Source organism: Pseudomonas sp. PAMC 25886 (assembly GCF_000242655.1).
Taxonomy (GTDB): Bacteria; Pseudomonadota; Gammaproteobacteria; order Pseudomonadales; family Pseudomonadaceae; genus Aquipseudomonas.
On record NZ_AHHC01000024.1, the window covers coordinates 1 to 42675 of the forward strand.

The following is a 42675-nucleotide window of genomic DNA, read 5'->3' on the forward strand; positions in this document are numbered from 1 at the left end:
CCCCATGTGAGAGTAGGTCATCGTCAAGATTAAATTCCAGAACCCCTGATTGCTAACGCAATCAGGGGTTTTGTTTTTGTAGAAGTCCATGATTTTCACCGGCACGTTGCGAACGCAACGGTCTGGTACACAGAATTTCTTGACGACCATAGAGCATTGGAACCACCTGATCCCATCCCGAACTCAGCAGTGAAACGATGCATCGCCGATGGTAGTGTGGGGTTTCCCCATGTGAGAGTAGGTCATCGTCAAGATTGAATTCCGAAACCCCTGTCTGCTAGCGCAGACAGGGGTTTTGTCGTTTAAGCGCTGGCCAAAGAACTAGAACCGACTCATCCTTTGCGTGCCTTACTGCTTCGCCTGGCCAGTAGCTTGCGCCACCAGATGTAGATTCCGGTAGCAGACAACATCGCGATCACAACCCCCAGCAGTGCAATCAACACCTGCCCCGTCACCCCGATGATCCTGCCCCCATGGATTGGTAGCTGCAGCCGATAAAAGCGCTCCCCCAACGTACCTTGCCCTGCTATTTCCTGCCCTAGTAAACGCCCATCCGTCCCGTGGAAAAACAACCAGGATTTCCCATGGGCCTCGGTATCATGTTGCCCAAAACCAGCCCCATAAAAGTTGTACTCAAAGCTGTAGTACAGCTCTCCAATCGCCGCCGTCAGCCCAAGCCGTTTGCCTTCCTCCAGGGCCCGCTCATAGGCTTGTTGATAGCTCAGTTGCGTCACGCCCAATTGCCCAATCGGCAGCCTGCCACGGGCCTCATACACACTGGCCTCGACCGGTGAAAACAGCGAGACAACCGGCTTGAATACCTGGCTCGGCAAATTCATCGCCACGCTACTGACCGCGATCGGCAGCAACAACAACCAAAGCCACAACCCGCCTGCGCGATGCAGATCGAAGTTCAAGCGGTACGCGTGACCGCCCTTGATCTTCCACGCCGTTGACCACTTCTTCCAGAAGGGTTTGCCCCTTGGCAGGGTCAACCACAGCGCGATAAAACAATCGAATACCCAGGCAATCGCCACCAGCCCCATCAGCCACAACCCCCAGTTACCCGGTAGTGTCAGGTTGTAGTGAAACTCCAGAATGAACGGTATGAAGTTCTCACGCTGAAAGCAGCACGCGCCCCAAAAACGCCGTCCCATTGCTTCGCCGGTGACCGGATCGAGATAGAAAACCTGGTTAGGTTCGTCAAAGGGCTTGCCAGTCGCCGGGTCGTTTCTCGCTACCGCCGCCAGCAGAGCGGTATGCCCTGCCTCTTGTGGATACTCCATGTACCAGACTTGCAGCGTTGGATGTTGCCGCTGCAACTTTTCCACCAGGTCACCTGGCGGCAATGCCGAGCCCTTGGCCGTTGCTTCGTAGAAGCCGGGATTAAGCCATTCATCCAGCTCGTGGTTGAACGCCAAAAGACTGCCCGTAATTCCCGCCATCATCAAAAACAACGCCGTTGCCAGTCCGATGTAGCGATGAAGTAAAACCATCAATGCGCGCATAAAAATCTCCTGCAAAAACGACAAAGCCAGCGCCTGGAATCAGGAACTGGCTTTGTATGAATCGAGTAGGATTAGAACTGGTAGCTCACCGTCGCACTCACGTTGCGCTCTTCACCCAGGTAACAGAAGTTCAGACTGGCGCACGACGCCACGTAGGACTCGTTCGTCAGGTTGTTGGCATTCAGGCGCACATCCACACCCTTCAACCCCACCTTGCCCAGGTCATAACCCATCGATGCATCAAACAACGTGTAGGCAGGTACCTTCATGGTGTTCTCCGCATCTGCCCAGCTGTAGCCGACATAACGAACACCGCCGCCAAAACGCAGGCCGTCCAGGGCGCCGCTGTCGAATTTGTAGTCTGCCCACACCGAAGCCATATGACGCGGCGCCTGGGTTGGCGAATTACCCCTGTTCTCGATCACGTTGTCCGCCGTGCTCAACGTGCTGACCATCGACTTCGAATACTCGATGTCGGTGAAGGTATAGCTGCCCAACAACTTGAGGTTGTCGGTCAACTGCATATGCGCCTCCAGCTCCAGGCCTTGGGAGCGCACAGCACCGACCGCGCGATAGAAGTTTTCCTGCGGCAGCTTGGTCGCCAGGTTCTCCTGATCGATGCGGAACAGCGACGCGGTGAACAGGTTGTCGGTACCCGGCGGCTGATATTTCAAGCCGACCTCCCACTGAGTGCCGTCGGTAGGCGCCAAAGGATTACCAGCGCTGTCCGAATAGGAGTTAGGGTTGAAGGACTCGGAATAACTGACGTAGGGCGCAACGCCGTTATCGAACAGGTAAAGCGCCCCTGCACGTCCGGTCAGCTTGGTGCGTTTATCACTGATCTCCGTGCCCAGGGGCCGGCCAACCTCAGCAATGCGATTCTCATCAGAGGTCTCGACCCAGTCCTGACGCAGCCCGAGGGAGAACCGCCACTTGTCCATTTCAATCAGGTCTTGCAGGTAAACGCCGGTCTGTTCAAGCCGACGCAGATAGCTGGTCGGGCTGTAATAACTGATCTCGGAATTACCATACACCGGAGTGAATGCATTGATGGGGGACAGCGATCCGCTGCTCCAATCCACCACGGTTTTGCGCCGCTGATAGTCCGCCCCCATCAGCACGGTGTGTTTGGTCGCGCCGGTAAAAAATTCGGCCTGCAGCATGTTGTCGATGATGAACGCATGCAACTTCTCGTCACCGCCTGAGTAGTAGCGATTCAGCTCATTACTGGTGGGCGTAGTCCATCCATAGGCGTACACCTGATCCAGGCGGACCTTGGAGTCCAGGTAACGAAAGTTTTGCCGCGCCGTGAAAACATCATTGAAGCGGTGTTCAAACTGATAGCCGAACGACTGCTGATCACGCTTGTACCCATCAATGCCCGGCTCACCCTCGAAGAAGTGATTGGAGATCCGCTGGCCATTGCGCTGATGCAACGCCCCATCTGCCGGCATGCCTCCGTGGTAGCCACCGTCGGGATCGTGTTGCAGATAGGCCTGGAGCGTGAGCGACGTGTCATCGGTAAAGTCGATGCTCAAGGTCGGCGCCAGCGCGTAGCGTTTTTCCTTGGCGTGGTCGAACTGCGTGTCGGACTTATCCGCAAGCCCGGTCAGTCGGTAAGCAATACGCTTGTCGTCATCCACCGGGCCGCTGAAGTCGAAACCCATGCCTCGCTGCCCTTGCGATCCCACGGTGGCCTGTACCTGATGGTAAGGCTCAAACAACGGCTTCTTGCTGGTCAGCGCCACCAGCCCACCCGGCGAGCTGCGCCCGTACAACACCGACGACGGGCCCTTGAGAATATCCACCCGCTCGAGGAAATAGGGGTCCACTTGCATGGTGCTGTAGGTCCCGCTGTCCCCCATGGACTTCAAGCCGTCGAGGTAGATGTTATCCACTGACCCGTCGTTGAAACCACGCATCGCCACGTAGTCATAACGGTGAGTGGCACCGTACGGGTTGGTAAGCACGCCTGGGGTGTAACGCATGGCCTGGGCAACGGTTTGCGAGCCCTGGTCGTCCATCTGCTCACGGGTCACCACCGAAACTGTCTGTGATGTTTCCAGCAGCGCAGTACTGGTCTTGGTGGCGATCTGGCTGTGGGTTGCGTTGTAGCCGTCCATGCTGCCCAGGGCGTTACCCAGGGCGAAGCCTTTGATGTCGGTAGTCGGTAAGGTCAGCGCTTCACTTTCGGGCTGGGCCTGCAACACGAAACTCACGTCATCCTGTGGCTGTGCCTGCAAGCCGGATCCATTGAGCAACTGGCTCAGGCCCTGCTCCGCGGAATACTCACCGTGCAGCCCGGCAGACTGGCGGCCCTGAGTCTGCGCAGGCGTGCTGGAAAGGGTGATGCCTGCCTGACGGGCAAACTGGTTGAGCACATCGCTCAGCGGCCCGGCAGGGATGTCATAGCGCTGGCTGATGCGCTCGACCCCGCTATCCGCCGCGACCCCGGCCATCGGCAACAAGCCGATGCCCATCGTGGTCGACAGCAGCGCTGCACGTACGGCTTTACCGAGCAAAGGGTAGGAAGAGGGTGAGTTACTGAAAAAACGCACAGTCATTATCGAGGTCCGTAGAGGTCGCTGAAGGCAGATTGAAATGCTTACTGTCTAAGCCGGACTCACGGAAAAAAGCCGCCAAAAATAAATCGGGCGCGACAACAATAGTCAGGCCTGACGCTCCAGGCTTACCCACCAGCGGGTGCGATAGCGCAGGCGCACAGGCAACGTCTGCGGAAGGATCGCCAACAGTTTCTCGGTGTCTTCCAACCGAAAAACGCCGGACAGGCGCAAGTCTGCGATATCGCTTGAGCAGCCCAGGTAACCATGGCGATAGCGCCCCACCTCTGCCAGGAAGTCGGCAAGACGCATGTTGCGGGTGACGATCAATCCATCCGCCCAGGCCCCGGCATCCATATCCAAAGGCGGCGCCAGAATGGCCTCGTTCTGACGAACCAGGTAGCTTTCTCCTGCATGCACCTGAGTGAACAGGCCGTCCGCCGTATGGGGTGAATGAATCGCCACATTGCCTGACGCCACACTCAAGCGAGTGCAATCGCTGTCCTGGCGCACCACGAACCGCCCGTCGATGCCTTCGAACAAACCATGACGCGTGCGAACCAGCAGCGGTGCCGTCGCAGCAGCGCCGCAGGTCACCAGGATTTCCCCGCGTACCAGCGTGATCAAGCGTTGCTGCGGGTTGAAGTCCAGGTCCACCGCGCTGTCGGTATTGAGTTGCAGGCGTGTGCCATCCGGCAATTGCACGCTGCGGCGTTCGCCGGTGGCGGTGGCCAGGTCCGAGGTCCAGCGTTGCCAGCCGGTAAGGTCCCTGCTGACCCAGGCCGCCGAACCGATCAACACCACACCCGACAACACCTTCAACGCTTGCCGGCGCCCGAGCCGCTGGGCGCTGTTCTCCAGCGCCACATGGGCCCCGGGAACTGCCGCCAGCTGGCTGCTCAATTCATGTTGCAGCGCTTGCACGCGTTGCCAGGCCAGCTCGTGTTCATGATGAGCCTCGCGCCAGTGCTCGCATTGCGCCTTCAGGCGGAGATTGGCGCGATTGTTACGCAAGCGCAGCATCCAGCTGATGGCCTGTTTCACCACCTGCGGATCGATTCCTGCGCGTGCAGTGTTATCCATCGGGGTCATGCCTCATACCGCAGCACATAACAGTGATACAGCGCCTCGGCGACATACCGCTCCACCGAGCGCAACGACACGCCCATCTGCTGCGCAATCTGCTTGTAAGTCAGGCCGTCGCACTGAGCCAGTAAAAACGCCTTACGCACCTTGGGCTTGAGCCCGTCCAGAAGCCGGGCGATGGACTCCAGCAATTCCAGAATCAACGCACGCTCCTCAGCGCTCGGTGCCACGGCTTCGGGCAAGTGGGCGATGGATTCCAGATAAGCCCGTTCGATTTCTTCGCGACGCCAGTGATCAATCACCAAGCCCCGGGCGATGGTGCGCAGGAAGGCGCGAGGGGCCTTGAGTTCGAAGCGTTCGGTTTTTTGCAGCAGGCGCACGAACGTGTCCTGGGCCAGGTCCGCAGCATCCGCGGTGTTACCCAGGCGGCTGCGCAGCCAGGTGTTGAGCCAGCCGTTATGGTTGCTGTAAAGCGTCTGTACTGCGTACTCGGGAGAGGGCATTCACACGGCCTGGCGAAGCGTCACAAATGATAATTAGTCGCATTGTCGACAAGGCTGAAAAATTTTGCAACTCCCTCCATCAGATGGCTACCGCCGGTCGGCTTCTGACGCTAAAAGAGGATGCTTCTCACAAATTCCTAAGATTTATCCTGGAGTGGCCGAAAGCCTGACGAGCCATGCGTGCACCGAAATAGAGCAGTCGCAGAGTCTGCCTATACCGTTACATGGAATGTTGCATCCGGCACGCTCACCCCCTTTTGGCAAAAAGAAGTCAATGAAATGAATCTCAAGTTCAGTCATAAAATTCTGTTGGCCGCGTCAGGCGTCGTGGTTCTGGCCTTCGCGTTATTCACGTTCTACAACGACTACCTGCAGCGCAACACCATCCGGCAAAACCTGGAGTCGTCGATTCAGCAATCCGGTGAACTGACCGCCAGCAGTGTGCAGAACTGGCTCAGTGGCCGGGTACTGGTACTGGAAAGCCTGGCGCAAAACGTGGCCCATCAAGGCAGTGCTGCCGACCTTCCGGGGTTGGTCGACCAGTCGGCATTTACCTCCAACTTCCAGTTCACCTACGTCGGTTCAACCGACGGTGTATTCACCCAACGGCCCGACGCCAAAATGCCTGATGGCTACGACCCGCGTCAGCGCCCCTGGTACAAGCAAGCCGTTGCGGCCGACAAGACCATGCTCACGCCGCCCTACATGGCAGCGGTGGGTGGGCTGATCGTGACCATTGCGATGCCGGTGAAAAAGAATGGTGAATTGCTCGGCGTGGTCGGTGGTGACCTGAGCCTGCAAACCCTGGTGAAGATCATCAACTCGGTGGATTTCGGCGGCATCGGCCATGCATTCCTGGTCAGCGGTGACGGCCAGGTGATCGTCAGCCCGGACCAGGACCAGGTGATGAAAAACCTCAAGGACATCTACCCGGGCAGCAATGTGCGCATCGAGAAGCTCAATCAGGAAGTGGTTCTCAATGGTCAGGAACGGATTCTGTCCTTCACCCCGATCAGCGGATTGCCGAATGCAGACTGGTACATCGGCCTGTCGATCGACAAGGACAAAGCCTACGCACCATTGGGCAAGTTCCGCACCTCGGCATTGATCGCCATGTTCATCGCGGTCGCCGCCATTGCGGTGTTCCTGAGCCTGCTGATCCAGGTCTTGATGCGTCCCCTGACCACCATGGGTCGCGCCATGCAGGACATCGCCCAGGGCGAGGGTGATTTGACTCGCCGCCTGACCGTGGAAAGCAAAGATGAATTCGGTGACCTGGGCAGTGCTTTCAACCAGTTCGTCGAGCGTATTCATGCGTCAATTTCCGAAGTGTCCTCGGCCACCCGCCAGGTGCACGACCTGTCCCAGCGGGTAATGGCTTCGTCCAACGCGTCGATCATCGGCTCCGACGAACAAAGCGCCCGCACCAACAGCGTGGCTGCAGCGATCAACGAACTGGGGGCCGCCACTCAGGAAATCGCGCGCAACGCCGCCGATGCTTCGCAGCACGCCAGCGGTGCCAGTGAGCAGGCCGATGACGGGCGCAAAGTGGTGGAGAAAACCATCCTGGCGATGTCAGAACTGTCGCAGAAAATCAGCCTGTCCTGCACGCAGATTGAAACCCTGAACGCCAGCACCGACAACATCGGGCACATCCTGGATGTGATCAAAGGCATCTCCCAGCAAACCAACCTGCTGGCCCTCAACGCGGCGATTGAAGCCGCGCGTGCCGGTGAAGCGGGTCGTGGGTTTGCGGTGGTGGCGGATGAGGTGCGTAACCTCGCGCACCGCACCCAGGAGTCGGCGGAAGAGATCCACAAAATGATCACGTCGCTGCAGATTGGCTCGCGTGAGGCGGTCACCACAATGAACGCCAGCCAGACCTCCAGCGAAGAAAGCGTCGAGGTCGCCAACCAGGCCGGCGAGCGTCTGGTCAGCGTGACTCAGCGGATTGTCGAGATCGACGGGATGAACCAGTCGGTAGCGGCCGCCACCGAGGAGCAGACCGCGGTGGTGGAAACCCTCAATGTGGACATCAACCAGATCAACCTGTTGAACCAGCAGGGCGTGGCCAACCTCAACGAAACCTTGAAGGATTGCGACGCGTTGTCTCAACAGGCCAACCGGCTGAAGCAGTTGGTCGACAGCTTCAAAATCTGACGATGACCCTGCAGGAGCGAGCTTGCTCGCGAAGAGCGTCAACGATAACGCAGCGCTATCAGATAGCCCGTGTTGCCTTCTCGTTTTTCGCGAGCAAGCTCGCTCCTACAGTAAGGTCAGCAGAACATCTGCCGCACATTCTCCAGCGCGCTGTCGGCGAACGCCTGCACGAATGCTTCAAACCCCTCCTTACCGTGCTCAACCGGCTCGGCAATGATCGTCCAGGTCACTTTCGAACTGCACTCCCCCAAAGCCTCCACACGTATCGCCGCCCACAATCGAGCCACGCCAAGGGTGTTGTAAATCGTTGTCCAGGTCATCTGCATAGCCTGTTCGTCGCGGCTGTTGAGTTGCTCCACTACCAGGTTTCCGTCGTGGAAGATTTTTTTGCGCAGCGACCCCATGCCCGCGCCGGTTATCTCGATGTGCGACAGCGCGGGGATGAATCTGTCAAACCCTGCAAAGTCACCCACCACCGCCCATACGCGGGCGGCATCACGGGCAATCACCACTGAAGACACCACTGGCCTGGCGCATGGGTTGCGAATCAACGTATCGGGTTTCATTAGATTTTCCTTCGGTTAAGCGCCTGATTACAGGAAGCCGATGCTCTTGAGGTGCTCGCAGCCCTTGCGCAACAGTGCCGGACTTTTCTCGGGGTAGTGCGCCCCCATCTGCTCGACACCACGCCGGGCGTTGTCATGGCGGATCATCGAGGTGTCGCCGATGTCCTCCTCCACACCATTGAGATAAAAACCCAGCACGCCGAACAGCGCATTGTGGCTATCCACCGTGTGCAGGTGACGTTGCCAGTGGGCCACGCTCACCCACTCGAACCCATGGCCGGCCTGGCGAAACGCATCGACGTAGGACTCCCAGCTCAAGGGTTGCGGATTGTGCAGGTTGAACACATTTCCCCCAGCACTGCAGCGCCCGCTGTGGAACGCAACAAACCGCGCGAGAAAGTCCACCGGCATCAGGTCAAAATTCAATCCCAGGCGGGGCATCAGGCCCAGTTGCAGTGAGCCCTTGAGCATTAACATCAGGCGATTTTTCTGTGGCTCGCAGACACCATTGCGGCAGTTGAAACTGATGTTGCCGGGACGGTGGATATTGACCCAGGCCCCTCGCTCGACGGAGCGCCCCAGCAGGCGTTCCGCGACCCACTTGGACAGGTTGTAGCCATTCTGGATATACAGCGGCGGTGTGGTGGCAGCGGGCGTTTCGAGTACCTGGCCTTGTGCGTCGATGCTGCTGGCCGCCGACAGTGTCGAGATGAAATTGAAGACCTTCTTGCGCCGGGTTTCACACAGGCGCAGGCATTCCAGCACGGGCTCGACGTTGTCCTTGGCCAGCGTGGCGTAATCCAAAACATGATTGACGTGGGCGGCGTTGTGCACCAGCACGCCGAACTCCCCGGCGAGGTAGTCATACACCTCGCTGGCCAGGCCAAGGCGCGGCTGACTGATGTCGGCGGCGTATACCCGCACCCGACTCAGGTCCAGGTGTTCCAGGCGGTAATCGCGCAGTGCCTCGGCGAACCTCACAGTGGCTGAATGCCCGGGGCGCTCACGCACGAGGCACGCCACCTCAAGTGCGCCCTCGGCCAGTAACGCCTCGACAATATGCACCCCGAGAAAACTGTTGGCTCCGGTCACGATCACCTTGCGGGGTTCACCCGCCTGGTCCGCCGGCAACATCTGCATGTCCAGTTCACGCAGTGCATCCCGTGTCGCCTGGCTGGCCGGCGCTTCAGGGACCGCGCCGTCACCCATCAGCGCCGCCAGGGTACGGACGGTGGGCGTTTCGAAAAAACGGTTAAGGGAGAGGCTGCGACCGAACTGCTCGCGGATACGCAGCAACATCGTCGACAACAGGATGGAATGGCCGCCGAGCTCGAAGAAGCTGTCCTGCGTCGACAGCTGTGCAACGGGCACGCCGAGCAACTCGCTCCATAGCTTCAGCAGCTGCGCCTGCACCGGTGTCTGCGGCGAGCAGCGGTTGATGGCCGGCACCGGTTGAATCGGCAGCGCCAGCAAGGCCTGGCGGTCGACCTTGCCATTGGGCGTACACGGCATGCTCCCAAGCTCCGTGCACAGGGCAGGTTGCAGATAGTCGGGCAGTGTTTGCCGGGCATGTTGCTGGAGCGCAGCCAGGGTGCCCTGGTCCTCCGGTTGCGCGACAAACGCCAGGATCCGCTGATCACGGTCGATCACCACCGCCACCTGGCGAAACAGCTGGCTGCTGCGCAGGCAGTGTTCGATCTCTTGGGGCTCGACCCGAAAGCCACGGATCTTCACCTGCTGATCCCGACGCCCGCCCAGCTCGATGCCATCTTCCGTCCATTTCGCCAGGTCGCCGCTGCGGTAGGCCCGCAAGGTCTGGCCGTCGGGCAACGTCAGGTGTACGAAATGCTCGGCGGTGTTCTGCGGCTGATTGAGGTAACCCAGGCTGACACCGGGACCGACGATGTACAGCTCGCCCATCACCTGTTCATCCACCGGTTGACGTTGCTCGTCGAGGATCAGTACCCGGCTGTTGGCGATGGGCGTCCCCACGTTGCGATTGCTGTCGCCCGGCTGCAGCGCGCGGTGGGTCACCAGCACGGTGGCTTCCGTCGGACCATAGAAGTTGTGCAAGGAGCACTGCCCCGCCAGTTGCTCGATGACACAGGGCTCGCAGACATCACCTCCGGTTATCAGGTGCGCCAGGCCCAAGGGTTGATCCCGCGGGAGGATGCTCAGCAGTGCCGGCGGCAGGAAGGCATGGGTCACGCGCTGTTGCCGGATCAGTTCCACCAGTTGTTGCGGGTCTCGCCGCGCGTCTTCACCGGGCACGATCAGCTCGGCGCCGGCGATCAGGGGCGCGAAAATATCAATCAGCGAAGAGTCGAAGCTCAATGGTGAGAACTGCAGCACCCGGCTGTGCTCGCTCAGTTGCACATGGCCGCCGAACCAGGCAGTGAAGTGGGCCAGGTTGTACTGACTCAGCAGCGCGCCTTTGGGCTGGCCGGTGGTGCCCGAGGTGTGCAGCACCATGCAAGGGGCGTCCATGGCCGGGCGCTGGCGCAGTAGCGGCGGGGTGGCGTGCGTGTCGAGGGGGCTGACATTCAGGGCGGTAAAACGGCCTCGCAGTGGATGCCGGCCGTCCTCCAGCAGCACCGAGACGCTGGCGTTTTCCAGCATGGCTTGTTGGCGTTGTGGCGGGTGGCCCGGCTCCAGTGGCAGGTACACCGCGCCGCAGCCCAGCACCGCGAGGATGCTGGCGTACAGCTCAAGGGACTTGCCCAGGCAAACGCCAATTACCTGCGGTGTGTCGCCGGCCTCAAGCAAAGGCCAAAGATGCTGCTGGATAGCCAGGCTCTTGCGATGCAACTGTCGATAACTCAGCACGTTCCCGGCGATGTTCAGCGCCGGTCGTTCGGCGAAGGTTTGAAGACTGATCTCCAGTCGTTCGATCATGGGCACCTGGGCTTGTTGCTGCAGCGCCGAGTCGGCGGTCTGGTTAAAGCGATGCAGGTACGCCAACGATGCGAGCGCTTGCAGGCTGTGTTCGGGAGCATCGGAGGCGATCGCGGTTTGCGAAAAATGGCCCGCGTCCCGGGAGAAACCGCTGACGTGTTGGGCCACCCATTCCACCAGGCGAGTAACTGCCTGGTGCCGCAACCGTTGGCCGTTGCCGCTGGGTTCTGCGTCAACGTTCAGGACCGCCAGGAGTCGGTGTGCGCTGGCGTAGCACCTGAATTGCAGGGTCGGCAGCCCACCGTCAGTCTGCGTCCCGAGGCCCAGGCGCAAGCTCATCAAGGCCGTGTGAACCAGGCCCGGCGGGATTGCCTCGCTACCGTCATCAATCAGCAGGTCGACGTCCCTTGCATCGCTCGTTTGCGTAAGGGCATGACCGTATTGCTCCAGTGTCTGCCCCACTTCATCCAACGCCGCGCTGACGCCCACCAACCCAATCTTCAGACGCCTCATGGGTGAACTCCTGGCGTCGGAAGAAAGGCGTCCAGGGCCTGGACCACGCTCGCCGTTTGCAGCAGGCCGCTGTGATTCAGGAACGCCTTGATATTGCCGAGCAACGGGTGCTGGCGGGTGATGGGAAAGTCCATCGCGTGCACCTCGGCACGCAACGCCGCGCGAGTGCTGGCGCTGATGTCCAGGTGCTCGATCAGTTGCAGGTCGAAGTTCTTTTGCAGGTCGTGGGTCAGGTAATGCTGGAGGAATACTGGCAGGATCCGGGCGATGCAGTCGCGGTCTTCGGCGCTCGCAGACTGCCAATAGATCCGTACCAGTCGCGTCCAGAAAACCCCATGACGGCCCTCGTCAAACAAGTGGTCGGCCATCAATCCACGGATGGATTGCTTGACGCTGTCGTCCTTGGAAAACGCCGCCACGTCATGGGTCACGGTGTTTTCGGCGATGGCCACGGCAATCAGTTCCACGGCATCGCGCAGGTGTTCGGGAGCCAGCGCCAGCGCGGCAGGCAAGGCGCGGCTCAGTTCGATTTGCCCGGGCAGTTCAAGGGGCGCGATGCCCGTCATCTCGACGGCCTGTTGCATGAAGTCGAGGGCGACGAGGGCGTGGTAATCCTCATCCACTACCACGGTCATGGCGTCGTAGCGACAGGCGAGCGGGAAGGGCACCGAAAAGCGATTCTTGGCAATTCGGCGTGCGGTCTTGTCGACGATTTCGGTTTCAAAGATGACCACGTCGTTGATGAACTTGTAGAACGTCTGCAACAAGACAACATCGCGGCACTGTGGGCATTGATCGACAAAGGTCGCACTCAGCACCAAGGGTTGTCGGCTCAAGGGATAGATCAGCTTTTGATCGTTTTCCAGCAAGCGGCGCGGGCGGGTACGGATGGTCGCGCGGCGTTCCCAGTCGTCGGCACATGAGCGATAGTCGACAGGGTTCATGCGCGTACCTCCGGCAGGCACAGGCGCAACCCGTCCCATAAGGCCAGGCGGCTTTCCACGGCGCTCAGGGCGGCACTGTTGGCTTGCTGCTCGCGGCTCGGGTCGGCCAGTGTGAGGCGTTGCAGCAGTTGCTCCGCCGCCGGGCCATGCTCCTCTGCGTCAACCTCCATGTGGCGCTTGAGGTAGTAGCAGAAGGTCGGGGCGTGGCGGTGGAGCTTCTCGCACCCCTCCAGGGCGCGCTTGAACATCGCCGGTATGACGCTCTCGCGGCCGTGGAGAAAGGCGGCCGCCACACAGTGGGTCGGTGCGTTCAGGGCAACCTGCAAGGTGCTCCTGACGAAATGGGCCACGGCAGGATGGGCATCGACGCTTTGCAGGGCCGTTTCTGCATCGCTGCCGTCGCGTTGCAGGGTGATGAATTTTTCGATGGCCGTGGTGCTGGCGCCGACTTCACGCATGGCTTCCAGGTACAACTCGAAGTGGCTGCCGTGGCCGTGACCGGGACAGGCGTCCGACTCTTCGCCCAACACGATCTCATTGATCAGGCGTGCCGCTTGCGGGTCCGGCGGCGGCAACCACGGCAGGCGCATACCCGTCAGGTCATGTTGCAGGCGTTTGGTCAGCGTCATGAAGTCCCAAACAGCGAACACATGGTTTTCCATAAAGTATCGCAACTTTGGAAGTGTGTTTATTTGTGTAAATAATGGATGGCTGTGTAACTTCTGCTTTTTTTGTTTAAGCAGGTGTGAGTGCTGGAGCATGATTGATGCCTATAAGTCGTTGTTTCTTCCCTGATAACAAGCAGCCACGTGCTGTTATTGATTAACAAGCAGCACGCTATGACAAAAACACCAAAGCTTTATTTAAAGGAACGTCACGCGCAGTGACGCCCGAGCAGGGTTCACGCTGTCGATTGGGGAGAGTTTAGAGGTTGTAATAATCTGATTAGGTATTCAGGCGCTTTTGGTTTTATTAGTTATTACGAATAAAAATACTGCGGTAGTTGAATGGCTCTGTGAAGTGTAGGAAGTGTTTTTTCGGATTTATCTTTTAACGGGCGTGAATGTTGTGAGTTCACCTCCATCGGCCAAGGTCGCTGCGCAGCGCTTTGTGGTCGAAGGAGGCGTCTCGGTTCCACGGAGAATTTACAGCGGGGCGTTCTCTTCAGTCTCTTCAAGACTTTTGAGATAACCGGTAATCACCTCCATGCCGCGGGTGAGGTGGTTACGCAAGGTCAGGATGCTTTCCTCGACCTTCTTTTTCGCCACCAGGTCGAGCAGTTCGCGGTGGTCTTCCTGGGACGTCTTGCCCAGGCCCATGGCCTCAAGGTTGAAGCGCAGGAAACGCTCTTCTTCGTTCAAGCCGTGTTCAACCAGCTTGAGCAACCGCTGATTGCCCGCCTTGCCATACAGTGCCATGTGGAACAGGCGGTTGAGCCGGCCAATTTCGGTGTAATCGGTTTCCCGCTCCAGCGCATCAATGAAGGCGCCAGCCTGAGCAATGTCATCGGGCGTGAGCAGGGGAATCGACAAGCGCAGCGCTTCGGATTCCAGGAGGATGCGCAGAGCGTAAGTTTCCGCCGAATGGTCTTCAATCAGCGGCGCCACCACCGCCCCTTTATGGGTAACCACATGCAGCAGCGACTGCGCTTCCAGTTGACGCAATGCCTCGCGCACCGGCATCCGGCTGACCCCGAACAAGCTGGCCAACTCCTGTTGGCGCATGGCGGTGCCGCAGGGCAAGCGACCATCCAGGATGGCGTTGCGCAATGTTTCTTCAATCACGGAGCGGGCGAGATGGGCGGGGATAGGCCCGCTGATCTGGATGCTGCTCAAAGGGTTCGGCTTCTGCGTCACGACTACGCTATCCTCCTTTTCAGGGTGAGGTGGCTAATTGGATCCAATGCACACTAGAGATTGTCCACAAGCTTGTCAAACGGGCAAGGTTTCGGCTTGTAAGCGACTCAACAGCGCGTTCCACCGGCCCACGACGCCCTTTTGTCAGGTCTTACAGGCTTAACGTCTGTGAGACACACTTTATTCCCGAAAGTCGCGGCTACAGCGGTATTGCTGCATATCGATATTCACTAACGGTATTTAAAATGCCGTTCTTATGACTATAAAGTCACTCTCCTGACCGCCCGGGAGTGAACTCATGTCTGCCACCTCTACTGTTCCAACAGCGACCGACACCACACAAACCTTCGAGATCCGTCCATTTCCCGGCAGCGTCGGCGCCGAGATCATTGGCCTGGACCTGACCCGCACGGTCAGCGACCAGGACTTCGCGCGCATTCACCGCGCGCATCTGGACCATCACGTCGTGGTCTTCCGCGACCAACGCATCACCCCCGAACAACAGATCGCCTTCAGCCGCCGCTTCGGTGTGCTGCAAATCCATGTGCTCAAACAATTCCTGCTGGCCAACCACCCGGAAATCCTGATCGTCTCCAACATCATCGAAAACGGCCAATCCATCGGCCTGGGAGACGCCGGCAAATTCTGGCACTCGGACCTTTCCTATAAAGAGTTGCCGAGCCTGGGCTCGATGCTCCATGCCCAGGAGCTGCCGTCCGAGGGTGGCGACACGTTGTTCGCCGACATGCACAAAGCCTGGGACAACCTGCCCGAGCCCCTGCGCAAGGCCGTAGAAGGCCGCAGTGCTGCGCATTCGTACACCGCACGCTATAGCGAAACCAAATTCGAAGGCAATTGGCGCCCAACCCTCACCCCCGAGCAACTGGCTCAAGTGGCGGAAGTGGTGCACCCGATCGTGCGTACCCACCCGGAAAACGGCCGCAAGGCGCTGTTCGTCAGTGAGGGCTTCACCACCCGCATCGTCGGCCTGCCGGAAGACGAAAGCCGCGACTTGCTGGCCCAGCTCTACGCCCATAGCGTGCTGCCGGAAAACATCTACCGCCACCAGTGGCAGCCCCACGACATGGTGTTCTGGGACAACCGTTCGCTGATCCACCTGGCGGCCGGCTGCCCGAGCCACCTGCGGCGCAAGTTGTACCGCACCACCATCCAGGGCGACGCGCCTTTCTGATCCGGAGCATGACCATGTCCAAGAAAATCCCATTTGCGCGCCTGGCTGCCACCGTTGGCTTGGGCATCAGCCTGCTGGCCGGCAGCCTGGTTGCACCTGCCGTTGCCCAGGCCGAAGGCGAGATTCGCATCGCCGAGCAGTTCGGCATCGTCTACCTGTTGCTCAACGTGGTGCGCGACCAGAACCTGATCGAGAAGTACGGCAAGCAGGAAGGCATCGACATCAAGGTCGACTGGACTCAACTGTCCGGTGGCGCAGCCGTCAACGATGCGTTGCTCTCCGGTTCCATTGACATCGCCGGTGCTGGTGTTGGCCCGCTGCTGACCATCTGGGACCGCACCCACGGCAAGCAGAACGTGAAAGCCGTCGCCTCCCTGGGCAACTTCCCGTACTACCTGGTAAGCAATAATCCCAAGGTCAAGACCATCGCGGACTTCACCGAAAAAGACCGCATTGCGGTGCCGGCGGTGGGTGTCTCCGTGCAGTCGCGTTTCCTGCAATACGCCGCCGCCAAGCAATGGGGCGACAAGGAATTCAATCGCCTCGACAAGTACACCGTCGCCGTCCCGCACCCGGATGCGACCGCTGCGCTGATTGCCGGTGGTACCGAACTGACCGGGCATTTCTCCAACCCGCCGTTCCAGGAACAGGCCCTGACCAACCCCAACGTGCACGTGGTGCTCAACTCCTACGACATCCTCGGGCCGAACTCGCCGACGGTGCTATTCGCCACCGAGAAATTCCGCAACGACAACCCGAAAACCTACAAGGCGTTCGTCGAGGCACTGACCGAAGCGGCACAATTCGCCCAGAACGACAAAGGCGCCGCCGCCGACACCTACATCCGCGTGACCAAGGCCAAGATCGACCGCGCCGAGTTGCTGAAAATCATCGAGAACCCGCAGTTCGAATTCAGCGTCACCCCGAAAAATACCTACCCGCTGGCGGAATTCCTCTACCGCGTCGGCGCGATCAAAAACAAACCCGAATCGTGGAAGGATTACTTCTTCCAGGACGCCAAACCGCTGCAAGGGAGCTGACATGAACGCGCCCTTGCAAGGCCACACGGCCAGCAACCCGACGGCTACCGAAGCCCTGCTTTCGGTGGATAAAGTCAGCCTTGAATACCGCACGCCTGAACGGGTCGTGCGGGCCACCCACCAGGTCAGTTTCGAGATCGACCCGGCCGACCGCTTTGTACTGCTGGGGCCTTCGGGCTGCGGCAAATCCACGCTGCTGAAATCCATCGCCGGCTTTATCAAACCGTGCGAGGGCGAGATCCGTCTACTCGGGCAAAAAGTCGAGCAACCGGGCCCGGATCGCATCGTGGTGTTCCAGGAATTCGACCAACTGCCGCCGTGGAAAACCGTCAAGCAGAACGTCATGTTTCCGCTGCTCGCCTCCAAGACCCTCAAGCGTCGCGAGGCCGAAGAGCGGGCGCTGTATTACCTGGAAAAAGTCGGCCTGACGGCGTTCGCCGACGCCTACCCGCACACTCTGTCCGGCGGCATGAAAGCCCGCGTGGCGATCGCCCGGGCGTTGGCCATGCAGCCGAAAATCCTGCTGATGGACGAACCCTTCGCCGCCCTCGACGCATTGACCCGCCGCAAGATGCAGGAAGAGCTGCTGCTGCTCTGGGAAGAGGTGCGTTTCACCCTGTTGTTCGTCACCCACTCCATCGAAGAAGCGCTGGTGGTGGGCAACCGCATCCTGTTGCTGTCGCCGCATCCGGGCCGGGTGCGGGCGGAAATCCACAGCCATCAATACGACCTTCACAGCCTCGGCGGTGTGGCGTTCCAGGCTTCGGCGCGGCGCATTCATCGGCTGTTGTTTGATGAAGCGCCCGAGGCGGAAACCGAGCTGGGTTTCGCCGATATCCGCATCGCTTATTGAAGGGTTTTCACCATGCGCCAGGAATATGAAATCACTCTCGAACCGTTGCCCGGTGTTCGCGTTGAACGCGAATTGCCGTGGCGTCAGCGCCTGTGGCAACAAGGCTGGCTGCGTAAAAGCCTGATCCTGATAGTGCTCGCGATCCTGTGGGAGGCGGCCGCCCGTTATCAGAACAACGACCTGCTGCTGCCGAGCTTCCTGCAGACGCTGAGCGCGTTCTACGACGGCATGGCCAGCGGCGAGCTGTTGAGCAAGGTCAGCATCTCGCTGGTGGTGCTGATCAAAGGCTATTTGATCGGCATTGTGCTGGCGTTCGCCCTGACGACGCTGGCGGTGTCGACCCAACTGGGCCGCGACCTGTTGAGCACCCTGACCTCGATGTTCAACCCGTTGCCGGCGATTGCCCTGCTGCCGCTGGCGCTGCTGTGGTTTGGCCTGGGGCAGAACAGCCTGATCTTCGTGCTGGTGCATTCGGTGCTGTGGGCGCTGGCGCTGAATACCTATTCCGGGTTCCTCGGTGTCTCGGAAACTCTGCGCATGGCCGGCCGCAATTATGGCCTCAAAGGCATGCGCTTCGTGTTGTTCATCCTGATCCCGGCCGCGCTGCCGTCGATCCTCGCCGGGCTGAAAATCGGCTGGGCGTTTGCCTGGCGCACGTTGATTGCTGCCGAACTGGTATTCGGCGCCACCAGCGGCAAGGGCGGGCTGGGCTGGTACATCTTCCAGAACCGCAACGAGCTGTACACCGACAAGGTGTTTGCCGGGTTGGCGGTGGTGATCCTGATCGGCCTGCTGGTGGAGAACCTGGTGTTTGACACCCTGGAGCGCGTCACCGTGAAGCGCTGGGGCATGCAGCGCTGACTGAAACACCCATCCTGTGGCGAGGGAGCAAGCTCCCTCGCCGCAGTCTGCTACGATTGCGCCAAGTTCACTCCCAACCGATCACGAGTGCTTGGCATGCAATTACCGGACATGAACCTGCTGGTCGCCCTCGACGCGCTGCTCGACGAGGGCAGTGTGGTGGGCGCCGCGCGGCGGATGAACTTGAGCCCGGCCGCCATGAGCCGCACCCTCACACGCATCCGTGAGGCGGTGGGCGACCCGATCCTGGTGCGCGCCGGTCGCGGCCTGGTGCCGACGCCCAAGGCCCTGGAGTTGCAAGGCCAGGTGCGTAACGTGGTGGAACAGGCGGCGCTGCTGTTTCGCTCGGCGGACGACGTGGACCTGCGCACCCTGCGCCGGCGGTTCAGCGTGCGGGCCAATGACTTTTTTGTCGGGGTGTATGGCGGTCGGTTGTTCGACACCATGGAGCGCATGGCACCGCTGTGCGAACTGCGCTTTGTGCCCGAGGGCGACACCGACGATGAAGCCCTGCGTGAAGGCCGGCTTGACCTGCGGGTGGGCAACACCATGCCGATCACCCCGGAAGTGAAGGTACAGAACCTGTTCACCACCACCTTTGTCGGGCTGGCGCGGGAAGGGCACCCATTGTTCGATGGAGAGATTACCGCCGCACGGTTCGCCAGCTATTCCCACATCAGCATCTCCCGGCGCGGCATCGCCCGCGGGCCGATCGATACCGCCTTGAATGCCCAGGGCCTGGAACGCCGGGTCGCGATGATCGCCCCGGGGTTTCACGGCGCGATGTTCATGCTGCCCGACTCGGACCTGATCCTGCCGGTACCCAAGGAAGCGCTCTACAGCGCCAATCGCCTGAAGCTGCCGCTGCGGGCGTTTACCCTGCCCATCTCCCTGCCGACCCTGGTGCTGACCCAGGCCTGGCACCCGCGCTTCGACAAAGACCCGGCCCATAAGTGGCTGCGCGAGACCATGCGTGAATGCTGCGAGGCGACGTGGCAAGAAGCGCAACCCACGTGAGTCGGAAGTGAGCTCGGTCAATGTGGGAGCTGGCTTGCCTGCGATGCGGGCGACCCGGTTTTTCAGGAATAGCGAGGTGATGCCATCGCGGGCAAGCCCGGCTCCCACAGAGATCGCTTACCTTTTGATCGTTGCGTCTGGTGCACTTATAAGCTTCCTATAAGTCACTTTTTGTCATGTCTAAGCCTTATTAAACTGCTCGGGTATTTCCTATTCCGAGTTGTAGTTCATGACGTCCCTCGCTGCTCCCGCACCCCTGGCCGCAGCCAAGCCGACCGCCATCGCCCCGCCCGTTTTCGGTCCACGCATCATCATCGGCCTGGTGGGCGTATTGCTCGCGGTACTGGTGTCCGGCCTCAACGAGATGGTGACCAAAGTCGCCCTCGCCGATATTCGCGGTGCGATGTACATCGGCTTCGACGAAGGCACCTGGCTGGTGGCCGCCTACACCGCCACCTCCGTCTCGGCCATGGCGTTCGCGCCGTGGTGCTCGGTGACCTTTTCCCTGCGCCGCTTCACCCTCTGTGCCATCGGCCTGTTCACCGTGCTCGGCGTGCTGTGCCCGTTCGCACCGAACTACGAAAGCCTGTTGGTGTTGCGCACCGTGCAAGGCCTGGCCGGCGGCGCGTTGCCGCCGATGCTGATGACCGTGGCCCTGCGCTTCCTGCCGGCCAACGTCAAACTCTACGGCCTGGCGGGTTACGCCCTGACGGCGACGTTCGGCCCCAGCCTCGGCACACCGCTGGCGGCAATGTGGACTGAATACGTCGGCTGGCAATGGGCGTTCTGGCAGATCGTCGGGCCGTGCCTGCTGGCCATGGCGGCCGTGGCCTACGGCTTGCCTCAGGACCCGCTGCGCCTTGAGCGCTTCAAGCAGTTCAACTGGCGTGGCTTGCTGCTGGGTTTCCCGGCGATCTGCATGCTGGTGATCGGCCTGTTGCAAGGCAATCGGCTGGACTGGTTCGAATCGCCGTTGATTACCTCATTGTTGATCGGCGGCCTGGTGCTGCTGGTGCTGTTCATGATCAACGAGTGGTCGCACCCGATGCCGTTTTTCAAGCTGCAGATGCTCGGCATTCGTAACCTGTCATTCGCGCTGATCGTACTGGCCGGGGTGCTGATTGTGCTGTTGGCGGTGACCATCATTCCCTCCAGCTACCTGGCTCAGGTGCAAGGCTACCGCCCGCTGCAAACCGCCCCGGTGATGCTGATCATGGCGCTGCCGCAGTTGATCGCGCTGCCGTTGGTGGCGGCGCTGTGCAACCTGCGCTGGGTCGATTGCCGCTGGGTGTTGGGCATCGGCTTGAGCATGTTGATCCTGTCGTGCGTGGGCGGCGCGCAGTTGACGTCGGCGTGGATTCGCGATGATTTCTACGTGCTGCAACTGCTGCAAATCTTCGGGCAACCGATGGCGGTGCTGCCGCTGCTGATGCTCTCCACCGGCAGCATCACACCCCAGGACGGGCCGTTCGCCTCGGCCTGGTTCAACACCGTCAAAGGCCTGGCTGCCGTGGTCGCCACCGGCGTGCTCGATGCGCTGACGACCCACCGCCTGCATTTCCACTCGACCATGTTGGTGGACAGCTTGGGCAACTCGCCCCTGGCCGACAGCGATGCCGCCGGCCTCGCCCATCGGCTGCACGAGCAGGCCGTGGTGCTCACCTCTTCGGATCTCTACTACGTCATGGCCGGTGTCGCGGCGGCGTTGATCCTGCTGATTTTCTGGATGCCGACGCGGATTTATCCGCCCCGCGCGCCGACTTGATTGCTCACTGAGCCAAAAGGATTGCTATGAAACGCAAAGACAAAATCGCTGTAACCGTCATCACTGTGTTTGCCGTGGGGGTGCTGGTTTACCTGCTGGCGCCGGGCGTGTTCGGCAGCAAGCGCCAGAGCACCAACGATGCCTTCGTCGCCGCTGACTACACCCTGGTGGCGCCGCGTGTGGCCGGCTTCATCAAGGAAGTGCTGGTGGACGACAACCAGCGGGTCAAGGCCGGGCAGTTGCTGGCGCTGATCGATGACCGTGACTTCCGCGCCGCTGCCCAGGCGGCCGATGCCGATACGCTGGTGGCCCAGGCGCAACTGAAAAATGCCACGGCGACCCTGGAACGGCAAAGCTCGGTGATCGCCCAGGCCCAGGCCACCGTGGCAGCGGATCGCGCCGAAGTGGCATTTGCCGAACATGAACTGAACCGCTACAACCACCTCGCGGGCGTAGGCGCCGGTACCGTACAAAACGCCCAGCAAGCCAAGACCCGCATCGAACAGGCCACCGCGCGCCTGGCCAATGCCACGGCGGTGCTGGCGGCCGAACGCAAGCAAGTGGAAATCCTCAGCGCCCAGCGGGATGCGGCAGAAGGTGGCCTGAAACGCGCCCAGGCGGCGCTGGAAATGGCCAGCTATCAGCTGTCGTACACCCGCATCGTCGCGCCGGTAGACGGCATGGTCGGCGAGCGGGCGGTGCGGGTCGGCGCCTATGTGACGCCGGGCAGCAAGATCCTCGCCGTGGTACCCCTGGCCGAAGCCTATGTGGTGGCCAATTTCCAGGAAACCCAACTGTCCCACATGCACGCAGGCCAAACGGTGGACGTGAAGGTCGACAGCCTCGACGGCGAAGTGCTCAAGGGGCACCTCGAAAGCCTGGCGCCGGCCACCGGGGTGACGTTTGCCTCGGTCAAGCCCGACAACGCCACCGGCAACTTCACCAAGGTGGTGCAGCGCATTCCAGTGAAAATCATCCTGGAACCCGGCCAGGCACTGACCGAACGCCTGCGGGTCGGCATGTCGGTGGAAGCCAGCGTCAACACCCATGCCGCCGCCCAGCCACGTGAGGTGGCGCAGCAATGAGACACCTCGCCTGGTTTACCTTAAGCCTGCTCAGCCTGAGCGCCTGCACCGTCGGCCCGGACTTTCAGCGCCCGCAAAATCCCGTCGGCCAATGGACCGAGCCTCATGGCCAGCAAGCCGCCAGCCACGCGGTCAACGACCCGCTGGAGGAGCGCTGGTGGGAAGTGTTCCACGATGCGCAACTCACTGCGCTGACACGTCGCGCGCTGACCGATAACCTCGACCTGAAACTCGCCAGCAGCCGCCTGCAACAAAGCCGCGCGGCGCGCCAGGTGATCACCGCCGAGCGCTACCCGACCGTCAACACCACCGGCGATTACCTGCGCCAGCGCAACAGTGCCGATGGCTTGAGCGACGCCTCGGGCAAGAACGGCCGCGCGGCCTACAACCAGTGGGACATGGGTTTCTCCGCTGCCTGGGAACTGGATTTCTGGGGCCGGGTAAAACGCGAAACCGAAGCCGCCGACGCCACCCTGCAAGTCGCTGAAAACGACCGCCGAGCGGTGCTGTTATCAGTGCTGGCGGAAACCGCCCAGGACTACATCCAGCTTCGCGGTGTGCAGAACACCCGGGCCGTCACCGAACAGAACCTCGACGTGGCCCGCCACAGTTTGAAGCTGTCGCAGCTGCGTCTGGCCGACGGGGTGGCCACTGACCTGGACGTCGCCGAAGCCGCCGCTCAAGTCGCCGCCATCGAGGCGCGCCTGCCAGACTTGCAGCAACGCCAGGACCAGTTGATCAACGCCCTGAGCCTGCTGATGGGTGAACCACCGCAAGCCTTGTATGCCGAGCTGTCCAAGGACGCCGCCGTACCGCAAACCCAACGCCAGGTCGCTATCGGCCTGCCGTCGCAACTGGCTGAGCGGCGCCCCGACATTCGCCAGGCCGAAGCGCGTTTGCATGCCGCCACCGCCTCCATCGGTGTGGCCAAGGGCGACTTCTACCCGCGTATCACCCTGTCTGGCAGCGTGGGTTCCCAGGCGTTGCAGCTGGCAGATTTCGGCTCGTGGAGTTCGCGTGCATTCGCGTTCGGCCCGCAACTGAGCTTGCCGATTTTCAACGGTGGTCGCTTGCAAGGCATGCTCGATTTGCGCGAAGCCCAGCAACAGGAAGCGGCCCTGGCCTACCAGCAAACGGTACTGCGGGCCTGGCATGAAATCGACGACCAGTTGACCCGCTACAACGCCAGCCAACTGCGCCGCGACAGCCTTGCCGAAGCGGTACGGCAGAACCAGATTGCCCTCACCACGGCGCAACACCAGTACGTCGAAGGCGTGGTGGATTTCGTCAACGTGCTGACGGTGCAAAGTGCGTTGCTGGCGACTCAGGAGCAGTGGGTGGAAAGCTCCACCGGCGTTTCCCTGGCCATGGTCGGGTTGTACAAGGCGCTGGGCGGGGGCTGGGAGTCGGTGTATCCGTTGCAAACGGCTGGGGCTGAATGACAAAGAACTTTGCCAGCCGCGCAACAAGGTGTAATGATAATTGCTCTCAATAACGCACCTGAGCTTTTCATGGACACCGCGACTGACGGCCGGCAACAGCTTCATCTCCTGTATCGCGACCATCACGGCTGGCTGCAAGGCTGGCTGCGCAAGCGCCTGGGGGATCGTGAACACGCCGCTGATGTGGCGCAGGACACCTTCCTGCGTTTGCTGGTGTCGGGACGCTTTCCCGGGGCCAAGGAAAGCCGCAGCTACCTGACGCAGATCGCCCGCAATCTGGTGATCGATCAATGGCGGCGCCTGCGCATCGAGCGTGCCTATCTAGAAAGCATCGCCCACCTGCCGGAGCCCGAATCGCCGTCCCTGGAAACCCGCGCACTGATCCTCGAGACCCTGATGCAGATCGACGCCATGCTCGATCGTATGCCCGACAACGTGCGCAGGGCTTTCCTGTTGTCGCAGTTCGAGGGGCTGAGCTACGCACAGATTGCCGAGCGCCTGGAGGTGACCGTCAGCTCGGTGCAGAAGTACATGACCCGGGCGATTCTTGCCTGCTATCAGGTCGCCTACGAAGAATGAGAATGCGGTCTGAAGCGCCGATTGCCCCGGCCATTGTCGAGCAAGCCAGCGAGTGGCTGATGCTGCAATGGGGCGGCGAACTGGATGGCGACCAGCGCCAGGCCTTTGCGCGCTGGCAGGCGGCCGACCCTGAACACCGGCGTGCCTGGAAACGTTTGCAGCAATTGCAGCACACCCTCGGTGGCGTACCCGCCGACAGTGCCCGCGCGGTTTTACGCGATACACCGGACACCCAGCGCCGCGCGGCCTTGAAGCTGCTCGGGTTGTTGCTGGTGGCCGGTGGCAGCGGCTATCTGGTGCAGGGCAGCCAGCCGTGGCAGGCGGCGTTTGCCGAATACCGTACCGCCACCGGCGAGATTCGCCACCTGACCTTGAGTGACGGCACGCGCCTGGACCTCAACAGCAACAGCGCGGTCGACCTGCGGTTCAGTACCAGTGAGCGACGTATCCGCCTGATACGCGGCGAGATCCTGCTGACCAGCGGCCACGACCCGTCCCGGCCATTGATCGTCGAAACCCCGGCGGGGGATGTGCAGGCCCTGGGCACCCGGTTTGCCGTGCGTGAAGGGGACGATGGCAGTCGTGTCGACCTGTATGAGGGGCGTGTGCAGGTACGTCCGGTGCACGGTGCGGCGGTACAAATGAGCGCCGGAGACAGCCTGTGGTTCAGCGCCAGTCAGACTTCGACGCGGGTGCCGGTGGATGTCAACGCCAGCAGTTGGACCCAGAACCGCCTGGTCGCCGAGCGCCAGCCGTTGGGGCAGTTCATCACCGAACTGGGCCGCTACCGCCCAGGCCTGCTGCGTTGCGATGCTGCGGTGGCGGGCTTGCTGTTGACCGGGGTGTTTCCGCTCAACGACACCGACGCGATTCTCCACGCGCTTGAGCGTTCGTTGCCGGTGCAGGTGAAGGCGGTTACGCGCTATTGGGTCACGATCAAGGCGCGGGTGTAAAAAATTTTTTGCCTTCGGCTTGTCGGTTTTTCAACCCCGTCCGGGATACCTCTTGAAAGCCAATCAAGAAGCGTTCTCACGGGGAGCCCTGCAATGTCGCACCACCCAATCCAACCCCTGGCCCGCGCCCTGCGCCGTGGCCTGTTTGTCAGTTTGCTGGCGACGGCGCCAGTGGTGCCGAGCCTGGTCCAGGCGCAGGAAAGCGCTGAAGCCTTACGCCAATACAACATTCCCGCAGGCAACCTCGACCAGGCCTTGAACCACTTCGCCAGCGCCTCGGGAATTCTGTTGTCGGTGGACGCCTCGCTGACCCAAGGCAAGCGCAGCGCCGGCTTGCAGGGGCGCTACGCCACCGGGCCCGGGTTGGAACGTTTGTTGGTCGGCAGCGGATTGGTTGCGGTGCAATCCCAGGGTGGCTGGTCGTTGCAGGCGCTGCCCGCGAGCGGTGCGCTGCAACTCGGTGCGACACAGATCAGTGGCCAACAGGATCAAGAAACTGCCTGGGGCCCGGTCGACGGCATCGTTGCCAAGCGCAGCGCCACCGGCAGCAAGACCGATTCGGCGCTGGTGGAAATCCCCCAGACCATCAACGTCATCACCGCCGCCGAGATCAAGGCGCGCGGTGCCCAAAGTGTCACCCAGGCACTGCTCTACACACCGGGCATGACGGCCGGCGGTTTTTCCGATCGGGTCAAACTGTTCGATGAACCCACCTCCCGTGGCTTCTCGCCTACGCCGCTGTACCTCGACGGCTTGCACCTGCCTTATGGCGGCGGCAGCACCGGCGGTGCATTGCAGATCGAGCCCTATTCCCTGGAGCGCATCGAAGTGCTCAAAGGCCCGGCCTCGGTCTTGTACGGGCAGAACCAGCCGGGCGGCATCGTCAACATGGTCAGCAAGCGCCCCAGCGAAACCCCGGTGCATCAAGTGGTGCTGGAGGCCGGCACCTACGAGCACAAAAGCGCCGCCATTGACCTCAGTGGACCGCTGGATGAGCAGGGCCAGTTTCTCTATCGCCTGACTGGCCTGGCCAAGGACGAACAGGGCGAGATCAACTATGTCGAGAACAAACGCCAGTTCATCGCACCCAGCCTGACCTGGCAACCCAACGACGACACCCGCCTGACCGTGTTCGCCCAGTACCAGAAAGACAAAGGCGTGCCCGAGGCCCAGGGGTTGCCCGCGTCCGGGACGATCTGGGACAACCCCAACGGCAAGATCAAGCGTGACCTGTTTCTCGGCGAGCCAGGCGTCAACCAGTACAACCGCGAGCAGTACGTGTTGGGCTATGAGGTGTCCCATCGCCTGAACGACACCTGGACCCTCAAGCAAAATGCTCGCTACGCCGAAGTGGACGACCGCTACACCGCACCGCTGCACGGCTACAGATTTGTGCCCAACCCGGTAACCGGCGCGCGAGACCAGCGCTACCTGCAACGCTTCGGCGTGGACTGGTCGCAGCACAACAAAGTATTCGGTGTGGATAGCATCGCCCAGGCGGAGTTCGACACCGGCGCACTGTCCCACACGTTGATCGTTGGCCTGGATTACTACCACTTCAACTCTCAATTCCACGGCCTGTACGACCGTAATCCGCCGGTGATCGACCTGTTCAAGCCGGTCTATGGCCAGCGGCTGAATTTCGGCCAGCCTTACCAATGGGACCGCACCGTGACCCAGACCGGCCTGTACGTGCAGGACCAGATCAAGCTGGATAAGTGGGCGTTGGTGCTGGGCGGGCGCTACGACTGGGCCAACGTGGTCAACAAGGAACCACTGGCCGACACCCGCACCAGCAGCAAAGACCAAGCCTTCACCGGCCGGGCCGGTTTGGTGTACCTGTTCGATAACGGCTTGGCGCCGTTTGTCAGCTACTCCGAATCCTTCCTGCCGCTATCGGGCACCGATATCAGTGGCAAGCCTTTCGATCCATCTACCGGCAACCAGTACGAAGTCGGCTTGAAATACCAGCCGCCGGGCCAGAAGAGCTTTGTTCAGGTATCGGTCTATCAACTGGACCAGGAAAACGTACTGACCACCAACCCGGTAGACACCACCTTCAGCACCCAGAGCGGTGCCATGCGCTCGCGCGGTGTGGAGTTGGAAGCCAAGGCATCCCTCAGCGACGCCTGGGATGTGGTCGCCTCGGCGGCACGTAACGACGTCAAATACACCAAGGACAACGACGGCCGCCAGGGCCGCCACCCGGCGGGCATTGCGCCGCTTACCGCCTCGGTCTGGGTCAACTACACCGTCCTTGGCGACACACCGCTGGCCGGTGTTGGCGCAGGCTTGGGCGCGCGTTACGCCCGCAGCAGCTTTGGCGATTACTACGCAGGGGCGTTCAGCATCCCGTCCTATACCGTCTACGACGCCAGCTTGAGCTACGACTTGGGCACCTCGCCGTTCAAGCTCAAAGGCGTGAGGCTGGCGATGAATGTGCAGAACCTGACCAACAAGACCTACGTATCGCAATGCACCAGCGACCTGGATTGTTACTACGGGGAAGGGCGCACGGTGGTGTCGAGCTTGACCTATGACTGGTAAACATCGGGCATTCGCGGGCGTTTTTTAGCCATTAGTGCCCACAGTCCAAGGACCGTGGGCACTCAAGGATTCTGCAAAAACACCACATACCCTCGAAACCACTCACTGCCCTTCAAATACCCCGGCTCCTCCCACTCTCCACCCTGAATCAACCCAATCTTGAATGGCACGCCCAGCCGATTCATCCGTGGCAAATACGCCGCGTAATCCGGAATGCTGTGGCGGCCCTGATAGGTTTGCACCACCACTTCATCAATCACGCCCTTGAGTTGCGCGATGGCCGCCGGGTCGGCATTGCTGCTCCAGTCCATCAGCCCGGTGATGCTCAGGCGCAAGTCCTTGGGCAGGCGCTGGCGCAGGTCGCGCAGGAAGTCGACGTATTCGTTGAGGTATTGCGTGCGGGCGTCGAAGTCGATCTGGATACCCACCACCGGATTGCCCGCGTCCCGCCAGCGTTGCACCTGGCCGAGCATCTGGCGGTAGACCGACTCGGGCCAGCGCAGGGTGTGGGCGCGGTACACCACCCAGATTTCACCCTGGGTAATGCGCGGCACACTCATGCCCTGGGCGATGAACTGCACGCCACGCGAGGGCGCGCGGCGGGTCGAGTTGATCTGGCCCTGGAGGATGTACAGGGTTTTCGCCTGCTTGAGCACCGGCTGCGGGGCGACACCGCTCCACAGCCAGAATGCATCATGGTCGCGGGCGTCCACCGCGCCGAAGGCCGGGCGTGCCAGCAGGAGCAGGACCAGCCAGAAGTGCTTCACGCCTTACCAGTAGTACTGCAGCGACTTGCCCCACTGGGTATCGGCAAATCCGGTTTTCAACTGGCGGAACCAGCCTTTGCGCACGGCCTTGTCGACGTCTTCGCCACCACAGCTGTTGTAGCCCGAAGGCCCGTAGCAGTTGATGGCGCGAAACAGCGCGTAGGCCTTGTCGTTATGCGGTGCCTTGGGATTGCCGATCACCCGCTTGTAGCCTTCGAGCCGCGAAAAGGTTTCACCTTTGAAAGGCGAGGCCGTACTGCCCAGGCTGCCGGCGGAGCGCGCTTGTTCCAGGGGCATGCCGTCCAGGCCGTTACGCAGGACGAATTCACCCAGGCAATTCAGGCCCTGGGGGTTTTTCGGGTCGGCCTGCAGGGTGCTGGCGATTTGCGCGATGCTCGGGCAGGTGTAGCCGGATTCGGCCTTGTCGCCGTTCCAGCGGAACAGTTTCAACGACTGGCCGCCGCTGTAGACGTAGCCCAGGCTGGTGCCGAGCTTGTCGTCGGGAGGCGAGGCGGGCAGCTGTTTCAAGTCCTCGGCAAAGGTCTCGAACTGGCCGCGCAACAGGTCTTTATAAAGCAGCGTAAATTGCGCGGTCTGGCGCTCTACCGGGTCGCCCGCACTGGCAAGCTGCTGGCGCAGCAGCTCAGGGCCGGCGACGTTGCGCAGCAGGATGTAACGCACCTGCTTGGCGCTGATCGGTGAGTCGGCGGCGAACACCTTGGCCAGTTGGCCGCTGCGTTCGTAGTTCATGGCCAACGCCAGCTCAAGCTGGTCCCGTTGCAGCGGTTGCTTGGCCAGCGGCAGCAGTTGCAGCCACAACGCCTCGGCGGCTTTCCAGTCGTCCTTGGCTTCCAGCGCCAGGCCGCGCAGGGTCTGTTGGCTGAAGGCGAAGTAATCGAGACTGGCCGGCACGTCTTGCGGCAGCAGCTTCAAGGCACGGTCGGGTTGATGCTCGACGTACAGCGCGAACGCCGCCTGCACATAGGCATACAGCGCCGGTTCCTGGGCAAATATCGACTTTTGCCCGTCGAGGGCTTCGCGAGTGAGTTTCGGCGGCTCGCCGGCGCGCATCCACATCAGGTCGTTGAGGGCCAGGATCAACGGGTTGCCCACCGGTGCGGTGGTGCTGGTCAGCAGCTTGGTGTCAGCTTCCTGCACCAGTTCATCCAGCGACACGTTGCGCTGGGCATCGGTGGCCTGGGTCAGTTGCCAGGCAAAGTCATTGGCCAGCTTGTCGGGGTTGGGCGCCAGCCAGTGCACCCGGCGCAGCAGGCCACGGGCGGAGGCGGCGTAGTCGCCCTGTGGATAAGTTTTCAGGTAATCGTCGAAGCCACTCTCGGCCCGTTGCAGCGCGGACTTATCCACATGCTCAAGGGACGGCGTGCCGTATTCGTCGAAGGCATTTTGCTGGGCGTCGTTCAGCGCGGTGCGGGCGGTCATGTACAGCGCCGTTTCCTTGAGCCAGGGCAGCGCGCTGCTCGTCAGCGCCGCGAAGCCTTTTTGTGCGTCGCTGAAGCGCCCGCTGTAAAAATCGCCGGCGGCTTGCAGGTAGGCGAGCAATGCCTGGCCGTCTGTCGATTTAATTTGATCGGCCTCGCCTGCCGCTACGCCGTCGGAGGAGCAACTGCCGAGCATCTGCAACCGCAGTTTGGCCAGCAATTGGCGTTCGGCCTGCGGTACATCGGCTTTCACCACCTGGCTGATAAACGCCGTGGCGCTGTCATCGGCGTTACTGCGGCAACGGCTGCCTTCGCCGGAAAGGAAGGCCTCGCCCGCAGTCTTGTAGTCATCGCGCTTGATGCCCAGCGGGCTCAGCAGTTGGTCCAGTTCGGCGGTGCGCGAGTCGTCGGGCTTGTTGTCGGGCTCATCCGCGGCGGGTGTAAGCCGATACACCGGGAATGGCACCTGGCCAAAGCCTTCGGAAAAGTCCTGCTCGCCCAGGGCATTCGGCGCCAGCGGCATGACGTTCTTGTCTGCCAGCAACAGGCGCAGGTTAACGCGGCTGTCATTGCCCGGGCTCAGGAAGGGCAGGTTGCTGCACACGTCCAGGCTGTTACGCGACACCCGCCAATCCGGGTAGCAGGAATCATCGCCACTGGCGTGGGCCTGGAGGGGAAGGGTGGCGAGCACTGTCAGTGCCAGGGGTGACAGAAGACCGATACGCATGAAGTGTCCTTGATCCTGAATCCATGGAAGGTGGCAATCATAGCGTGAACCCACCAAAGCGTCGGAGAAGCCCTGCGCAAAATTCAGATTTGTCCGATTGGCGGATCGCTGTTCAAATGCGCGCAAAACAGCAGGCGAATCGAGGCCTTTTGACCTAGAGTGGCGGTTGTTCGCGCAAGCGTAGTTCAGTAGTAGGTGAGGAAGTAGAGGTGCGACGCTCTGTGGCGGAACAAGACAACAAGGCCGGGGCATTTCCCGTGCTCAATCCTGGCCTGTGGGAGAACGCCGGCTGGCTCGCTCGATTGTGGTGGGTGCCGCTTTTGGCGTTGGCCGTGGCCGTGCGCTTCTACGGTTTGACCGCCTCCGCGATCTGGGGCGATGAAGGTTCAAGCCTGCTGCTTGCCGAGTATTCCCTGGAAGACCTGTGGTTTCACGCCGCCCATGACGTTCACCCGCCGCTGTATTTCGTCATGCTGCGTGGCTGGATCGAGGTGTTTGGCGACAGTATTTTCTCCCTGCGCAGCATGAGTGCGATCCCCGGCGTGGTCGCGGTCGGCCTGGGCATCTGGCTGACGCGGCTGATCGCGACCCGCCGCGCGGCGGTGCTGGCGGGGATTCTGCTGGCGTTGCTGCCCACGGCGGTGCGCTACAGCCAGGAAGTGCGAATGTATTCGCTGCTGGGTGTGTGGCTGCTGGCTGCCACCCTGGCATTGGTGTATTGGGTTCGCCAGCCTGAGCGCAAGCGGTACCTGGTGGCCTATGCGCTGTTAATGACGGCGGCCTTCTATACCCACTACTTCACCGCCTTGTGCGTGCTGGTGCACTGGTCATGGCTGGTATTGCTGCGCCTGCCACGGGCCGGCGGCCTGCGCCTTGTCACGCGTCCGGGCTGGTGGTTGGCCAACGTGGCTATCGTCTTGCTGTACTTGCCCTGGCTGCCGAATTTGCTGGGCCTGGTGCAGCACACCGAAGAGCTCAAGGTGGGCGGGGATATTGGCTGGGAAGACCCGGTCAACCTGTATTCGGTGCCGTCGATGGTGTGGCAGTTCCTGATTCAGGACCCGGGCGACCACCTGTGGCGGCCACTCTTTGTCGTGTTTCCGTTATTGCTGGTGGCGCTGGTCGGTGTGACCGCCTGGCGCGATCAAAGCCGCTATCGCTTCGGCTGGCTGCTGGGGCTTTTTTTGATGCTGCCGGTGCTGCTGGTCTATGGGGTTTCGTTTATCTCCCCGGTGTTTATCGAGCGATATCTCACTGCGTACGCGATGAGTTTGCCGATCATCGTGGCGCTGGCTGTCGACCGTCTGTCGCCGCGCCTGACGCTGGCGGGCGCCGCACTGTTCGTGCTGTTTGTCGGGATCGAGCTGGTGGGCGTGAAGACCAACGCCACCGTCGATGAACATGATCAATTCAACGTCGCGGTGGAATTCGTCAACCGCAACTATCAGGAAGATGACCGCATCGTCATCAGCGACATGCTCTGGTACCTGCCCTACGTCTATTACGACGAGACCGACGCCCAGTTGCAGCTCTTCACGCCACCGACCGCCGCCGGCAAGTCGACCCGGCCGAATGCCTATGGTTTTGGCACGTTGGTGGACCAGGACGGCGGGCGCATCTACCTCGATCGCTTGTCGGCGTTGCCGGCAGACATCCAGCGTGTGTGGCTGATCAGCGCCGCTGACGGCCCGGATGATTTTGCCCCGTTGCCGGCAGGCTGGCGCCAGCTCAGCCAGCAGGATGGCGGCGGCGCTCGCGCCCGGCTGTTCGTGCTGTGTAACGCGCCGGCGGGTGTGCACCGCGAAGGCTGCGATTAATCTGCGCAACACCTGAGAGGTTTATGTTCGCCTGGGGGGCTAGACTCAGGTGAACCCTCTTTTCAGGAACACATCATGGAATCCCCGGTCCACAGCTTGCCATCCTTGTTCAAACAGCTCGGCTTGCCGGATGACCCGGTCAGTATCGAGCGGTTCATCGCTGTCCACTCTCCACTCAAACCCGAACTGCATCTGGCGGATGCGTTTTTCTGGACGCCAGGCCAGCGCGCGTTTTTGCGTGAAGAGATTTTGGAGGACGCGGATTGGGCGGAGGTGGTGGATGAGTTGAATTTGCGGTTGAGAGAGGGGCGCGGGGCTTAAAACCCGCTTTACTGACCCATATCTTCGCGCCGCCACCACCCATCCCAAAATTTGTATCAAAACTTGACGGCTTTGGATCCATCGACCATATTGATAGTTAGCAAACTAACTGTATGCGAATAGTCCAGTGTCCCAGACCCTCGAACAACTCCAGATGAACATCAGCAGCAGCATGGTGGTAGGTGCCAGGACCTGGCGCAAAATCTGCCAGACCACGCTTGTCAGCTATGGCATCTCCGAAGCCTGCGCCGTGCCGCTGCTGATGATCGGCCGCCTCGGCGACGGTGTGCACCAGGTGAAGGTAGCCCAGGCCGCCGGGATGGAAAGCCCGTCCTTGGTGCGCCTGTTGGACCAGCTGTGCAGCTCCGGCTACGTGTGCCGCACCGAAGACATCCACGACCGCCGCGCCAAGGCCTTGAGCCTTACCGAGCGTGGCCGCGAGCTGGTGCAGGCGGTGGAGGAACAACTGGTGCGCCTGCGCCGCGAGGTGCTGGCGACGATCGATCCCGATGACCTGGAAGCTGCCCTGCGTGTGCTGCGGGCCTTCGAAGGCGCCAATCAACATCCCATGGTTGTGAGTTCTTGAACGGATTTTTTACCGGCATGCCGCCGGCCAGGGATTGGTTCTATGGCGTCAGGACATTCGCCGCTTCAATGATCGCGTTGTACATCGCCATGCTGATGCAAATGCCGCGTCCGTATTGGGCGATGGCCACGGTGTATATCGTTTCCAGCCCGTTTGTCGGCCCTACCAGCTCCAAGGCGCTGTACCGGGCGGTCGGCACCTTCATGGGCGCGGCCGCCGCGGTGTTTTTTGTGCCGATGTTTGTGCAGACGCCTTACGTGCTGGTGGTGGTGATCGCGCTGTGGACCGGGATTCTGCTGTTCCTGTCCCTGCACCTGCGCACCGCCAACAGCTATGCGTTGATGCTGGCCGGCTACACCTTGCCGCTGATCGCCCTGCCAGTGGTGGATAACCCGCTGGCGGTGTGGGACGTGGCGGAAGCGCGAACCGAAGAAATTTTCCTCGGCATCGCCGTGGCGGCAGTCGTGGGGGCGATGTTCTGGCCGCGACGGCTGGCGCCGGTGTTTGATGATTCGGTGAGCAAGTGGTTTGCCGACGCGCAGGTCTACAGCCAGCGCTTCCTCAGCCGCAACGTGCAACCCGAAGAAATCAGCACCTTGCGCGGTGGCATGGTCGCCACCTTCAACACCCTGGAATTGATGATCGGCCAACTGCCCCACGAGGGCTCCCGGCCGCAAACGGTGCGTAACACCAAGGAGCTGCGCGGGCGGATGATCCACCTGCTGCCGGTGATCGACGCCCTCGACGACGCCGTGTATGCCCTGGAACATCGCGCCCCGGAGTTGCTCGACCGCTTCACGCCGCTGCTGAGCGCCGCCACCGAGTGGCTGGACAGCACGCAAAAGGACGCGCCCCTCGAACGCTGGCGGGCGCTGCGTGACCAGATCGAAGCCCTGCAACCCGACGCCGAAGCCCTGGATGATCGCCACCAGTTGCTGTTCTCCAACGCCCTGTTTCGCCTGGGCGAGTGGGTAGATTTATGGCAAGACTGCCGCAGCCTGCAAGCCGCTATCCAGTGCGAAAGCCAGGACAACTGGCGCGCGGTGTACCGCCACTGGCGGTTGGGCCGGCTGACGCCGTTCCTCGACCGGGGCCTGATGTTTTACTCGGCGTTTTCCACCGTCACCGCGATCATCGTCGCCTCGGTGCTGTGGATCCTGCTGGGCTGGACCGACGGCGGCAGCGCAGTGATCCTGGCGGCGGTTGCGTGCAGCTTCTTCGCCTCCATGGATGACCCCGCGCCGCAGATCTACCGGTTCTTTTTCTGGACAGCGATGTCGGTGCTGTTCGCCAGCCTGTACCTGTTTCTGGTGCTGCCCAACCTGCACGATTTCCCGATGCTGGTCCTGGCGTTTTCGGTGCCCTTTATCTGCATCGGCACGCTCACGGTACAGCCGCGCTTCTACTTGGGCATGCTGCTGACGCTGGTCAACACCTCGTCGTTCATCAGCATCCAGGGCGCCTACGACGCGGACTTCCTGGCCTTCGCCAACTCCAACCTGGCCGGCCCGGTGGGCTTGTTGTTCGCCTTCGTCTGGACCCTGATCGCCCGGCCGTTCGGCGCCGAGCTGGCGGCCAAGCGCCTGACTCGTTTCAGCTGGCGCGACATCGTCACCCTCACGGAGCCTGCGACCCTGGCCGAACACCGCAAGATGGGCGTGCAAATGCTCGACCGCCTGATGCAACACCTGCCGCGCCTGGCCATGACCGGCCAGGACACCGGCATCGCCCTGCGGGAAGTGCGCGTGGCGCTGAACCTGCTGGACCTGCTGGCGTACTCGCCGCGCATCCTCGGAGTGCCGCGGGTGCTGCTTAACCAGGTGGTGGAAGGCGTTGGTGGTTACTTCAAGGCCTGCCTGAAAGCCGGTGAACGTCTGCCGGCCCCCAGCGGTCTGCTGATGACCCTCGACCGTACCCGCCGCGCCCTCAACGGCCAGGGCCTGCAAGGCGAAGACGAAACCCGCCTGCACTTGCTGCACGCCCTGAGCGGCCTGCGCCTGTCGCTGTTGCCGGGCGTGGAGTTTCTCGGCGGCACAGAAATGGAAGCGCCGTTACCCGATGGAGCGCCTTTATGATCGGTGATCTGGATATCAGCGGGGTGTTCCTGCCTACGCTGCTGGTGCTGATGGGCATTACGTATGTGCTGTACCTGGTGGTGCACGGGCTGTTGACCCGCGTCCACTTCTATCGCCTGGTCTGGCACCGGGCATTGTTCAATGTGGGTCTCTACGCTCTGTTGCTGGGCGCAGTGGATTCACTCAGTCGATACCTCATGACATGAAAAAACCTTTTTTGACCATCGGCCGTGTAGTCCTGACGTTATTGGTGGTGACCTTCGCCTGCGTCGTGGTGTGGCGCATGGTGATGTACTACATGTTTGCGCCGTGGACCCGTGACGGCCACATCCGTGCCGACATCGTGCAGATCGCCCCGGACGTGTCCGGGCTGATCCAGCAGGTGGACGTGCGCGATAACCAGTTGGTGGTACGCGGCCAAGTGCTGTTCTCCGTCGACCAGGACCGCTTCAAGCTGGCCTTGCGCCAAGCCCAGGCCGCCGTGGCCGACCGCCAGGAAACCCTGGCCCAGGCCGTACGCGAGAACAAGCGTAACCGTGGCCTCGGCAACCTGGTGGCCAGCGAGCAACTGGAAGAAAGCCAGTCCCGCGTCGCCCGTGCCCAATCGGCCCTGGCCGAGTCGCAAGTGGCGGTGGATGCCGCGCAACTCAACCTGGACCGCTCGGTGATCCGCAGCCCGGTGGACGGCTACATCAATGACCGTGCGCCGCGTAACCAGGAGTTCGTGACCGCCGGGCGGCCGGTGTTGTCGGTGGTGGACAGCAACTCCTTCCACATCGACGGCTATTTTGAAGAGACCAAGCTCGACGGCATCCACGTTGGCCAGAGCGTCGACATCCGCGTGATCGGCGACAACGCCCGCCTGCGTGGGCATGTGCAGAGCATCGTCGCCGGCATCGAAGACCGTGACCGCACCAGCGGCTCCAACCTGCTGCCCAACGTCAACCCGGCGTTCAGCTGGGTGCGCCTGGCCCAGCGGATCCCCGTGCGCATCGCGTTTGACGATGTGCCGGCAGACTTCCGCATGATCGCCGGGCGCACCGCCACCGTGTCGATCATCGGCGACAAACCCGAGTCGGGGGAAAAACCATGAAACGGCTCTTAGCAACCGCCGGGCTGGGGTTGTTGCTGTCGGCCTGCCAAGTGGTGGGGCCCGATTACAAGCTGCCGGACAAGGCGGCCGTGAACCGCGGTGACCTTCAGGGCCAGTTGGCCGGGGAGGGCAACAATGTGGTGTCGGCGCCGGTGCCGGCGGACTGGTGGAAGCTCTACCAGGACCCGCGCCTGGATAAGCTGGTGGAGCAGGCCATGGCCTCCAACACCGACCTGCGGGTGGCCGCGGCCAACTTGCAGCGCTCGCGCTATCAGGTGCAGCAAGCCGAGTCTGCCGGCGGTTGGAGTGCCGGCGCCAAGGCTGAGGCCCAACGCCTGCAAGAGTCCGGCGAAGCCTATTTGCTGACGGAAAAAGTCCCGGTGGCGAATATCGGCAGTGCCAGCATCAGCACCTCCTACCAATTCGATTTGTTCGGCACCTTGCAGCGCGGCATTGAAAGCTCCCAGGCCAGTGCCGATGCGGCCCAGGCGGCGGCCGATATCGCCCGTATCACCCTGGTGGCGGACGTGGTGCGTTCCTACACCCAGGTGTGCGCGGCCAACGAAGAGCTGGCGATCGCCAACGAGTCCCTGGACCTTCAAGCCCAGAGCACACACCTGACCCAGCGCCTGCAGGACGCCGGTCGCGGTGATGAAACCCAGGTCACCCGTTCCCAAACCCAATACAAATCCTTGCGCGCCGAAATGCCGCGCTATGAAGCACTGCGCCAGGCCGGGCTGTTCCGCCTGTCGATGCTGCTGGCCAAGCCGCTGAATCAACTGCCGGCCGGCACCGCCCAATGCGCCGAGTTGCCGCATATCGCGCAACTGCTGCCGGTAGGTGATGGCGCCACGCTGCTCAAGCGTCGCCCTGACGTGCGCCAGGCCGAACGCCAACTGGCGGCGGCCACCGCGCGAATCGGTGTGGCCACCGGCGCGCTGTACCCGGATATCAGCATCGGCGCCACCGTGGGCACCGTCGGTATCCTGGATGACCTGGGCACGCCAGCCACCAACCGCTGGGGCTTTGGCCCGCTGATCAGCTGGACACTGCCGACCAACGGCGCGCGTGCGCGCATCCACGAGGCCGAAGCCGCGACCCAGGGCGCCCTGGCGCACTTCGACGGTGTGGTGCTCAATGCCATCCGCGAAACCCAGACGGGCCTCGCGCAATACACCGCCCAACTGCAACGCCGCGATGCCCTGGCCGATGCCGGCGCGTCGGCCAAAGAGGCGGCGGAGCAGACGCACCGCTTCTTCCAGGCCGGCCGCGCCTCGTTCCTGGCCGACCTGCAAGCCACCCGCACCTACACCGATGTGCGGGCGCAGCTGGCAGCGGCGAATACCCAGGTTGCCATGAGCCAGATCGATTTGTTCCTGGCCCTGGGCGGCGGCTGGGAAAGTGGACGAACGCAAGCCACACAAGCCAGCAAACCCTGAGCTGATTGCTATGCTTTGAACAGCAGGCCGCCGTGATGGCCTGCTGGTCACTGCTCGCGTTTGCTCATGGGGATTCCAATAATGAAAAACCCTTATGCTCCCGCTTTCTGGTGCGTGTTCTTCGCACTGGTGTTGCTATCGGCGACTTACTTCTACGGCATCATGCTGGCCCATCAGATCGACAAGGCCATGGTGTTCCTCGACAGCGCCAGCGCGCTGATCGCGGTGTTGTCCATTGGCGTGGTGGCCTGGGCCTCCTACCAGGGCCAGCGCATCAAGCGAAGACTTCTGGAACAAGGCAAGACCCGCGTGGCGATCTGGGACACCAAGGTTGCCCTGCGCCGGGTCGAGACGGTGTTCGACCGCTACTTCTGGGGCAGTTACTGGCAGCCGGGGCGTACGTTCCAGGAAGTCATGGGTGAACTGACCGGCACGCCGCTGGAAAAAAGCCTCGAAGCCCTGAAAAAACAATGCGTGATGCTCGACCGGCAGGTCGCCGACGGACGGCATTGGCTGAATAACGCGCGGGAATTATCCGACGTGGCCACCGCCATGGCGCGGGAGCGTTACCAGCTGGATTTTTACGATCCCAAGTCCGATACGCCGGGCAATGCGGTGATTCACCGTGAGTTTGAAGTGCTGGTGTATACGTGGACGGCGCGGCTGAAGAGTTTCGATCATCAACTCGATGAGATCGAAACCGAGTATTCCTGAGGGACCTTCCACTGTGATTGGGTGCCTATGCTAATCTTCCCCGGATTTCGGCGGGCTTGAGCCGACACCCTTCGGGGTTCAGGGAAGACAGCCCACTTCACAGGATTTGATCAGGTCACTACATGAATAAGCCAGCAGTCGTTCTCTTGGGTATCGTCGTCGCCATTGGTGCAATCAGCGCAGGCGGTGCCTGGTACACCGGCAAGCAACTGGAGCCGGTGCTGCAAACCGCCATCCAGGACGCCAACAAGGAACTGCAGACCTCCATGGCCGGCGTCGACGGCACGGTGACCCTCGAACTGGTCTCCCTCGACCGCCAGCTGTTCAGCAGCACCGCCCACTATCGCCTCAAGGCCCAGGGCGCGGTGTTCGGCGAAAACCACCAGGACACCGAGCTGCTGTTCGTCGACCATATCGAACACGGCCCGCTGCCGTTCTCGCGCCTGGTGTCGCTGAAGTGGCTGCCCGTCATGGCCACCAGTCACTATGAGCTTGAGAAAAACCCGACCACCGAAAAATGGTTCGCCGCCAGCAAAGACGTGTCGCCACTCAAAGGCGTGGCCAACATCGGCTACAACCGCTCGGTGAGCGGCAACGTTGAACTGCTGCCCCTGGAACTCAAGGACGACAAGTCGGCCGTGAGCTTCTCCGGTGCCAACCTGGACTTCGACTCCACCGCCGAAGGCAAGAAGGTCAAGGCCAGCGGCTACATGGACAGCCTCAAGGTCTCGGTCACCGACGCCAACAACGCCAAGCTGGATGCCGAGTTGAGTGGCCTGACCATTGCCAGCAACCTGGAAAAAACCACCTTTGGTTTCTACACCGGGCAAAACACCGTCGAACTGACCAACACCAAGGTCACCTTCGGCCCGCAACAAGCGGTGCTGACCCTCAAGAACTTTGAGCAGAAAGACAGCAGCGAAACCAAGGACAACAACCTGGCCGGCCGTGTCGACTACAAGATCGACGAGATCGGTTACCAGGGCAAGCCAGTGGGTTCGGCGGCCATGGCGGTCAGCATGAAGAACGTCGACATCCCGTCGATGCTGGTACTGACCAAGCTCTACCAGGAAAAGGTCCAACCGGCCCAAGCCGCTGCCGCTGCCGGCCAGCCCGTGCCTGAGTTGCAACTGACTGACGCCGAGCAAGCCCTGGCCCAGTCCAACGTCGACCAACTGCTGGCTGCCAAGCCGCAAGTGGCGGTAGAAAACCTGTCGCTGAAAACCACCAATGGCGAAAGCCGCTTCAACCTGGTGGTAGACCTGGCCAAGCCGTCGAGCATGGACCTGCCGCCGGTAGAACTGGGCAAGCAAATCGTTGCCCTGCTGGACGCCAACCTGACCCTGTCCAAACCGATGATCCAGGACGTGGCCGGCCTGCAAGCGCAGATCGGTGGTGTGATCGACCCGAAAGCCATCGAGCAGCAATCCCAGATGGCCAGCGAGATGATCAGCGGCATGGCCGTGGGCACTCAACTGGCGACCCTGGTGGGCACCGATATCGTTTCCAAGCTGCACTACGCCAACAATGAAGTGACTTTCAACGGGCAGAAAATGACCGTCGAGCAATTCATTGGTTTTGTACTGGGCAAGTTCGGCGCGGTCAGCGGCGCTCAATAAGACTCGGCTCAAAGTGATGTAGGCCAATTCTGAACAATTGTTCTGAATTGGCCTTTTTTATACCCCTCTCAAGGATATTGCGCCCCAGGAAAGCTTGGCCGCGTCATCAGATGTCGGCCGCCTGGTGTGTCGTGCAGGTGAATTTATCGCTCCGGCTTTCCCAGGTGAGGAAGCTGACGACATGTCGCGTAATGTTCATCCCTTTATCCGCCTGGCCCTGTGCGGCCAGTTGCTGTGGCCCGTCGTGGCCTCGGCCGATGCGGCCTATGATTCGCTGATCAACCAGGCCCGCAGCGGCAACTACGGTCCGGCCCTCAACCTGTTGCGCCAATTGCCCGCCGAGCGCCAGACGCCGGGGCAGGTCAGCGATCATCTGCTGATCGCCAGTTGGGCGCGCCAGGACGCCGAGGTGCTGACGGTCTACGAGGCCCAGGGCCGCACTCGCACCCTCACCACCCAAGCGCTGGCCACCGTTGCCCGTACCTATCGCAACCAGCAGCGTTGGGAACCGGCGCTTGCCGTGTACCGCCAGGCACTGCAACGCGAACCGAATAACCCGGACCTGCAACTGGGCCTGGCCCTGACCCAGGCGGATGCCGGCCAGACCGCCGAAGCCGTGCAGCGCACCCGCGCCCTGGTGGCCGCCAAGCCCGACGACGCCGACCGCCGCATGGCATTGGGCTACGCACTGACCCGCGCAGGTTTTACCTATGACGCACTGTTCGAATTCGACCAGGCCTTCATCCGTGCCGGCAACACACCCGAAGTCGCCCGCGAATACATCGTCGCCCTGCAACGCGCACGCCTGCCGGAGCCGGCCCTGCGCCTGGCTGCCAAACGCCCGGGCCTGCTGGACCCGGTCACCCAGCGCCGCCTCGAAGGCGACCTGGCGGCCGAACGCGTGCGCATGGCAGAGTTCGCGACCCGCGGTGAAAAAGAGCGCTACGTGATTGCGGACCGCGCCCTCAAGGATTACGACCAACTGCTCGCCACCTGGACGCCGCAGGCCAGCGCCCATGACGACGTGGTGCGCTGGCGCATCGACCGTCTGGGCGCGTTGAAAGCCCGGGCGCGCACCGCAGAGGTGATCCGCGATTACGAAGTGCTCAAGAGCGAAGGCGTGCAACTGCCGACCTACGCCCTGCGCTGGGTCGCTGCCGCCTACCTCGACCAGCGCCAGCCGGAAAAGGCCGCGCCTTTGTATCGCCAGGCCCTGGCGGCGAGCGATGCGGACGCCGGCGATCACGTCGAAGACAGCACCGCGCTGTTCTACGCCTTGCTCGAAAACGATCAAGTGGCGCAAGCCCGCGAAGTCGCCGACAACCTGGCGAGCACCCAGAAACCCCGGGTCGAACTCAAGGGCTTGCCCATCGGCAACCCCAACGACGCGTGGATGGACGCCCAACAATTAGCGGCGCAGGCCGGTACCTATGGCGCCGACTTGCCCGCCAGCGAAAAAGGCCTGGAAGCCCTGGTGCAACAGGCCCCCGGCAATATCGGCCTGCGCCTGGCCCAGGCCGACATGTACCGTGCCCGCGACTGGCCTCGGCGCGCCGAAAACACCCTCAAGGAAACCGAAGCCCAGGCCCCGCGCGACATCGGCCTGGAGGTTTCCCAAGGGCACACCGCCCTGGATTTGCAGGAGTGGCGCCAGCTCGACGCACTCACCGACGACGTGGTCGACCGCGCCCCGAACAACCGCCAGGTGCAGCGCCTAAGCCGCCTGCGGGATGTGCACGACATGGCCGAATTGCGCGTCGAGGCCTATACCGGCAAAAGCAACGGTGGCGGTGATAACGGCGCGGGCGCGGTATCCGGCAGTCGCGACTTCGGTATCGAAACCTTGCTCTACAGCCCGCCCATCGATGAAGACTGGCGGGTGTTCGGCGGTGCCGGCTACGCCACCGCCGATTTCGAAGAAGGCACCGGCCAGCACCGCTGGCAGCGCCTCGGCGTAGAGCGGCGCACCCGCGACATGACCCTGGAAGCCGAGGTCTCCAATCACTCCTACGGCTTTGGCTCCAAGCAGGGCGCGCGGGTCGCGATTGCCCGGGACATCAATGACCAATGGCAGTACGGCGGCAGCCTCGACTACCTCTCCGCCAGCACCCCGTTGCGGGCGCTGAACGCCGACATCACCGCCAACGGCGGC

The 42675-nt window shown here is 61.7% G+C and carries 33 protein-coding genes and 1 rRNA gene; 23 read left to right on the plus strand and 11 right to left on the minus strand.

The window, feature by feature from the left end:
* The first annotated feature begins 138 nt into the window (after positions 1-138).
* Positions 139-254: ribosomal RNA gene (gene rrf, locus MUM_RS0107650) — 5S ribosomal RNA — on the plus strand.
* Positions 255-332: 78 nt separating this feature from the next.
* Here the strand turns inward: rrf and MUM_RS0107655 are convergent.
* The 4 genes from MUM_RS0107655 to MUM_RS0107670 all read right to left on the minus strand — a co-directional run bounded on the left by MUM_RS0107655 (position 333) and on the right by MUM_RS0107670 (position 5658).
* A complete protein-coding gene (locus MUM_RS0107655; RefSeq protein WP_010168716.1) occupies positions 333-1508 on the minus strand; it encodes a PepSY-associated TM helix domain-containing protein in 1176 nt (391 codons plus the stop codon).
* A gap of 71 nt (positions 1509-1579) precedes the next feature.
* A complete protein-coding gene (locus tag MUM_RS0107660) occupies positions 1580-4072 on the minus strand; it encodes a TonB-dependent siderophore receptor (protein ID WP_010168718.1) in 2493 nt (830 codons plus the stop codon).
* A 105-nt stretch (positions 4073-4177) separates the two neighbouring features.
* Positions 4178-5161, minus strand: a complete 984-nt coding sequence (locus MUM_RS0107665) for a FecR domain-containing protein (RefSeq protein ID WP_010168719.1) — start codon at positions 5159-5161, stop codon at positions 4178-4180.
* Complete coding sequence (locus MUM_RS0107670; RefSeq protein ID WP_010168720.1) at positions 5158-5658, minus strand: sigma-70 family RNA polymerase sigma factor; 501 nt, start codon at positions 5656-5658, stop codon at positions 5158-5160. The genes MUM_RS0107665 and MUM_RS0107670 overlap by 4 nt, the downstream gene beginning before the upstream one ends.
* 279 nt (positions 5659-5937) lie before the next feature.
* Here MUM_RS0107670 and MUM_RS0107680 point away from each other — a divergent pair, with 279 nt between their 5' ends.
* Positions 5938-7818 carry a methyl-accepting chemotaxis protein gene (locus tag MUM_RS0107680; protein WP_010168722.1) on the plus strand — a complete coding sequence of 627 codons (1881 nt, stop codon included), beginning with the start codon at positions 5938-5940 and terminating at the stop codon, positions 7816-7818.
* Positions 7819-7934: 116 nt separating this feature from the next.
* Here the strand turns inward: MUM_RS0107680 and MUM_RS0107685 are convergent, their stop codons facing one another.
* The 5 genes from MUM_RS0107685 to MUM_RS0107705 all read right to left on the minus strand — a co-directional run bounded on the left by MUM_RS0107685 (position 7935) and on the right by MUM_RS0107705 (position 14592).
* A complete protein-coding gene (locus MUM_RS0107685; protein WP_010168724.1) occupies positions 7935-8384 on the minus strand; it encodes an SRPBCC family protein in 450 nt (149 codons plus the stop codon).
* A gap of 27 nt (positions 8385-8411) precedes the next feature.
* On the minus strand, positions 8412-11792 hold the full coding sequence (locus MUM_RS0107690; RefSeq protein ID WP_010168725.1) for an amino acid adenylation domain-containing protein: 3381 nt from the start codon (positions 11790-11792) through the stop codon (positions 8412-8414).
* Positions 11789-12736, minus strand: coding sequence for a diiron oxygenase (locus tag MUM_RS0107695; RefSeq protein WP_010168727.1), 948 nt, complete (start codon positions 12734-12736; stop codon positions 11789-11791). Before MUM_RS0107695 ends, MUM_RS0107690 begins: the two co-directional genes overlap by 4 nt.
* Positions 12733-13497, minus strand: coding sequence for a DUF3050 domain-containing protein (locus MUM_RS0107700; protein ID WP_029615796.1), 765 nt, complete (start codon positions 13495-13497; stop codon positions 12733-12735). Before MUM_RS0107700 ends, MUM_RS0107695 begins: the two co-directional genes overlap by 4 nt.
* A 384-nt stretch (positions 13498-13881) precedes the next feature.
* On the minus strand, positions 13882-14592 hold the full coding sequence (locus MUM_RS0107705; RefSeq protein WP_010168731.1) for a GntR family transcriptional regulator: 711 nt from the start codon (positions 14590-14592) through the stop codon (positions 13882-13884).
* A gap of 298 nt (positions 14593-14890) precedes the next feature.
* Between MUM_RS0107705 and MUM_RS0107710 the strand changes: the two genes are divergently transcribed.
* From MUM_RS0107710 to MUM_RS0107760, 11 genes are all read left to right on the plus strand, one after another.
* Positions 14891-15784: a TauD/TfdA dioxygenase family protein gene (locus MUM_RS0107710; RefSeq protein WP_010168733.1), complete on the plus strand. Its 894-nt coding sequence runs from the start codon at positions 14891-14893 to the stop codon at positions 15782-15784.
* Between the two features lie 14 nt (positions 15785-15798).
* Positions 15799-16824, plus strand: coding sequence for an ABC transporter substrate-binding protein (locus tag MUM_RS0107715; protein ID WP_010168736.1), 1026 nt, complete (start codon positions 15799-15801; stop codon positions 16822-16824).
* A gap of 1 nt (position 16825) precedes the next feature.
* Positions 16826-17677 carry an ABC transporter ATP-binding protein gene (locus tag MUM_RS0107720; protein ID WP_010168738.1) on the plus strand — a complete coding sequence of 284 codons (852 nt, stop codon included), beginning with the start codon at positions 16826-16828 and terminating at the stop codon, positions 17675-17677.
* Between the two features lie 12 nt (positions 17678-17689).
* Entirely contained in the window at positions 17690-18538 is an 849-nt protein-coding gene (locus MUM_RS0107725; protein WP_003218225.1) for an ABC transporter permease, read from the plus strand.
* A gap of 96 nt (positions 18539-18634) precedes the next feature.
* Positions 18635-19555, plus strand: a complete 921-nt coding sequence (locus tag MUM_RS0107730; protein ID WP_010168740.1) for a LysR family transcriptional regulator — start codon at positions 18635-18637, stop codon at positions 19553-19555.
* Between the two features lie 229 nt (positions 19556-19784).
* Complete coding sequence (locus MUM_RS0107735) at positions 19785-21320, plus strand: MFS transporter (RefSeq protein ID WP_010168741.1); 1536 nt, start codon at positions 19785-19787, stop codon at positions 21318-21320.
* Between the two features lie 26 nt (positions 21321-21346).
* Positions 21347-22405: an HlyD family secretion protein gene (locus MUM_RS0107740; RefSeq protein ID WP_010168742.1), complete on the plus strand. Its 1059-nt coding sequence runs from the start codon at positions 21347-21349 to the stop codon at positions 22403-22405.
* Positions 22402-23847 carry an efflux transporter outer membrane subunit gene (locus MUM_RS0107745; protein ID WP_010168743.1) on the plus strand — a complete coding sequence of 482 codons (1446 nt, stop codon included), beginning with the start codon at positions 22402-22404 and terminating at the stop codon, positions 23845-23847. The genes MUM_RS0107740 and MUM_RS0107745 overlap by 4 nt, the downstream gene beginning before the upstream one ends.
* A gap of 69 nt (positions 23848-23916) precedes the next feature.
* Positions 23917-24426, plus strand: a complete 510-nt coding sequence (locus MUM_RS0107750) for a sigma-70 family RNA polymerase sigma factor (RefSeq protein WP_010168744.1) — start codon at positions 23917-23919, stop codon at positions 24424-24426.
* Between the two features lie 2 nt (positions 24427-24428).
* Entirely contained in the window at positions 24429-25379 is a 951-nt protein-coding gene (locus tag MUM_RS0107755; protein ID WP_010168746.1) for a FecR domain-containing protein, read from the plus strand.
* 93 nt (positions 25380-25472) lie between these two features.
* On the plus strand, positions 25473-27926 hold the full coding sequence (locus MUM_RS0107760) for a TonB-dependent siderophore receptor (protein WP_010168748.1): 2454 nt from the start codon (positions 25473-25475) through the stop codon (positions 27924-27926).
* Positions 27927-27988: 62 nt separating this feature from the next.
* Here MUM_RS0107760 and MUM_RS0107765 read toward each other — a convergent pair whose 3' ends face one another.
* Together MUM_RS0107765 and MUM_RS0107770 are read right to left on the minus strand one after the other, a co-directional pair.
* Complete coding sequence (locus tag MUM_RS0107765; protein ID WP_010168750.1) at positions 27989-28693, minus strand: DUF3142 domain-containing protein; 705 nt, start codon at positions 28691-28693, stop codon at positions 27989-27991.
* Positions 28694-28696: 3 nt separating this feature from the next.
* The gene (locus MUM_RS0107770; protein ID WP_010168753.1) at positions 28697-30859 is read right to left on the minus strand and encodes a hypothetical protein; all 2163 of its coding nucleotides are present in this window, start codon (positions 30857-30859) and stop codon (positions 28697-28699) included.
* Between the two features lie 209 nt (positions 30860-31068).
* On the opposite strand from MUM_RS0107770, the gene MUM_RS0107775 reads away from it, so the two are divergent.
* From MUM_RS0107775 to pgaA, 10 genes are all read left to right on the plus strand, one after another.
* The gene (locus tag MUM_RS0107775; protein ID WP_029615797.1) at positions 31069-32676 is read left to right on the plus strand and encodes a glycosyltransferase family 39 protein; all 1608 of its coding nucleotides are present in this window, start codon (positions 31069-31071) and stop codon (positions 32674-32676) included.
* Positions 32677-32751: 75 nt separating this feature from the next.
* Positions 32752-32997: a DUF2789 domain-containing protein gene (locus MUM_RS0107780; RefSeq protein WP_010168757.1), complete on the plus strand. Its 246-nt coding sequence runs from the start codon at positions 32752-32754 to the stop codon at positions 32995-32997.
* A gap of 154 nt (positions 32998-33151) precedes the next feature.
* Complete coding sequence (locus MUM_RS0107785; protein WP_010168758.1) at positions 33152-33583, plus strand: MarR family winged helix-turn-helix transcriptional regulator; 432 nt, start codon at positions 33152-33154, stop codon at positions 33581-33583.
* Positions 33580-35658, plus strand: coding sequence for an FUSC family protein (locus tag MUM_RS0107790; protein ID WP_010168760.1), 2079 nt, complete (start codon positions 33580-33582; stop codon positions 35656-35658). The genes MUM_RS0107785 and MUM_RS0107790 overlap by 4 nt, the downstream gene beginning before the upstream one ends.
* Positions 35655-35864 carry a DUF1656 domain-containing protein gene (locus tag MUM_RS0107795; RefSeq protein ID WP_003218193.1) on the plus strand — a complete coding sequence of 70 codons (210 nt, stop codon included), beginning with the start codon at positions 35655-35657 and terminating at the stop codon, positions 35862-35864. Before MUM_RS0107790 ends, MUM_RS0107795 begins: the two co-directional genes overlap by 4 nt.
* Entirely contained in the window at positions 35861-36751 is an 891-nt protein-coding gene (locus tag MUM_RS0107800; protein ID WP_010168764.1) for an efflux RND transporter periplasmic adaptor subunit, read from the plus strand. Before MUM_RS0107795 ends, MUM_RS0107800 begins: the two co-directional genes overlap by 4 nt.
* Positions 36748-38190 (plus strand): efflux transporter outer membrane subunit, encoded by a 1443-nt coding sequence (locus MUM_RS0107805; protein WP_010168766.1) that lies wholly within the window; start codon positions 36748-36750, stop codon positions 38188-38190. The genes MUM_RS0107800 and MUM_RS0107805 overlap by 4 nt, the downstream gene beginning before the upstream one ends.
* 81 nt (positions 38191-38271) lie before the next feature.
* Positions 38272-38904 carry a hypothetical protein gene (locus tag MUM_RS0107810; protein WP_003218188.1) on the plus strand — a complete coding sequence of 211 codons (633 nt, stop codon included), beginning with the start codon at positions 38272-38274 and terminating at the stop codon, positions 38902-38904.
* A 122-nt stretch (positions 38905-39026) separates the two neighbouring features.
* Positions 39027-40523, plus strand: coding sequence for a YdgA family protein (locus MUM_RS0107815; RefSeq protein WP_029615798.1), 1497 nt, complete (start codon positions 39027-39029; stop codon positions 40521-40523).
* 181 nt (positions 40524-40704) lie between these two features.
* A partial coding sequence (gene pgaA / locus MUM_RS0107820) for a poly-beta-1,6 N-acetyl-D-glucosamine export porin PgaA (RefSeq protein WP_010168770.1) occupies positions 40705-42675 on the plus strand: 1971 nt, incomplete at its 3' end.

Excerpts from the sequence above, each read along its gene's own strand:
- MUM_RS0107655 (WP_010168716.1), bottom strand. The coding sequence starts at position 1,508 with ATGCGCGCATTGATGGTTTTACTTCATCGCTACATCGGACTGGCAACG.
- MUM_RS0107660 (WP_010168718.1), bottom strand. The coding sequence starts at position 4,072 with ATGACTGTGCGTTTTTTCAGTAACTCACCCTCTTCCTACCCTTTGCTC.
- MUM_RS0107665 (WP_010168719.1), bottom strand. The coding sequence starts at position 5,161 with ATGACCCCGATGGATAACACTGCACGCGCAGGAATCGATCCGCAGGTG.
- MUM_RS0107670 (WP_010168720.1), bottom strand. The coding sequence starts at position 5,658 with ATGCCCTCTCCCGAGTACGCAGTACAGACGCTTTACAGCAACCATAAC.
- MUM_RS0107680 (WP_010168722.1), top strand. The coding sequence starts at position 5,938 with ATGAATCTCAAGTTCAGTCATAAAATTCTGTTGGCCGCGTCAGGCGTC.
- MUM_RS0107685 (WP_010168724.1), bottom strand. The coding sequence starts at position 8,384 with ATGAAACCCGATACGTTGATTCGCAACCCATGCGCCAGGCCAGTGGTG.
- MUM_RS0107690 (WP_010168725.1), bottom strand. The coding sequence starts at position 11,792 with ATGAGGCGTCTGAAGATTGGGTTGGTGGGCGTCAGCGCGGCGTTGGAT.
- MUM_RS0107695 (WP_010168727.1), bottom strand. The coding sequence starts at position 12,736 with ATGAACCCTGTCGACTATCGCTCATGTGCCGACGACTGGGAACGCCGC.
- MUM_RS0107700 (WP_029615796.1), bottom strand. The coding sequence starts at position 13,497 with ATGCTCCAGCACTCACACCTGCTTAAACAAAAAAAGCAGAAGTTACAC.
- MUM_RS0107710 (WP_010168733.1), top strand. The coding sequence starts at position 14,891 with ATGTCTGCCACCTCTACTGTTCCAACAGCGACCGACACCACACAAACC.
- MUM_RS0107715 (WP_010168736.1), top strand. The coding sequence starts at position 15,799 with ATGTCCAAGAAAATCCCATTTGCGCGCCTGGCTGCCACCGTTGGCTTG.
- MUM_RS0107720 (WP_010168738.1), top strand. The coding sequence starts at position 16,826 with ATGAACGCGCCCTTGCAAGGCCACACGGCCAGCAACCCGACGGCTACC.
- MUM_RS0107725 (WP_003218225.1), top strand. The coding sequence starts at position 17,690 with ATGCGCCAGGAATATGAAATCACTCTCGAACCGTTGCCCGGTGTTCGC.
- MUM_RS0107730 (WP_010168740.1), top strand. The coding sequence starts at position 18,635 with ATGCAATTACCGGACATGAACCTGCTGGTCGCCCTCGACGCGCTGCTC.
- MUM_RS0107735 (WP_010168741.1), top strand. The coding sequence starts at position 19,785 with ATGACGTCCCTCGCTGCTCCCGCACCCCTGGCCGCAGCCAAGCCGACC.
- MUM_RS0107740 (WP_010168742.1), top strand. The coding sequence starts at position 21,347 with ATGAAACGCAAAGACAAAATCGCTGTAACCGTCATCACTGTGTTTGCC.
- MUM_RS0107745 (WP_010168743.1), top strand. The coding sequence starts at position 22,402 with ATGAGACACCTCGCCTGGTTTACCTTAAGCCTGCTCAGCCTGAGCGCC.
- MUM_RS0107750 (WP_010168744.1), top strand. The coding sequence starts at position 23,917 with ATGGACACCGCGACTGACGGCCGGCAACAGCTTCATCTCCTGTATCGC.
- MUM_RS0107755 (WP_010168746.1), top strand. The coding sequence starts at position 24,429 with ATGCGGTCTGAAGCGCCGATTGCCCCGGCCATTGTCGAGCAAGCCAGC.
- MUM_RS0107760 (WP_010168748.1), top strand. The coding sequence starts at position 25,473 with ATGTCGCACCACCCAATCCAACCCCTGGCCCGCGCCCTGCGCCGTGGC.
- MUM_RS0107770 (WP_010168753.1), bottom strand. The coding sequence starts at position 30,859 with ATGCGTATCGGTCTTCTGTCACCCCTGGCACTGACAGTGCTCGCCACC.
- MUM_RS0107780 (WP_010168757.1), top strand. The coding sequence starts at position 32,752 with ATGGAATCCCCGGTCCACAGCTTGCCATCCTTGTTCAAACAGCTCGGC.
- MUM_RS0107785 (WP_010168758.1), top strand. The coding sequence starts at position 33,152 with ATGAACATCAGCAGCAGCATGGTGGTAGGTGCCAGGACCTGGCGCAAA.
- MUM_RS0107795 (WP_003218193.1), top strand. The coding sequence starts at position 35,655 with ATGATCGGTGATCTGGATATCAGCGGGGTGTTCCTGCCTACGCTGCTG.
- MUM_RS0107800 (WP_010168764.1), top strand. The coding sequence starts at position 35,861 with ATGAAAAAACCTTTTTTGACCATCGGCCGTGTAGTCCTGACGTTATTG.
- MUM_RS0107805 (WP_010168766.1), top strand. The coding sequence starts at position 36,748 with ATGAAACGGCTCTTAGCAACCGCCGGGCTGGGGTTGTTGCTGTCGGCC.
- MUM_RS0107810 (WP_003218188.1), top strand. The coding sequence starts at position 38,272 with ATGAAAAACCCTTATGCTCCCGCTTTCTGGTGCGTGTTCTTCGCACTG.
- MUM_RS0107815 (WP_029615798.1), top strand. The coding sequence starts at position 39,027 with ATGAATAAGCCAGCAGTCGTTCTCTTGGGTATCGTCGTCGCCATTGGT.